This is a genomic window from Natronospira proteinivora, assembly GCF_024170465.1.
Classification (GTDB): domain Bacteria; phylum Pseudomonadota; class Gammaproteobacteria; order Natronospirales; family Natronospiraceae; genus Natronospira; species Natronospira proteinivora.
In genome coordinates, this window is the sequence record NZ_JALJYF010000001.1 from 1 (window position 1) to 55,393 (window position 55,393).

A 55,393-nucleotide genomic window follows, 5' to 3' on the forward strand; every position below is an offset into this window, starting at 1 on the left:
AGAAAGCTTCCAAGAAGAAAGCTTCCAAGAAGAAAGCTTCCAAGAAGAAAGCTTCCAAGAAGAAAGCTTCCAAGAAGAAAGCTTCCAAGAAGAAAGCTTCCAAGAAGAAAACTCGCCGCCGCTAAGGCAGCGAGTCTTGATCATAAAAAAGGCCGGCATTTGCCGGCCTTTTTTGTGCTTGTAAGGAAAACCTTTAAGCGGTTTTCAGTTTGCCCTCATGCACGGTCAGAGAGAGCCGGCCTTCCAGCAAATCCAGCAGGGACTGGCCTGCCATGGCCCCACGCCAACCCTTGAGGAAGGGCAGATCCCGCTCGCCCTGGATCAGCGCTTCCAGCTGTTTACGGGTGGCCACCTGGGCCGGGCTCATATCGTGTTCGGCGCATCGGGCCCGGAGCAGCGCCATTAGGGCATCCACCGTGGCGTCTTCCTCCGCCGAGAGCCGGTCCGGGCGACTGCTTACCGCCGGTGGTTCGGCCTTGATCCCGGACTGGGCACGTTCCACCAGTACTCGACCGTGTTTTTCACGCACGGCGTTGGGCAGGTCACGCATGTCGGCCATGTCTTCCACCTGGACTGGGGGGCGGCGGGCCAGGTCCACCAGGGCTTGGTCCTTGACGATCCAGCGCCGGGGGCGATTGCGTGCCAGGGCTTCCTCTTCCCGCCATTCAGCCAATGCCACCAGAACAGCCAGCTGACGAGGGCGCAGTTTTCGGTGTCCCTTGACCCGTTTCCAGGCATTGGCCGGGTCCGGCAGATAAAGGGCTTCCCGGGTTAACTGTTCGAATTCCTCATCCAGCCAGGTCAGACGCCCCGAGTCTTTCAGCGCTTGCTGCAATTGCTGATACACCGGGCCCAGGTAGCGGACATCATCGGCGGCATACTCCACGGCGGCCTCGGGCAGGGGGCGGGCCCGCCAGTCGGTCCGGGTATGGCCCTTGGCCAGCTCAACGCCACAGAGGCTCTGGACCAGATTGGCATACCCCACCTGGTCCCCATGGCCCAGCATGGAGGCAGCCACCTGGGTATCGAAGACCGGCTGGGGCAAAGCGCCCCACTCGTGATGAAAGACTTCCAGGTCTTGGCGGGCGGCGTGAAAAACCTTGAGGACCTTGGGGTCCAGCATCAGTGCTTTCAGCGGCGCCATGGCCTCGCCCTTCAGGGCCAGGGGATCGATGCAGGCCAAGTGATCGCCCGCGGCAATCTGGATCAGGCAGAGCTCCGGCCAGTAGGTCTCCTCGCGGATGAACTCGGTATCCACGGCCAGCCAGTCGGCGCCACGGATTCTTTCCACGAAGTCTTTTAGGGCTTCGGCCTGATTGATGAACTCGGTTTCTGCCATGGAGCGGCGTCCCGTTTGGAAAATGAAACAGCGGGAAATGGTAGCATGCTGGCTTTTGACGGGCAGCGAAGGGGCACCACACGTGCGCGACTGGTTTCAGACAGGCTGGCATATCCTGGTGTTTCGGCAGGGCCCGCAGGACCTTCCCCCGGGGCATGGCTGGATGTTGATCGCCTTGCTGGCGTATCTGCTCAGCGGTGCTGTGTTGTCCTTGCTGCGGGATGTCTCCCATCCCATTGCCGGTCTCTTGCTGCTGGATATCGCCATCACCACCGGCTTTTTCATCCTGGTCTTGTATGGTCTGGGACGGAGCGCACGTCTACCCCAGTCCCTGCAGGCGGTGTGGCTGTGTGGTACCGGCCTGAACCTGGTGGGAATGATCTTCGCCCCGGCCCTGGCCGAGCCGCCGGCGGACGGCAGTCTATGGCTGGATATTGCCGTGGTTGTGAGTCTTTCCCTAGTGTTCTGGAGCATTGCCCTGCTGGCCCATATACTGCGGCATAGTCTGGAGTGGCCCTTCCACCGGGCCTTGGCCCTGGCGGTTCTGTATTCCGTGTTTAATATCATGAGTACCTTCTATGTCTTCCCCCCCAATGGCTGATTCGGCCACCGACCGGCATCTGCATATCCTGGGTATCTGCGGCACCTTCATGGGGGGTGTGGCGGCCCTGGCCCGGGAACTCGGCTATCGCGTGACCGGTTCGGATCAAAATGTCTATCCGCCCATGAGCACACAGCTGGAGGCCCTTGGCATTGAGTTGACCGAAGGCTGGGAGGCCGATCAACTGGACCCCGCGCCGGATGAAGTGGTGGTGGGCAATGCCATGACCCGGGGCAAGCCGGTGGTGGAAGCGCTGTTGGAAGGCGCTATTCCCTATACTTCCGGCCCGGCCTGGCTTGCCCGGGCCCTGCTGCGGGATCGCTGGGTGATTGCCGTGGCCGGTACTCACGGCAAGACCACCACCGCCGGTATGGTGGCCTGGATTCTCGAGTACGCGGGTCTTGCCCCGGGGTTTTTGATCGGCGGGGTGCCGGGTAATTTCCCGGTCTCGGCCCGGCTGGGGGAGACGCCGTTTTTCGTGATCGAGGCCGATGAATACGACAGCGCCTTTTTCGATAAGCGTTCGAAGTTTGTTCACTATGCGCCCCGCACGGCCATTCTCAATAATCTGGAATTTGATCACGCGGACATCTTTGACGATCTGGCCGCCATCCAGCGCCAGTTTCATCATCTGGTTCGCACCATCCCGGCTTCCGGCCTGATCATTCGGCCCCGGGATTGCCCGGCCCTGGACGAGACCCTGGCCATGGGCTACTGGACACCCACCCTGTCCGTGAACGATCCGGCCCAAGGGGTGGCGGCCAGCAATGAAAGCGAGGGGGCCACCGCCTTTGATGTGACCGTCGCCGGCGAAGCGGTAGGCCGGGTCAGCTGGTCCATGCGGGGTGTCCACAATCGGGACAATGCCCTGGCCGCCATTGCCGCGGCCCGCCATGCCGGTGTGGCCCCCGCCGTGGCGGTGGAGGCCCTGTCCCGGTTCAAGGGCATGCGTCGTCGTCTCGAATCCCTGGGCGAGATCAACGGCATCCAGCTATACGATGACTTCGCCCATCATCCCACCGCCATCCGCACCACCCTGGAGGCCTTGCCGCCGGGGCGGCGGATTGCCGTGCTGGAGCCCCGTTCCAATAGCATGCGCATGGGAGCCCACCGGGAGGCTTTGCCGGAGGCATTGGCGCTGGCGGACCAGGTCTATCTCTACGTGCCGGCCCATCTGGAGTGGGATGGCCGGCGGCTGGAGGCAGTATTAGGCTCGCGGCTCAAGGTCGCCAGGGAATCCCAAGCATTGCTGGAATGGCTGCCGAAGGAATTGCAGGCCGGGGATCAGGTGGCCATCATGAGCAACGGCGGCTTCGAAGGCATTCACCAGAAGCTGGTTCATCTCTTGCAGGAGCGCAGCAATCATGGCTGAGGACTATCGCGGTGACATCACTCTGGCAATGACCGGTGCCTCCGGGGCCCAGTACGGTTTGCGACTCCTGGAGTGCCTGCTTCAGGGCGGCCATCGGGTTCATTTGATGATCTCCAAGCCGGCCCAGGTAGTGATCGGCACGGAGACCGATGTGGCATTGCCGGGACGACGGTCGGAGATGGCCCGCTTTCTCAGTGAGTACGCGGGCGTCTCCCAGGACCGGCTGCGGGTCTATGGTCAGGATGAGTGGACTTCACCGGTGGCCAGTGGCTCCGGTGCCCCCGCCCGGATGATCGTTTGCCCCTGCAGCACGGCCACCCTGTCCAATGTGGCCATGGGGGCCAGCCGCAGTCTGATTGAGCGGGCTGCGGATGTGGTGATCAAGGAGCGGGGCAGACTGGTGATGGTGGTGCGGGAGACGCCCTTCTCCGAGATCCATCTGGACAATATGAGTCGTCTGGCCCGGATGGGGGTGACCATCCTGCCGGCCAATCCCGGTTTTTATCATCGGCCGGATTCGGTGGAAGCCCTGGTGGACTTCGTGGTCGCCCGAACCCTGGATCAGCTGGGTATTGATCACCAGCTGATGGCGCGTTGGGGTTCCGGCGACTAGTCGTCCCCATCCCGGGCATAGCGTGCCTCAATGGCCCGCAGCCCCTCACCGATGGCTTCCTGGTCCAGCCAGTGGGTGGTGGTCATTACCCCTGCCGGGTCCCGCAGATGGTCCAGATCCTCCAGCGGGTTGCCCCGCAGCAGGACCAGCTCAGAACGCATCCCTTCCTGAACCTGACCCCATTCCCTTTCCTGACCGAAGAAGCGGGCCGGATTCACCGTGCCGCTGCGAAGAATCTCATAGCGGCTGAGTCCGGCATCTTCCATGATGGCGATTTCATGGTGAATGGAGAAGCCGGGGACATTGAATATCTGGGGGGCATCCGAACCCAGTAACAGTTCCGCGCCGGCATCCCGCAGGGCCAGCAGGAATTGCTTGCGAGTCTCCACATAGGCTTGGGCGGCTTCGCGGTCGTAATCATCGGCCGACTGGCTGTCACGAACCCGATCAATCCAGCTGTTTATCATGTCCTCGGGCAGATAACGGAATTCCGGTCGCTGCTGGCGAATCGTTTCCGGATCCTTGATCAGTACATTGTGCATCAGGGTTTCGGTGGGGACGTTCCAGACACCCGCCTCCCGGGTGGCTTCGGCGATGGCTTCCAGCCGCTCCGATTCAGCATGGGGGGCCAGGCGATAATCAAAGAAGCCCGGCTCGCTTTCTTCCACCACTGCCGAGGGGACCCAGGCGCGTGGATAGCGGTCCAGATGATCGATGCTGGCATAGCCGGCCTCCAGGGCCCGCTGGATGCCCACATCCACCGGCACATGGCCGGCAAAGGGGATGCCGGCCTCATCGGCGGCCTTGGCAATGGCATCGAACTCGGCGCGGGTCAGGCCCGGGTGAATCTTGAGAAAGTCATAACCGGCGTCGGCCTGTTCCCTGACCATGCGGGCGCCATCCTCGGGGCCATCCACACTGTTGCCGTTCAGGGAGGGGCCGGAGGTGATCAGCCGCGGGCCGGTGATCTCCCCCTCGGCCAGGGCCTGGCGCAGGTCCAGGTGCCAGGGCTCGCCCAGCATGCCCCGGGCCAGGGTGATGCCGTTGGAGAGATACAGAAAAAGGATATCCTCTCGCAGCTGCATGGGCTGGTCCTCACCCGGCACATGGGCATGCATCTCCGCCAGACCGGGCATGAGGTAGCGGCCCTGGCCTGAAATCACTTTGGCCTCTTCGGGCAGGTCCTGCTCGCCACTGGGATGGATGGCCTGGATGCGCCCGTCACTGATGAAGACATCCTGCGATTCCACCACCCGTTCTTCATCCATGGGCAGAATGTTGACCTGCTGGATCACATAGGGATCACCCTGGGCGGCCCCCATGGGCAATAGACCGATGCTGAGCATCAGCATGAGAATCAGATAGCGCATGGTGTCTCTCCTTGCTGGCAAGTCCTTCCAGCATAGCCGACATCCGCCTCGCCACCAGGTTCCGGAACCCGGTGACCATATGTTATTCCAATAGGGTGAGGGCAGGCCACTTCGTGGATTGTACTGAGCGAAAATAAATCAGGGAGAGGTGAACGGTGAGCGACGAGAAAAAAGAAATCCCCCTTTTCCCCCTGAAAACGGTGCTGTTTCCCGGTGGGCCCTTGAGTCTGAGAATCTTCGAGCCCCGTTATCTGGACATGATCAGTTACTGCATGAAGCACGATGCCGGTTTCGGCGTGGTGCTGATTCAGGCCGGGGAAGAGGCCGGCGAAGCCCGGTTCCACAAGCTCGGTACCCTGGGGCGGATACGGGATTGGGATCGCCTTGAAGACGGTCTGCTGGGCGTGACGGCCCTGGGAGAGGCCCGTTTTGAACTGCGCGATACCCACCAAGCGGCGGATGGTTTGTATTGGGGGGCCGTGGACTGGCTGGAATCGCCACAAGCCGCGCCCTTGCCCGGGGCGTTCGGGCATCTGGCCCAACTGCTGCGTCAACTATTGCCCCAGCTTCCCGCACCCTGGCGGCTGGTGACCCCCCGTTATGACGATGCCGACTGGGTCGGCTTTCGACTGGCCGAGATCCTGCCCATCAGCCTGACGGACAAACAGGCGCTTTTGGAAATGCGCGACAGCCGGCAACGCCTGGAGGCCCTGCAGGGATATCTGGAGCATCGTGACCTCTTGGACGAAGAGGATGCCTGAGTTCTGGCGGTGGGCCGCCCGCCGGCCAGGCTTATAGCCTGGCCATGACGGTGCGGGCCGCGTCCACCGTGGACGCGATGTCTTGTTCGCTGTGAGCCGAGGAGACAAAGCCGGCCTCGAAGGCGGAGGGGGCCAGGTAGACGCCTTGTTCCAGCATGCCGTGGAAGAAGCGTTTGAAGCGATCCTGGTCACAGGCCGAGACCTGGCTGAAGCGGCTGATGGGGCCTTGTTCATCGGTGAAAAAGAGGCCGAACATGCCCGGCACCCGATTGATCCGCAAGGGGATGCCGGCTTCCCGGGCTGCCTCCAGCAGGCCATCACACAGCTGGGCGGTGCGCTGGTCCAGGCGGGCGTGGAAACCCGGCTCGCTGATGATATCCATCATGGCCAGACCGGCGGCCATGCCCAGGGGATTCCCCGACAGGGTGCCGGCCTGATAAACAGGGCCCATGGGGGAGAGATATTCCATGATCTTTTGCTGGCCGCCCAGTGCCCCCACCGGCATGCCACCGCCCACGATCTTGCCCAGGGTGGTCAGATGGGGGGTGACACCGGCCCATTCCTGGGCCCCGCCCGGGGCCAGGCGGAAACCGGTCATCACCTCGTCGAAGATCAACACCGCCCCGTATTCTTCGCAGACCGACTTCAACCCTTCCAGGAAACCCGCTTCCGGCGGGATGCAGTTCATATTGCCGGCCACCGGCTCGACAATGATGCAGGCGATCTCATCGCCCTTCTCGGCGAAGGCTTGGCGCACCGCATCCAGGTCGTTATAGGGCAGGGTCATGGTCAGATCGGCCAGGCCGGCGGGTACGCCGGGGCTGTTGGGCACCCCCTGGGTGAGGGCGCCGGAACCGGCCTTGACCAGCAGGGAATCGGAATGGCCGTGGTAGTTGCCCTCGAACTTCACCACCCGTTCCCGGCCGGTGTAGCCGCGGGCCAGGCGGATAGCGGTCATGGTGGCTTCGGTGCCGGAATTCACCATGCGGACCCGTTCAATGGAAGGCACCAGCTCACAGATCCGCTTGGCCATGGCGGTTTCCACTTCCGTGGGCGCGCCGAAGGACAGGCCCCGGCTGGCGGCCCGCTGGACCGCCTCGATCACCTCGGGGCGGGAATGGCCGCCGATCATGGGTCCCCAGGAGCCCACATAGTCGATGTAGGCGCGCCCGTCACTGGCATGCACCCGGGCGCCCTGGGCGCTCTCCACGAACAGGGGCTCGCCACCCACGCCGGTGAAGGCGCGAACCGGCGAGTTCACGCCGCCGACAATGTATTGTTTGGCTTCTTCGAACAGGGGATGGGTCATGGTCTTGTCCTGATTTTGTCTTGTCCTGATTTTCCGGTTTTACAGCGGGTTCAAAACGGGTTCAAAAATCCGCGCTTATCCTAACAGCGTGGCCCAGTCCCGGCCCAGGCCGGCGTGCAGCGGTCTAGTCACCCGAGGCCGAGACGGCGTCATTGAAGGCGCGGTCAAGGGCGGCGACATTATCTTTTGGGGCCCCACGCCAGACGGCGCCGATCACTGCGGCCAGCCGGGCGCCGGTGGCGGCCACATGTCCGGCGTTGGCCAAGGCAATGCCGCCGATAGCGCAGATGGGGCGGTCCAGCTCCCGGGCCGCCATTTCCAGCAGGGGCAGGGGGCAGTGAACCGCATCGGGTTTGGTGTCGGATGGAAAGACACTGCCGAAGGCCAGGTAGTCGGCCCCCTCGGCCGCGCCCTGTCGGGCCCGGTCCAGTTCGTTGTAGCAGGACAGGCCAATGATGGCCTGGTCCCCCAATCGCGCGCGGGCTTCGCCCAGGTCCCCGTCATCGCGGCCCAGATGGAGGCCGTCGGCGGCGATCGCCTCGGCGAGGGCCAGGTCATCATTAATGATCAGGGGACGGTCATGCTGGCGGCAGAGGGTTTGCAGGGCCTCGGCTTGCCGACGCCGTTTGCGCGAATCACTGCTCTTGTCCCGATACTGGATCATGGCCGCACCACCGGCCAGGGCCGCGCTGACATCCGCCAGCAGGCGTTTATCGTCGGCATCATGGTGGTCGGTGAGCACATAAATGCCCCGGGGGATGGACGGGCTGGCCATTTAGCGACCCCGGTCGTCAGTGTCGCTCAGGCGGTTGGGAATGTACTGGCCCTTGCCCAGCCGCCAGCCCTGCTTGAGGGCCTGCCAAGTCCATTCCTGGGCGCGGCTGACCGCATCGGCCGGGGCATGGCCATGGGCGATTTCGGCGGCGATGGCCGAGGCCAGGGTGCAGCCCGAGCCGTGGTATTGATCCGGCAGTCGCTCCCAGCGGAAATCCTGGCGGAAGTCGTCCGGGCCGAAGAGATGGTTGTCGACGGCCGGCGTTTTCTCGTCCGCCCCTTTCTGCAGGACCCAGGGGGCGCCCATGGCAATCAGTCCATCGGCCCGCCGGGCCAGGGAATCCGCGTCCGGCACCAGGGAGCGGGCCTCGCTGGCATTGGGTGTGACCACCGTGCTCATGGGGATCAGCTGGGTCTTGAGGGTCTCGATCAGGTCTTCTTCCGCCAGCCGGGCCCCGCCGGCGGCCACCAGCACTGGATCCAGCACGATGGGCAGCTCCGGGTGGCTCTCCAGCACGTCTGCCACCGCCCGGCCCACCTCGGCATTGCCCAACAGGCCGATCTTGACCGCCGCCACCGGCAGGTCATCCAGCACCGTGGCGATCTGCTCCGCCACAAGATCCGGGCTGGCCACCTCCACCCGATAGGCGTTGAGGGTGTCCTGCACGGTCAGGGCGGTGATCACCGGCGCCGGGTGGCAGCCCAGGGCGGAGACGGCCTGGGTATCGGCCGTCACCCCGGCACCCCCGGAGGGGTCGTTGCCGGCGATGATCAGAACAATCGGTGGTTGGTGTTTGTCAGTCATGACGCCATTATAACGCACAGGACTTGGCGTCCATCCCCTCCCGTGGGAGAATTCGCCGCCATCGCCCAGTCGTCGAAATCTTTGAGGTCAATATGAAAGCATATATGTGCGTTATCTGCGGATATGTCTATGAGGAAGAAAAAGGCGATCCCGAGTCCGGCATCGAGCCCGGCACCAAGTGGGAAGACGTGCCGATGAACTGGGTATGCCCGGATTGCGGGGCGGGTAAGGAAGACTTCGAGATGATCGAGATCTGATCGCGGCTATTAATGTTCAGCCAATCAAAAAAGCCGGCCCAAATGAGCCGGCTTTTTTTTGCGGTGTGCGGTGTGGGTCAATAGCGACTGACTTCGTAGCCGGCTTCCCGCAACAGGTTTACCACGCCTTCGTCACCCACCATATGCAGTGCACCCACGGCGACAAAGTGGTCCTTGTCGCTTTCGTTCAGGATGCGGGTGAGATCGTCCATCCAGTTGTGATTGCGGTCGGTGACGATGCGCTGATAGACCTCCGGGTAATCGGAAAAATCATCCATGAGCGCGGCTTCCAGCTCTTCCAGGCTGCCGGATTCCCAGGCATTGATCAGTGCTTCGATCTGGGCTTCCATGTCATCGATTTCTTCCAGGGTCTGCATCAGGAAGTCCACCTGGATCTCTTCATCCAGATCATCGAAGAGGCTGAGCTGGTACTGCATGGATTCCAGTTCCACGATGGACTTGTGCTCGTCCCCGGCACGGTTCAGGAAGTAGCTTTCCACGCCATGCTCGGCGGTGTAGCCCATACGCTCGAATTCGGACACGGTGAGCACCAGGGCAATCAGCCAGGGGCGCAGCATGCTCATCTGGTCCAGGTCGTAGCCATTGGCGGAGGCCAGCTCGCTGGCCCGGGCATAGCGTTCCTCACCCAGCACATCCTCCAGGGAGACACCATCCGGCAGCATGCCGGTATTGATCATCATCTGCTGCTGGACTTGCTGGTCTACATTGACGGTGTCAATTTCCACCACCAGGTACTGGGCCTGTTCGAAGGCCTCTTCCACTTCATCGGCCAGGGGGTAGTGGTCCTCGGTGAGGACATGCACGGTGCCGAACAGCCAGACGGTGTTGTTTTCACCTTCCACCTTCCAGAAGCTGGGTGCCTTCTCGGACAGGTCGGCATCGTCGGCCAGTACCGGCGCGACAAAGGTAAAGGCCAGGAGAAGGGCCAGGCCGATCTTGAAAAGACTCAATCGTTTCATCATGGTTCACATCCCTTGCTGCTGCATTGTCATGGGACAGAGTATACCTCTGCAGGGGGGCGTTCTTCAGTGAGACGGCTTCAGGCCAGCAAATCATCCAGCGTGAGCAGGCCGGCCTGGAGGGCCACAAATGCCGTTCGGGCCGATTGCTCCAGAGAACAACTCCACTTGTAGGCCCTGTCCAGGTTTTCTCCCCGGGCGTAAAGACCGTGGCCCCGAACGATACAGATGGGGGCTTCACTCAATGCCTCGGCGACCCGCTGGGGGGCTTCTTCGGTGTATCGTTCATAGGCTACATCCAGTACCGGGACCCGGCCAAAATACAGGCTCCCCTCGAAATCCGGGGGCCGGAAATCGCCGCCCTTGAGGGTCAGGCCCACGGCATGGTGGCCATGGCTGTGAAGCACCGCCCCAATATCCGGCCGACTGGCCTGCACCGCCAGGTGCAGGGGCGCATCCAGTGAGGCCCCGTCAGGGATGGCCTGGCCTTCCCGGCAGGCAATCAGGGCCTCGGCTTGCAGGGTGTCGGCACAGGCGCCGGCGGGGGTGACCCAGATGGTCTCGCCATCCTGCACCGAGGCATTGCCGCTATGACTGTCGTTGTAGCCGTTCTGGCGGAGCAGCCGGTAATAGAGGATCAATGCGAGCCTGGGATCATCGGGAATGGCCGGATTGTTCACGCTGGGATCGATGTGCATAGACTCGGTTTGCCGGGCAAAGACCCATGATTATGCCTCAATGGCTTCCGGCAATTCGACCAGCTCGTCCTCGATCTGTCCATCGTCCCCCAGATAGAGCAGGCGATAGGCCGGGGGTGCGTCCGGGTCCACGGCAAAACCTTCGCTGCCCGGCAGGAACTGGGCGCAGGTGGAGGGGGTCCCGATCAGTTCCAGGTGCTGGTGGCGCCTGCGGGTATTCTGATGGGCATGTCCCCAGATCAGGGCCTTCACATGGGCGTGATTGGTCAGCAGATCCAGCAGGGCCTGTCCGTTTTTCAGGCCTACGGTATCCAGCCAGGGGGTGCCCACCGGGATGGGAGGATGATGCACGGCCACCAGCGTGGGCCGGCGATGGTTCTTTTTCAGCCGTGCTTCCAAGGACTGCAATTCACTGTCGGCTACATGGCCGGCGGCGGAGCCTGGCAGGTGGCTGTTGAGCTGCATGATATCCCAGCCGTTGAGCCGGACCTGGGCGTCCAGGCGGAAAGGGGGGCGGGAAAGGCTGGCTTCCAGCAGGTCGGGCACATCATGGTTGCCGGGCAGGCATAGAACGGGGACGGAAAAGCCGCCGAAATACTCGATGAAATGTTCATAGGCCGCGCTTGTTTCTTCCTGAACCAGATCGCCGGTGACCAGAATGGCCTGGGCGTCAGAATGGTGCCGACGCAAGTGCGCCAGCACATGACTCAGGGTGGCGGCTGTCTTGGTCCCGCGCAATGCACCCTCTCCACTCGCAAAGAGGTGGGTATCCGTGAGGTGTATGATTTTTTCCATGTTCGGGACCCCTAATCCCGGCCAGCGGCCCTTAAAATCTAGCATACGCCAAGGCAGGATACTGTGACCGATTACTCAGTTATTCAATAGAGGGTTCATTATGTCCAACAAGACCACTCCGGTCAGTGATTTGTTACATGATTATTTATTGGATATCTCCCTGCGGGAGCCGGATGTCCTCAAGCGGCTGCGGGAAGCAACGGCCCGATTGCCCGAGCGCAATATGCAGATCGCGCCGGAGCAGGGCCAGTTCATGCAGCTCCTGCTGAATCTGATGTCTGCTCGTCGTTGCATAGAGGTGGGGACGTTTACCGGTTACTCAACCCTGGCCATGGCCCAGGCCTTGCCGGAGGATGGTCGCCTGCTGGCCTGTGATGTCAGTCGGGAGTGGACCGATATGGGCCGCCCCTACTGGGAGGAAGCCGGCGTGGCCAGTCGTATTGATCTTCGGATTGCCCCGGCCGAAGACACCCTGAAAGCCGAATTGGAGGAAGCCGGGGGCAATGTCTGGGATTTCGCGTTCATCGATGCCGACAAACCTGCTTACCCGCGTTATTTTGATCTCTGCCTGGCCCTGCTGCGTCCAGGGGGGCTGATTGCGGTGGACAATACCCTTTGGGACGGCAAGGTCGCCGATCCGGCGGTGAATGACGAGGATACCCGGGCCATCAGGGCCTTTAATGAAGACTTGCTGTCCGACGAACGGGTAGAGATAAGCCTGGTGCCCATCGGAGACGGGTTGACCCTGGCCCGCAAGCGTTGATGCTGCCGCCTCTGGATCCGCTTGCTCAGCCGGTCTCCCGCCACTTGATGGAGCAGCCCATGCTGGGGGTTTGATCCTCGGGTTCCGGGCCGATACCGGTACGGGCAATTCGGATCATGGCCTCGTAGAGTTCGCGCGGGGTGTCGTCGCTGCGCCGGTGACGGCCGCTGGCATCCAGCCTGCCCCGGTATTGGAGCTTGAGATCAGCGTTAAAGCCGAAGAAGTCCGGGGTGCAAACGGCCCCGTAGAGGCGGGCCACGTCCTGGCTCTCATCCAGCAGATAGGGGAAATCGAAACCGGCCTCCTCGGCCAGGGCTTTCATCTTGTCAAAGCCGTCTTCGGGGTAGGCCTCGGTGTCGTTGGACATGATCGCCACGCTGTTCACACCGTGGGCTTGCAGGTCCCGGGCGTCGCGTACAATCCGATCCAACACGGCCTGAACGTAAGGGCAATGATTGCAGATGAACATGAGCACGGTGCCGTTTTCGCCCCGGCAGTCCTCCAGGGCCCATTCCCGGCCATCCACGCCGGGCAGGGTGAAATCCGGGGCCGGTCGGCCGAAATCGCAATCAGGGGTTTCCAGGCGGGCCATGCTTGATCTCCTCTGAAGGGCACTGGGAAACTGTTGCCAAGCCTCCCTGTAAGCCGTGCCATGGTCAAGGGGGGAGGCATCATCTTATACCGTATTTCTATGAAGCAATGGTCGAGAAAACGTGACGGGCCTTGTAGAATGGGGCATTCTGTGCGTTTTGGCTCAATTTGGCCCCCGGGGTGAGCCCGGGTGTCGCCACAACCCCAGGAGATGACCTGGCATGTCGAAAAACTATCTGTTCACTTCGGAATCGGTGTCCGAAGGGCATCCGGACAAGATTGCGGATCAAGTCTCCGACGCGGTGCTGGACGCATTGCTGGCTGAAGACCCCCGGGCCCGGGTGGCTTGCGAGACCCTTGTCAAGACCGGTTTCGTGATCATTGCTGGTGAAATCACCACCAGCGCCTGGGTGGACCTGGAAGACCTGGTTCGCAAGACCATCGTGGACATCGGCTATGACAGCTCCGAATTGGGCTTTGATGGCCATACCTGTGCGGTGATGAATGCCATCGGCAAACAGAGTGAGCATATTGCCCAGGGCGTGGACCGGGCATCCGAAGAAGAACAGGGCGCTGGTGACCAGGGCCTGATGTTCGGTTACGCCAGCAACGAGACCGATGTCCTGATGCCGGCACCGATTTCCTTTGCCCATCGCCTGGTGCAGAAGCAATCGGAAGTGCGCCGCGCCGGCAAGCTGAACTGGCTGCGCCCGGATGCCAAGAGCCAGGTGACCTTCCGTTACGAGAATGATCGTCCGGTGGGCGTGGACACCGTGGTGCTCTCCACCCAGCACGGGCCGGATGTGAGCAATGAACAGCTCCGCGAGGCGGTGATCGAGGAGATCATCAAGCCGGTATTGCCCGCCAAGTGGATCGACGACAAGACCCGCTATCTCATCAACCCGACGGGCCGCTTTGAGATTGGCGGACCGGTGGGCGATTGCGGTCTGACCGGCCGCAAGATCATTGTCGATACCTATGGCGGCATGGCCCGTCATGGGGGCGGGGCCTTCTCCGGCAAGGACCCCTCCAAGGTGGACCGTTCCGCCGCCTATGCCGCCCGCTATGTGGCCAAGAACATTGTCGCCGCCGGGCTGGCGGATCGCTGCGAGATTCAGCTGTCCTATGCCATTGGCGTGGCCGAGCCCACCTCCATCAGCGTGGATACCTTCGGCACCGGGCAGGTGGACGACGAGAAGCTCACAACCCTGGTCCGGGAGCATTTCGATCTGCGTCCCTACGGCATTCTCAAGATGCTGGATCTGGTGCGGCCCATTTACCAGGCCACCGCCAGCTACGGCCACTTCGGCCGGGAAGACGGGGATTTCCCCTGGGAGAAGACGGACAAGGCCGAATTACTCAAGGATGCGGCCGGGCTCAAGGCCGCACGACAGGCTTAAGTTTTGATGCAAATCCGGGTCGAGGAGCGTTGCGACGGGTCAACCCGCCAGGCTCGACACAGGGATGCAATTGTAGGAACGGCGCTCGCTTCAGAACGATGGAGTTAAACTATGAACGCTGTGGTAACAAACCGTAAAGACGGCGATTTTCACGTAGCCGACCTGTCCCTGGCGGATTTCGGTCGCAAGGAAATCGCCATTGCCGAAACCGAAATGCCGGGGCTGATGGCCCTGCGCGAGAAGTACGTCCAGGAAAAGCCCTTGAAGGGGGCCCGCGTGGCCGGTTCTCTGCACATGACCATTCAGACCGCGGTGCTGATCCAGACCCTGGAAGCCCTGGGTGCCGAGGTCCGCTGGGCCTCCTGCAACATCTACTCCACTCAGGATCATGCCGCGGCCGCCATTGCCGATGCCGGCACCCCGGTATTTGCCTTCAAGGGCGAAACCCTGGATGAGTACTGGGAATTCACCCATCGCATCTTCGAGTGGGAAGGCGAGGGCGCCAACATGATCCTGGATGACGGCGGGGATGCCACCCTGCTGATCAACCTGGGTGCCGAGGCGGAAAAAGATCCCTCCGTTCTGGGCAATCCCGGGAGTGATGAGGAAAAGGCCTTGTTCGCCGCCATCAAGAAGCGGTTGGACGAAAAGCCGGGCTGGTATGCCAAGGTCAAGTCCCAGCTGAAGGGCGTGACCGAAGAAACCACCACCGGGGTGAACCGCCTGTATCGCATGCAGAAGGACGGCACCCTGGATTTCCCGGCCATCAACGTCAACGATTCTGTGACCAAGTCCAAGTTCGACAACCTCTATGGTTGCCGTGAATCATTGGTGGACAGCATCAAGCGGGCCACTGATGTGATGGTGGCCGGCAAGGTCGCCGTGGTCTGCGGTTATGGCGATGTGGGCAAGGGCTCGGCCCAGTCCTTGCGTGGCCTGGGTGCCACGGTGTGGATCACCGAAATCGATCCTATCTGTGCCCTGCAGGCATCTATGGAAGGGTATCGCGTGGTGCGGCTGGAAGATGTGCTGGATCAGGTGGATATCTTTGTCACCGCCACCGGCAACTTCAACGTCATCAGCGCCGATCAGATGGCCAAGATGAAAGACCAGGCGATTGTCTGCAACATCGGTCACTTCGACAATGAAATCGATGTGGCCGGTCTCAAGCAGTACGACTGGGAAAACATCAAGCCCCAGGTGGACCATGTGATCTTCCCCGATGGCAAGCGGATCATCCTGCTGGCCGAAGGGCGTCTGGTGAACCTGGGCTGTGCCACCGGCCACCCCAGCTTCGTCATGTCGGCCAGCTTCACCAACCAGGTGATGGCCCAGATGGAGCTGTTCAACAAGCCGGATGAGTACGACAACAAGGTCTATGTCCTGCCCAAGCATCTGGACGAGGAAGTGGCCCGTCTGCATCTGGACAAGATCGGTGCCAAGCTGACCCGCCTGTCCAACGAGCAGGCCGACTACATCGGCGTGCCCCAGGAAGGGCCCTACAAGCCGGATTATTATCGCTACTGATAATTAAGTCGGCTTGGCAGGATCAGGAGGGGCCCGGTTTCGGGCCCCTTTTTTGATTGAGCTTGTAGGAGCGGATTTATCCGCGAAGGCGTTCGGAGGCCGCGAGGCGTTCTAGTCAATCGCGGATAAATCCGCTCCTACGGCGCGTTCATCCTCCCCGTTTTCCAATGGAGCGCAAACATGTACGAGAAGGAATACGAAATTCGCTGGGTGGATCTGGACCCTAACGGCCATATGCGCCACAGCGCTTATCTGGATTACGGTGCTCAGATCCGTCTTTCAGCCATGGCTGAATATGGTTTGAGCATGGTCGAGATGGCCAAGCAGGGTGTTGGTCCGGTGCTGTTCAAGGAAGCCATCGAGTATCGCCGCGAGATTCGCGGTGGCGAGACTATTCGGGTAGCGACAGAACTGAGTGGCCTGTCGGTGAACGGCAAGCATTGGCGCATGCGTCACTTGATCAAAAAGGCCGATGGGGAACTGGCTGCAGTGATCGAGGTTCAGGGGGCGTGGTTGGATCTCAAGGCCCGCCGCGTGGCTCCGGCGCCGGAGACGATCCAGGCCATGGTGGGCCGCATGCCGCGATCCGAGGATTTCGAGGAATTCGATTCCAGCAAGCGCTGATGGTGCGGGCCTTGCCGACTTGATTCGGTCCACCTTTAGGTGAGGCTCACCTCATTGCCGATCTCCAGTTGGAGGCTGTCGGCCGCGCTGGCCTGATTGATGGCGATCTCCACCAGGCCCATGGAATTGCAATACCACAGGGGTTCGCCCGGCGGTACGCTGGAAAAGGTAAAGCCGTGGGACAGGGGCCGCCCCCCGACCGTGACTGTCTGGTCTTCCTGCAAGCGACCGGCAGGTATGCCGGTGACGCAATTGCCGTAGCCATCAATGTAGATGATGGAGGCTTCCGGGCAATGGGCCTGGATCGGGTCATAAAGGGGGCGGGCACCGATGGCGGTTGGGCTATAACCGGCGGCCAGCTGTCCAGCAAAAGGGGCAAACAGGTCGCGGCCATGAAAGCTGCTGGAAAGGGGGGCGGGATGCCAGGTAATCTCCCACCATTGGGCCGACGCATCGGTCTCGGTCACGCTGCTGAGCAAACCGTTATCCGGGCCCACGAACCAGATGCCTCGACTCTCGACGGCTACCGGGTAACGGGCACTGCCCACACCCGGGTCGACGACGGCCAGACAGATGTCGCCGGGTAGAAATTGCCGGGATAAGGCGCTTAGCAGCCGTCCGGCGGAGGCCGGTTGAAAACGGGGAGCGTCATGCATCAGGTGGATGAAGGGTTGATTGCTGTAGCGCCGGGCGGCGGCTTCCAGCTCACCTTGATAGGGCCCCTGGTGTTGAAAGTCGGTAAATGCGAACAACATGCTGGTATCCTTCTTTGGCCGGTTCAAAGCGCCGTTACACAGGATTCATTCGGATAGTGTAGCCTTTAATGATTAGGGGGAAGGTACCGCTCAACTGAATACTGCCCTTGTGTGTCTGCGGGTGCCCGTGGTGATGGGCCAAACGCAGGCCAGGGGACGATAGCTTGCCAGGGGAATACATTGAAAGTCCTGCATGTGTTTGACCAGATCGACGCGGGCGAGCGCCATCAGTTGCTCGGGATGAAGGCGCGCGGCGTCGAGCTGATGGTGGTTTGTGCCCGTGGCGCGGAATTCCAGGCTGATCTGGAACAGGCCGGTATTCCGGTGCATCACATCCAATGGCGTCGTCGTCTGGACCGACAGGCAATTGCCACCTTGCGTGAACTGGTTCGCCGCGAGGTACCGGATATAGTCCATGTCTATGTCAAGCGGGCCCTGTCCAACGTGATTCGCGCGATTGATGACCTGCCGCCGCGGCTGGTGGCTTATCGGGGCATTGTGGGCAACCTCCACTGGTTGGATCCCTCCTCCCGCCGGACCTTTCTTCATCCTCGCGTGGATCGGATTATCTGTGTCTGTGAGGCCATTCGCCAGGATCTGCTGGCCAACCGTCTTTGGGGCTGGCATTTGCCGGAGCACAAGGTGGTGACGGTTCACAAGGGGCATTATGTGGATTGGTGGCAAAATATGGCCCCTCCGGAGAACCTGAGTGAGGTGGGTGTGCCGCCGGAGGTGCCGGTGATCGGCTGCGTGGCCCAGATGCGCAAACGCAAGGGTGTGCCGGTGCTGGTTGAGGCCCTGGAGCAAATGGAGAACCGCCGTGCCCATCTGGTGCTCATCGGCCGGGTGGGGGATCGACGGGTATCGCGTTGCATTGCGCGCAGTTCGGTGCGCGAGCGGATTCATCTGTTGGGTTGGCGCCAGGATGCAGCCCGTCTGGCCGGGGCCTTTGATGTGTTTGTGCTGCCGTCTCTACGTCGCGAGGGTTTGCCCCGGGCCGTGATCGAGGCCATGTGCCAGAAGGTGCCGCCGGTGGTCACCAATTCCGGGGGCAGCCCGGAATTGATTGAGGACGGGATCAGTGGCCGGGTGGTGCCGCCGGGGGATGCCCCTGCCCTGGCCATGACCCTGGATCAGCTTTTGGCCGATGACGACTTGCGCCGGCGCATGGGCGAGGCGGCCGAGGCCCGGATTCGACAGGCCTTCCAGCCGGAGCGAACGGTGGCCGAGACCCTGGCCGTTTATGAAGACCTGATGACGCCTTCGAACTGACAGAAGCAGGGCGTGGGGCCGAACTTGCCGTTTGGCTCCCAATCGGCGAAAATTGCGCTTTCGAATTTTCCTGAAGTCTTCGTGTTTCCCGCCGACGCAACCGGTGCCGGCGGCCCCCTGGGCCGGCTGCGGCGTCTTGGTGATCAAGCGTATATCGGTGGGCACCCGCTAACCGGGAGCTTGCATGCCCTCACGTAGAGAACTCGCCAACGCCATCCGTGCTCTGAGCATGGATGCGGTCCAGAAAGCCAATTCCGGTCATCCCGGTGCCCCCATGGGCATGGCGGATATCGCCGAAGTCCTCTGGAATGATTTTTTCCGCCACAATCCTCTCAATCCCAAATGGGACAACCGGGATCGCTTTGTCATGTCCAACGGACATGGCTCCATGCTGGTCTACTCGGTACTGCATCTCACCGGCTATGACCTGCCCATGGAGGAGCTGAAGAATTTCCGCCAGCTTCATTCCCAGACCCCCGGCCACCCGGAATACGGCTATGCACCCGGGGTGGAGACCACCACCGGTCCCCTGGGCCAGGGCCTGGCCAATGCCGTGGGCATGGCGCTGGCGGAGAAGGTCCTGGCGGCCCGCTACAATCAGCCGGGTTACGGTATTGTGGATCACTTTACCTATGTCTTTCTGGGTGACGGCTGCCTGATGGAAGGCATTTCCCATGAGGCCTGCTCCCTGGCCGGCACCCTGGGTTTGGGCAAGCTGGTTTGTTTCTACGACGACAACGGCATTTCCATCGACGGCGAGGTGGAGGGCTGGTTCACCGACGACACCCCCGCCCGCTTCGAGGCCTATGGCTGGCATGTGGTGCGGGACGTGGATGGTCACGACCCGGCAGCCGTTAAGGCGGCCATCGAGCAGGCCCAGGCCGAGACCGGCAAGCCCAGCATGATCTGCTGCAAAACCGTGATTGGCTTCGGCTCCCCCAACAAGAAGGGGACTGCCGGGATCCACGGCGCCGCACTGGGTGACGAGGAAGTGGCCGCCGCCCGCAAGGCCCTGGATTGGCCCCATGAACCTTTTGAGATTCCAAGCGATATCCGGCATGGCTGGGATGCCCGCAGTGATGGCCAAGTGGTGGAAGATGCCTGGCGCAGTCTGTTCGAGCGTTACCGGGAAGATTACCCGGCCCTGGCGGCGGAGTATCAGCGCCGCATGAATGCCGAGTTGCCGGGCGACTGGGAAGCCATCTGCGGTGAATTAATCACCAAGATGGACCAGGCCGGCGAGAAGATGGCGACCCGCAAGGCCTCCGGCAAATGCCTGGACGAGCTGGGCCACGCCCTGCCGGAATTGATCGGCGGTTCGGCGGACCTGAGTGGTTCCAACAACACCCAGTTCAAGGAAGCCAAGACCATCACGGCGGCCGATCCCGACGGCAACTATGTCTTCTATGGTGTGCGTGAGTTTGCCATGTCGGCCATGGTCTCCGGCCTGACCCTGCATGGCGGCTTTGTGCCCTATGCCGGAACCTTCCTCACCTTCTCCGACTACGCCCGCAATGCGGTGCGCATGTCGGCGCTGATGAAGGTGGGCTCCATCTATGTCTATACCCATGACTCTATCGGTCTGGGGGAAGACGGGCCCACCCATCAATCGGTGGAGCATCTGGCGTCTCTGCGCCTGATTCCCAATATGACCCTGTGGCGGCCCTGTGACACGGTGGAGACCGCCGTGGCCTGGCAGGATGCCGTGGAGCGTCGTGACGGACCCACTTGCATGGCCCTGTCCCGCCAGGGATTGCCGTATCAGCCCCGCAGTGGTGAGACCATCGGCCAGATTCGCCGGGGCGGCTATGTCTTGTCCGACAGCGACGGCGAGCCGGAGCTGATTCTCATGGGCACCGGTTCCGAGGTGGCCCTCTGTGTCGAGGCGGCTGAACAGCTGCGTCAGGACGGGGTCAAGGTACGCGTGGTCTCCATGCCCTCGGTTTGCCTGTTCCAGCGCCAGGAACGTGACTATCGCCGCGCGGTACTGCCCGAGACGGTGCGCGCTCGGGTGGCGGTGGAAGCCGGCGTCACCGAAGGCTGGCACCGCTGGGTGGGTGAAGACGGCGTGGTGGTGGGCTTGGACCAGTTTGGTGAGTCCGCTCCGGCCGACGATGTCTTCCGGCATTTCGGATTCACCGTGGAGCGGGTGGTGGAAGCCGCCCGCGAGAGCCTCAAGAATCTCAATAACTGATTTATAGAACCCTGAAGGGAGTAGATGTCATGGCGATCAAGGTAGCAATCAATGGTTATGGCCGTATCGGCCGCAATGTGCTGCGGGCCCTGTATGAAGCGGGCCGTACGGACGAAATCCAGGTGGTGGCCATTAACGATCTGGGTGATGCCCAGACCAATGCCCATCTGACCCGTTTCGATACCGCTCATGGCCGGTTTCCCGGCGAAGTGAAGGTGGAGGGCGACAACCTGGTCGTCAACGGTGACAAGATCAAGGTGCTGGCCGAGCGTGACCCGGCCAATCTGCCCTGGGGCGAGCTGGGCGTGGACCTGGTGATGGAATGCACCGGTTTGTTCGCCAAGAAGGACAAGGCTGCCGCCCATATCAAGGCGGGCGCCAAGAAGGTACTGATCTCCGCCCCCGCCGGCAAGGATCTGCCCACCATCGTTTACGGCGTCAACCATGACAGCCTCAAGGCCGATGACACCGTGGTGTCCAACGCCTCCTGCACCACCAACTGCCTGGCCCCGCTGGTCAAGCCGCTGAATGACAAGATCGGGCTGGAATCCGGCCTGATGAACACCATTCATGCCTACACCAATGACCAAGTGTTGACCGATGTTTATCACTCGGACCTGCGTCGGGCCCGTTCAGCCACCATGTCCATGATCCCCACCAAGACTGGGGCCGCCGCGGCCGTGGGTCTGGTGCTACCGGAACTGGACGGCAAGCTGGACGGCTTTGCCGTGCGGGTGCCCACCATCAATGTCTCCATGGTGGATCTGAGCTTCACCGCTTCCCGGGAAACCACCGTGGAAGAGGTCAACAGTGTGCTCAAGGAAGCCGCCGAAGGCCCCCTCAAGGGTGTGCTGGCCTTCTGTGAGGATCCCCTGGTGTCGGTGGACTTCAACCACGACCCGGCTTCCTCCACCGTGGATGCCGGTCTGACCAAGGTGCTCAACGGCAAGCTGGTGAAGGTCTGTGCCTGGTACGACAACGAGTGGGGCTTCTCCAACCGGATGCTGGATACTGCCCTGGCCGCGATGAAGGCCTGAGGTCAAAACGGCCCTGTTTCACCCTGACGGGCGCCGATACTCTCGGCGCCCGCTTCTGTTTCAAGCAACTGATGGAGGCTGGCAATGACCATCCTCAAGATGACGGACCTGGATCTTCGCAATAAGCGCGTGTTGATTCGCGAGGATCTGAATGTGCCGGTCAAGGACGGCAAAGTCAGCAGTGATGCCCGGATTCGGGCTTCATTGCCCACCATCAAGGCCGCCCTGGAGGGCGGTGCCCGGATCATGCTCATGTCCCATCTGGGGCGACCCACCGAGGGTGAATATGACCCGGCCCAGTCCCTGGCGCCGGTGGCGGATCGCCTCACCGAGCTCCTGGGGCGCAAGGTACGCTTGGCTGAGGACTGGATCGACGGGGTGGACGTGGCTGAAGGCGAGGTGGTCCTGTGCGAAAACGTGCGATTCCTCAAGGGCGAGAAAGCCGATGATGAAGCACTGGCCCGGAAGATGGCCGCCCTCTGCGACATCTATGTGATGGATGCCTTCGGCACGGCCCATCGGGCCCAGGCCTCCACCCATGGGGTAGCCCGCTTTGCCCCGGTGGCCTGCGCCGGGCCGCTGCTGTCCCGGGAGCTGGATGCCCTGGGTCATGCCCTGGAGGACCCCAAACGCCCGCTGGTGGCGATTGTGGCCGGCTCCAAGGTGTCCACCAAGCTTACCGTGCTGGAAAGCCTCAGCAAGGTGGTGGATCGCCTGATCGTGGGGGGGGGCATTGCCAATACCTTCATCGCGGCTGCCGGTTACGATGTGGGCAAGTCCTTGCACGAGCCGGATCTGATTCCCGAGGCCAAGCGGCTGATGGAGCAGGCCCGCGCCAAGGGCGGCGAGATTCCGGTGCCTACGGATGTGGTGGTGGCCACGGAATTCGACGCCAGTGCCGAGGCGGATGTGAAGCCGGTGGATGAGATCACGGCCGACGAAATGGTGTTGGATATCGGCCCTGACACGGCCGAAGCCTTTGCCGGCAGCCTCAAGGAAGCCGGGACCATTGTCTGGAATGGGCCGGTGGGTGTGTTCGAGTTTGATCAATTCGGTCAGGGCACACGCGTATTGGCCGAGGCCATTGCGGAGTCACCCGCATTTTCCATTGCCGGCGGTGGCGACACCCTGGCAGCCGTGGACAAGTACGGTATCGCCGATCAGGTTTCTTATATCTCCACGGGTGGGGGTGCCTTTTTGGAGTTCTTGGAAGGCAAGACCCTGCCGGCGGTGGCAGTGCTCGAAAGCCGGGCCAATGAGAAGGTGGCCGCAGGCAGTCAAGGCTGATTGCGTTGACGGCTTAGTGGGCAGTTCCCAGTTAAAAACACCGCCTTCGGGCGGTGTTTTTTTATGCCATATAAAAACCTGTCGTATTAGAGGCTTCTTCGAGGCTATCGCCTAGTAACCATAATAGCTGGAAACGACCAGCCCTCTATATCGGCAAAGTAATCGAAGCCAAAGCCGACTCATACCGACACTACTTTCAGTCTGGAGGATCGAGTACAGGGTGGAACTGGCCAGGGCTGTGCGCGACAGGGATGTCGCACCCAGAGCCCCAGGGATGGGTCCATGCGTCCCTGGACAGTTCCACCCTGTACTTGAGCCGTGAAGTTTAAACAGAAACCTATATCCTCAGCTGGCGGTAGCTTGAACGGTCCCGAAAATGCTAATGAAAAACACTTTAAACGGACCCAGTTCGAACACGGTTCAGTGTTTCAATGGCTCAAACATCCAACAATGTCAGATTACAACCCTACGAGGAGATTCACGCCTTGCCAGCCGAAGGGAGTGGACTGCTTTCAGAGCTTCACGGCTCGATCACAAGGTGGGATGTTCCAGGGACGCCGTGCACCCATCCCTGGGGGCTCTGACGAAAACATCCTGTTTTCGACAGCCCTGGAACATCCCACCTTGCGCTCGATCCTCCAGACTGAAAGCCGCGGAGGGGGTGAGCTGGCTTTGGCTTCGATTGCTTTGGCGATGTAGAGGATTCTCCATTGTCGGCCTTATGGATTGATCTTAGCCCAGCTTCTTGTCGCGGACGTCAATCAGCTGCAAGTGCCATGAGAAACAGGTTGTGAACTTCCATTGGGCCGAATATTCGGTCTAGATGTTATATTCCCCCTAGGCGTCGATTGAGGCGCTGACATGATCGGCTCCCTTCTCACTGCCATGAATGAACGGTTTTCCTATGCCAAGAAGAACCAAGATTGTCGCCACCCTGGGTCCCGCGGTGGATTCGCCGGAACAAATGCTGGCGCTGGTAAAAGCCGGCGTGGACGTGGTGCGCATCAACTTTTCCCACGGCAGCGCCAGGGATCATGGCCGCTTGGTGGCCCTGGCCCGGGATGCCGCCGAACAGGCCGGACGAGACGTGGGCGTGTTGGCGGACCTTCAGGGGCCGAAGATTCGGATCGATGCCTTTGTTGATGGGGCGGTTGATCTCAAGGAAGGGCAAGCCTTCGCCCTGGACGCGGAGCTGGATCCCGCAGGCGGCGATGACACGGTGGTGGGTCTGACCTACAAGAACCTGCCGGTAGATGTTTTTCCGGGAGATGTTCTGCTCCTGGATGACGGCCTGATTGCCCTGCGGGTGGAATCCATCGACGGCAGCCGCATTCATACCCGCGTGGAAATGGGCGGCAAGCTGTCCAACCACAAGGGGATCAATCGCCAGGGGGGCGGCTTGTCGGCACCGGCTCTGACCGAAAAGGACCTGGAGGATATCAAGACCGCCGCCGAGCTGGATGTGGATTATCTGGCCCTGTCCTTTCCCCGTTCCGGTCAGGATGTGGACCAGGCCCGGCAATTGCTGCGGGATGCCGGTGGCCAGGGCGGGGTGGTGGCCAAGATTGAGCGCAGTGAAGCGGTCACCAATCTGGACGAGATTGTGGTGGCCAGTGATGCGGTGATGGTGGCGAGGGGTGATCTTGCGGTGGAGATCGGTGATGCCGAGCTGGCCGCGGTTCAAAAGATGATCATCCATCGGGCCCGGGAATTGAACCGGGTGGTAATCACCGCCACCCAGATGATGGAGTCCATGATCAATCAGCCGCGCCCCACCCGGGCCGAGGTGCTGGATGTGGCCAATGCGGTGCTGGATGGGACCGATGCCGTCATGCTGTCGGCGGAGACCGCCACCGGGCAGTTTCCCATTCGGGTGGTGGAAGCCATGCATGGGGTTTGCGTGGGGGCTGAGAAGCAGCGCCGTACCCAGCGCTCCCGGCATCGCCTGGACAGTCGCTTTGAGCGGATTGACGAGGCGGTGGCCATGGCCGCCATGTATACCGCCAATCACCTGGAGACTCGTGCCATCGTCGCCATGACGGAATCCGGATCCACGCCACTGTGGATGTCCCGGATTCGTTCCGGGATCCCAATCTATGCCTTGACCCGTCACCGGAGTACCCGCCGTCGGGTCACCCTCTATCGGGGGGTGTATCCGGTGGATTACGACATTCTCCATCATGACCCGAAACGCATTATCGAAGATGCTGTGCGAGTGCTTCGAGATATGGGCGCTGCCGAGGCCGGTGATCAGCTGATTTTCACCAAGGGGGATTTTGAAGGGGTGTCGGGCGGCACCAACGCCATGAAGATTGTGACTGCCTGAACCAACTCCCTAGCCCAGATGCGTGATGGACTCGCTCAACCATTGATCCAGCCCGGAGAAGCATTTTCTGGCTGCCTTAACCGGGCTGTGGTCTCTGTCTTCCGGCAAGGGGTAATGATCCAGCCAGTGGGAGAAGCGCTGCCATTGGGCTTCACGGCTCCGGCCATAGGCCTGGACGAAATGAACCGCCTTGCGACATGCCCGGGGTAGGGCCAGCTGCAGATGTTTCTCGGCAACCTCGCTGTTCCAGGCCAGATATTCGCCAAAAAAACTCACACCCAGGGCATCGGCTTCATTTTGAATGGGGGCCATCAGAGCCAGTGGCGGAAAGGGGGCGGGCGTGCTCTTCAGAATGATCAGGTCCCGCTCGATCCAGCGGGATTTATTGATGACCATCTCCGGAAGCGTATGGTGTCCTCCCTTTGGGCAACGACTGAGCATGATTTCCATCAGTCGGAAGTAGGAAAAGAGGTGGCCCAGCAAGTGCCGATAGACCCGTGCTTCAACCAGGTCGGCGAAAGTGCGGGCAAAGAGGGGATTGCGCTGGAATCGTTCCCGCACATCCGCAGTTTCACTTAGTAGCTGGTGGCTCAAGCCACTGTTTGACTCAAGGGCAAGGCGAACCATATGAGTATTCCGGACATGGCCAGCAAGGAAATCCAGCTAAGCAGCATACCCCAGAATCGTCCGAAGCTGATACCGGCGGTTTGACTCAGGCCCCAGGCATGAAGCAGACGACCCAGTATCAAGCCGCCCCCCAGCAGATAGAGCGTGGCCGGATGCAGGCCCTGAACCTCCAGCAGTGCCAACAGAATAAGCCCCAGGGGCAGGTTCTCCACCGCATTGCCGTGGGCCCGCATGGCCAGGGCCAGGTCTTCCTTGCCGCCATTGTTGATGCCCACCCTATGTCGGCGGCGAAGCGGGGCAATGCGTGCCGCCAGGGCAATCATCAATAGGGCGCCGAGTCCGGCGTAGAGACTGGTAACCGGTAAGGCAATCATGGTCCGCCCTCTTTTTGTTGGTAGCCATTGATGGCTTCGGCCAATCCCGGGTTATTCTCGATTATGGCCGAGGTCAGGCGTCGCCGGTAGTCCATGGGAAGCGCATGTTCCCGGGCGCCGTCCAGAATATGACGCACATAATGCCAGTCGGTGATGAGGTCGTCCCGGGCGGCCTTGGGGTGATAGGTGTGAACCTCATCGTGAATCACTTGGCCATCAGGCCAGATCAGCTCGATGGGGCCGCGCCGATAATCCCGTCCTTCGTCCTCGATCTCATCCAGGGTTCGGGCCTCGGGCTGGCCCCCATGGGCAACCCACTGGGCGGGGATATCGTATACCACGCCCCAGACCGTTTCGCTGCCGCCGGGCAGAATACCCGCCGCTGCACAGTTGTTGATCCCGCCCCAGACCGGAAAGGTGAAACGAAAGGGCTGACGAGTGCAGGCAACACCCAGAATACGGGCATTGCCCTGCAACCGCGCCTGACTGTTGAGGCGTTGCGAGGAAAGATTGGAACCATACTGAAAAATACGCATTGGAAGAACTTACCCGAGGGCTCCGGGGGGTGGCAAGATCGGAATCGGCAGTCATTGCTGTGGCCGGGCCCATGACAAACGCCACTCAAGCTGCCAATCTGATTATCATGCAGTGGTGATTTCATTCCGGTACAGGCCGGCTTGAGGGAAGGAGACAGGTGGTGAAGCGGATCCTTGGATGGTCGATAGCCCTGATCGGGCTCAGTGTTGCTGTGGCGGCAGTAGCCTTTTTCCTGGCCCTGCGGGCCAGCCTACCGGATCTGGACGGAGAATTGACCGTGGCCGGCCTGACGGATGAAGTCACGGTACTGCGGGATGAGCAGGGAGTGGCGACCTTGCGTGGTCACAGGTCCGAGGATCTGGCTTTCGCCACTGGCTTTGTGCATGCCCAGGACCGTTTCTTTCAAATGGATACCCTGCGTCGTTCTGCTGCGGGGGAACTGGCTGCCCTGTTCGGCGATGCAGCCCTGGATTTTGACCGGGAGCGACGTCGCTGGCGGGGACGGGATCATGCCAGGGCCACCCTGGCCCTCCTGCCCCATGAGGAGCAATCCCAGGTTTCCGCCTACACCGAGGGTGTCAACGCCGGTCTCTTGGCCCTGGGGGCGCGGCCCCCGGAGTATTGGTTGCTGAGGCAGCAGCCCGAGCCCTGGCAGCCCGAGGATAGCCTGCTGGTGGGTTTGTCCATGTTTTTCTACCTGACTGATGAGCGGGGAGATCGGGCCCACCGCCTGGATCAAATGGCGGCAGAACTGCCCTCATCGGTGGTGGATTTGCTGCTGGATCGTGCCGATCCCCGGGCCGCTCCCATCGTGGAAGAAGCATTGCCTCGACCCGCTCCTCTGCCTGAGCCTGACACATTCCAGGTCCGGGATTTCGAGGAAGTGATAATGGACCATGACCGCCTTTTTGGCGGTGTTGAGCCTCTGCCGGGCAGCAATAGCTGGGCTGTGGCTGCTTCCCTGAGCGAGGATGGCCGTGGCTTGCTGGCCGGTGACATGCATCTGGGTATCAGCCTACCCAACACCTGGTATCGCCTGAATCTGGAAAGATCGGGCGCCGATCCGCGGAGCATTCGGGGTGTCAGTCTGCCCGGGGTGCCCGGGGTGATCGCCGGTAGCAATGGCTCGGTGGCCTGGGCTTTCACCAACAGTTACGGGGACTGGTCCACCCGTGTTCGCGTGGAGTGGGTTGATGAGGCACAACAGCGCTATCAAACACCCGATGGGGAACGGGATCTGGAGGTTCACGAGGAAACCATTGAGGTGAAAGGTGGTGAGGATGAGATCGTTCCCTATACCTGGACCGAATGGGGGCCGCTGCTGGAAATCAATGAGGAGGAAGCCCACGCCCTGGTCTGGACCGGCATGCTGCCGGGAGGGCTAGGGTACGGTTTTCCGGCTCTGCATGAAGCCGAGAGTCTGGCAGAAGCCCTGGATGCTGCGGCTGGATTGGGTATGCCGCCCCAGAATATTCTCGTGGTGGACCGGGCAGGCGATATCGCCTGGGGTATTGCCGGCCGCATCCCGGAAAGGGGCAACTGGATTGAGAGCGGGCAGCGACTGCCCGATTCCTCCGATTTCCAGTCCCACTCCGGCTGGCTGTCGCCGGAAAGCTATCCCCGGGTGGTGGCACCGGAAAGGCAGCGCCTCTGGACCGCCAATGCCCGGGTCGCCGGAGGCGATCACCTGGAACAGGTGGGCGATGGCGGTTATCCGGCCGCGGCCCGTCAGCGCCAGATCCGGGATCGACTGTTCGAGGCCGAACGCTTTGACGAGGCGGCCATGTTGGCCATCCAGCTGGATGATGAAGCCCGTCTGCTCTATGAGTGGGTCCCTTTGGCCATCGAGACCGCCGATTTCGCGGGCAACAGCGAAGCCCGGGATCGTTTTCGTCGGGAGATTACCCATTGGCATGGGCATGCCTGGCCGGAGTCCTCGGGCTATCTCTTCCTGCGCAGTTTCCGGCAGGCGGTCCATGCCCGTGTGCTGGCCCCGCTTGTGCACCCGCTCATGGAAGAGGCGCCCGCATTTGATTTACGTCCCATCCGAAATCGGGAGCCTTTGGTTCGACGGCTGCTCTCGAAGCAGCCCGAGCATTTGCTTGCGCCTGCCTTCGATAGCTGGGCGGAGCTGATGGTGGATGCCATGGATGCGGTGATCGATCGCCACGAGCTGGATGGGGATGCGGCCCTGATGACCTGGGGAGAATACAACGCCACCCGAATTCGCCACCCCCTGAGTGATGCCCTGCCGGGCCTTGGGCGTTGGCTGGATTTGCCCGAGACCTGGTTGCCCGGTGATCAGCATATTCCGCGTGTTCAACTGGGCAACTTTGGGGCTTCCCAGCGCATGGTGGTGAGCCCGGGTCATGAAGACGATGGGATCTTCCACATGCCCGGGGGGCAGAGCGGTCATTTCCTCTCGCCTTGGTATGATGCGGGGCACGAAGACTGGGTGGAGGGTCAGGCGACCCCATTCCTTCCGGGTGAAACCCGTCACAGCTTGCGCCTTCGGGGAGAGTGATCATGTTTTTGCGGACTGCATCAGGCTGCTTGGTTCTGGGCCTGATAATCGGGTTGATGTTATCGGCCTGTGGGGGTGAGGAGCCAGGACTGCGGCATCAGCCGGTGTCGGTGCCGTCGGAATCGGAGAGCTTCGCACCACGTCTGTCGGTGCAGGGGGATCAACTGTATCTGTCCTGGCTCGCGGTGACCGACTCGGGCGAGCATGCCCTTCGCTTTGCTCGATATGAAGACAATGATTGGTCCTCGGTTCGGACGGTGGCCCAGGGTAAGGACTGGTTTGCCAACTGGGCCGATACCCCGGGAGTACGGCCGGTGGGGGCCTGGTTGTTTGCCCATTGGCTGGTTCGCAGCGGGCCCGGCACCTATGACTATGACATTCACGCCGCCTGGTCCAATGACGAGGGAGAAAGCTGGGGAGAGCCCTTCATTCTGCACCGTGATGGGGTACAGGCAGAGCATGGTTTTCTGTCCTCGGTGGTGTTGCCCGACGGCGACCTTGCCGTGACTTGGCTGGATGGCCGTCATATGGCGGGGAGCATGACGGGCGAGGCCGGCCACGACCATCATGAACACCATGAACACAACGGACCCATGACGTTGCGTTGGCAACGATTGGTTCCAGGTCAGCCCGTGAAGCATCAGGATCCGAGCCAGGAACTGGATGATCGGGTCTGCGATTGTTGCATGACTGCCAGTGTGCTGGATGAACAAGGGCCCTTGGTGTTTTATCGCGACCGGAGCGAGTCGGAGGTTCGGGATATCGCCTGGCAGCGTCCCTGGCTTGAGGATTCCGAGTCAGCGGAGCAGTCACCCGATGGAGGGGCGGTGGCAGACGATGATTGGGAAATTGCCGCCTGCCCGGTGAATGGTCCTGCTGCGGCACGGAGTGGTGATTCCGTGGGAGTTGCCTGGTTTACTGCCGCGCAGGAGCAGCCCCGGGTCTTGTTCACCCATGGCCGGGCAAATGAATTTGCCGATGCCAGACGTCTGGATGAGGGGCGGGCACTGGGGCGAACAACCTTGAGTGATTGGCCCGAAGGGGGCTGGCTTGCCGTCTGGATGGAGCGATTGGACGACGATACCGCCTTGCGTGCGCGTTTGCTGGATGAAACGGGCAAGCAGGCGGTTCAGACTCTGGCCTCGATCCCAGGCAGTCGACAGAGCGGCTTTCCCGTGTCCGTGAAGCAGGGTGATTCGGTCTTTCTTGCCTGGACTGACATGGATACTCAAGGAAAACGTCGATTGCGCTTGGCCCGACTGTCTCCGGGAGAGCGCTGATGATCGGGGCGGGGCTGGTTCTCCTGTCCACTGGTGGGGCCTTGGCCCGCTGGTTCTGGAACCGCTCCATTCAGGGCTTATTGGCACTGTTGACGATCCTGGCCGGACTGTCGGCCTTGTCGATTCTCTTATTGTATTTTTACCTGGATGACGCAGTGGATCGACAGATGCTGCTGTCGGTGGCCTTATTGCTATTGTCGGTGGGGGCACTGATTTTTCTCAGCATCCGCTTTGCCCGGGCATTTATTCGCCGCAACATCACCCCTTTGCTGGTGGGCCTGGACCGCATGTACCGAGATGAGAAGCCACGGGTGGATGTCAGTGGCATGACGCAGGAAATGCGTCGCATTGCCCAGAGTCTGGAATCGGTGGATTCGATACGTCGCGAAGATGAGGCCCGCTTGAGACTGCATCTGGAAAAAGTCCCCCTGGCAATCGTGGAATGGGATCGGGGCTTTCGGGTGATGGATTGGTCCAGGAGTGCCCAGGCCTTGTTCGGCTGGTCGGCTGAACAAGTGACGGGGCTCAGGGCCACGGACTGGTCATTTGTCTATGAGGATGATCTGCCTGATCTGGAAAGTTACTTGCGCCAATTGATGTCCGGCGGCCAGGACCGTTTTCGTTTCGAAACCCGGAACTGGACCCGGGAAGGACGAGTGATTCACTGTGCCTGGTTTACAACGGTGTGCCGGGACGAGCAGGGTAAAATTCAATCCTTTCTCACTTTCGTCATGGATGTGAGTGATCGGGTTTTGGCGGAAGAAGAACTACGTAACGTCAACCAACAGCTAGAATGGCGAGTCATGTTGCGGACCCGGGAGCTGGAATTGATTAACCGGGAACTGGAATCCTTTTCCTATTCCGTGTCCCATGACCTACGGGCCCCTTTAAGGGGTATTGATGGTTTCTCCCAGGCTCTGGAGGAAGATTACGCAGAGCAGCTGGATAAAACCGGTCACCATTACATCGAGCGGATTCGCCATGGTGCCCGACGCATGGGACAGTTGATCGATGATCTCCTGCAGCTTTCCCGGGTCAGCCGTTTTGAGCTGGATCTTAAGCCTGTCTCCATTACCGAGCTGGCTACCCGGGTTTGCCAGGAACTGGATGAGGCCCAGGCGGATCACCCGGTGGAATGGCAGGTGGAGGCGGGGCTGGAAACCCGGGCGGATCCGGCCATGGCCCGATTACTATTGGAAAACCTGCTCGCCAATGCCTGGAAATTCACCGCCCGGCAGCCCCATCCCCGGGTGGTTCTGGGTCGGGAACAGCAGGATGGAACAGAGGCGTTTATACTCCGGGATAATGGCGCGGGTTTTGACCCGGAGCAGCTTGATCGCCTGTTTACGCCTTTTCAACGCCTCCACAGCCAGCATGAGTTCGAGGGCACCGGCATTGGCCTGGCTACCGTGCATCGCATCATTCAGCGTCACGGTGGCCAGATCAGAGCGGAGGGGGCACCCGGGAAGGGCGCGCGCTTTATTTTCAATTTTGGCAATTGGGTTTACGACAATGACAAATGAAATGGCCGGTCGATCGGAAATACTCGACAATCCCATCCTCTTGGTGGAGGACAGCCCCGATGATGTGGAATTGACCATCCGGGCGCTGCGGCGTAATAAGGTGGAAAACGAGATCTTGGTGGCCGAGGATGGCCAAAAGGCCCTGGAGATACTGGGCATTGCCACGGAGGGAGGGGTTGTCATTGATCCACTGCCGGCCCTGGTATTGCTGGATATTCAGCTACCGAAGCTGGATGGGCATCAGGTGCTCAGGCGAATTCGCGCCGATGAGCGGACTCGCTTTCTACCCGTGGTGGTGTTGACGTCCTCGGTGGAGGAGCGGGACCGGGCCGAGGCCTACTCCCTGGGGGTGAACAGCTATGTACAAAAGCCCATTCATTCCGAGGTGTTCACCGAGGCGGTGGGACGACTCGGGCTTTACTGGTTAGTGGACAACAAGGCCTTTTAGGTTGAGCGAAATTTCACCGGGAAACGGGACGTTCCGACAGGCCAGTGGTGACCAGTTGGTGGATGGGGCGTGACTCGATCCAGTCAATCAGAGCGTGCCATTGTCCCCGGTCCTTCCGGGTCTGTTTTTCCGGCAATTCAAAAATCCCCAAACCGTGCTCCACGGCGTGGACATAATTCTGGCTATCTCGCAGGGAGGCCACGAAGGGAATGTCCAGATTGCTCAAAAAGCGTTCCAGCTTGGCATAGACCTTCGTGTTCTGGCGCACCCGGTTGGCGACCACCGCAATCCGGTCCCCCCGGCGACTGACCCGGGCCCGAATCAGCAGGTCCCCGATACAGCGGGAGGCGGCATGGATGTCGATATTGGAGGGCAGAACCGGAATGATGATGGCCTGGGCACCACGGGTGGCCTCGGCAATTCGGTGGTTATCCAATGCCGCAGGGGTGTCAATGACCAGGCGTTCCGTGCCTTCCGGTGGCCGTGTCTGCCAGACCCGGGTGGTGCCGGGCACCGCCTCCGCTGCGCGAATACCTTCAATCCGGGGCCGATCCGGTCCACGCAGTTGCAGCCACTGCCAGCTGGATCCCTGCAGGTCATAATCCATCAGAGCCGTTCGATGGCCCTGATGGGCAAAATAGCTGGCCAGGTTGGTCGCCAGCGTGGTTTTGCCACATCCCCCCTTGGGATTGATGACTACGATGCGTCGCATTATGTCACTTCCCTTGCCGATTACGCTCTTGCGTCGATCAGCTTGCAGTCAATGATTCTTACATATTAGCAGATCGTGAATCAGTGGCGAGTATTGAGTCGGCGAAGCAGATCCGGGGTGCGGGCCGGGTCGGCATTTCTCAAAAAGGCACGGGTTTTCCCCCGAAGTTCGCGGAGATTGGTGCGGGTGATCACCCGTTTGACCTCCAGCAGGGTGGAGGGGTGCATGGAAAACTCACGCAGCCCCAAGCCCAGCAGGAGTCGGGTGTATTGAGGGTCCCCGGCCATCTCGCCGCACATGGATACCGGAATGCCTGCCCGGCGGCCCGCCTGCAGGATATTGGAGATCAGCTTCAGCACCGAGGGGTGAACCGGGTCGTAGAGGTAGTTCACATGGTCGTCCACCCGGTCAATGGCCAGGGTGTACTGGATCAGGTCATTGGTGCCGATGGAGAGGAAATCCACCTGACGGGCGATCTGGTGCGCAGTGAGCGCCGCCGAGGGGACTTCGATCATGGCCCCTATGGGCACGGCCGGGTCGTAATCCTGGCCCCGGGCGTCCAGGCTTTGCTTGGCCACCTCAATCATTTGCTGGGCCTGGAGGACTTCCTGGGTGGTGGCCACCAGTGGCAGCATGATCCTGAGCGGGGCGTCGGCCGAGGCCCGCAGCAGGGCCCGAAGCTGCTTGAGAAAGACATTGGGCTCACTCAGGCTGAAGCGGATGCCCCGCAGGCCGAGCGCCGGGTTGTGGGCATCCTCCGGGCCGTGATCTCGCCCCAGGGCGCGCTTGTCGGCCCCCAGGTCCAGTGTCCGGATGGTCACCGGCAGGCCATCGGCCGTGGCCAGCAATTCCTGGTAGCGTTCATACTGCTCATCTTCACTGGGGAAGTCCGGCCGGTTCATGTAGAGAAACTCGGTCCGGTACAGGCCGATGCCGTCACCGCCGGTTTTACGGAAGAGCTTGAGATCCTCCGGCAGCTCGATATTGGCCATCAACTGGATGCGGGCGCCATCCAGGGTTTCTGCCGCCTGTCCCCGCAGGCTTTTCAGTTCCCGGACATGCTTGAACAGCTCCCGGCGCTTGCGGCGATAGTATTCGATCTCGCGTTCGGCCGGGTTGGCAAACACGGCCCCCTTGAGCCCGTCCACGATCAACGGTTCCCCGTCCCGGAGCAGCTGCCGGGCCCGGTGCAGGCCCACCACGGCGGGAATCCCCAGGCTGCGCGCGATAATACTGGTATGGGATAGCGGTCCGCCGGATTCGGTGATCAGGGCGCGAACCCCCCGACTCTGCATCAGCACTACATCCGCTGGGGAAATATCCTCGGCCACCACCACGGGATAGGCGCTGGCTTCCCGCTGCTGTTCATTCCAGAGTTCGTCCCCTCGAATCAGCAGGCGTTGGACCCGATTCACCACATGGTCCACATCATCCCGGCGGGTTCGCAGGTAGGGGTCTTCCATTTCATCAAAGACGGCCACCAACTCGTCTCGTTGACTCTGCAGGGCCCATTCGGCATTGCATTGCTGCTCGCGGATGATACTTTCCACAGCCTCTGACAGAGCCTCGTCGTCCAGCATCAGCAAATGGGTATCGATGAAGGCCCCGATTTCCGCCGGGGCGTGTTCGGGGATCTGGTCCCGGACGGCACGTAGTTGCCGCTTGGCGGCCTGCCGGGCTTGTTCGTAGCGGTCCACTTCATTGGGGATTTCCGACTGGGGGAGGTTGTATTCCAGGATCTCCAAGGGCTCGCCATCAGCCACATGGGCTTGGCCAATGACAATTCCCCTGGAGACGCCTATCCCGGTCAGAAGCAGACTCAAATCCCTTACTCCTCTTTATTCGCCTTCGTCGAAGCGGTTCTCTACCAGGCCCTTGAGCCGGCGGATGGCCTCGAACGCATCCGGGCCCTCCGCACGAATATGGATAGTGCTTCCCTTGCTGGCTGCCAGCATCATCAGACCCATAATGCTCTTGCCGCTTACATCCCGCTGTTCCCGCTGTACCCGGATATCCGACTTGAAGCGGGAGGCCAGGGTGACAAAACGGGTGGCGGCCCGGGCGTGCATGCCCAGCTTATTGCAGATGGTGACATCGGCTTCCACCCGCTGATCGGCCTGCTCGTTCATGCTCACCCTCTAGTCCAGACTGACATGCCGGGTGACCACCTGTCCCCATTGCTGTTTGAAGTGGGTCGCCAGTCGGTCCACCACATAGACCGAGCGGTGCTGTCCGCCGGTACAGCCCACTGCCACAGTGACATAGCTGCGCCGCCCCACTTCGAAGGGGGGCAACCATTGTTCCAGAAAATCGATCAGGTCGCCCACCATTCTTTGGGCCAGATCCGAGGCATCCAGGTAATCGATCACCTCCTGATCCCGGCCGGTCCGGGGCCGCAGGGCGGGTTCCCAGTGGGGATTGGGCAGACAGCGGACGTCGAAGACAAAGTCCGCATCCCGGGGCACGCCATGCTTGAAGCCGAAGGACTCGAACATCAGGGATAGGGCTGTGTTGCCTTCGTGGTTCAGGCGATCATGAATAAGTTCCCGCAGGCGGTTGGCGGTGAGCCGGGAGGTATCGATCACCAGATCGGCCCGCTCGGCAATACTGGAGAGCAGCCGCCGTTCCTCCTGGATGGCGTCCGGCAAGGTTCGCTCTTGGCCAGACAAAGGATGTCGGCGGCGGGTTTCGCTGTAGCGACGCAGAAGAATATCCTCGTCTGCGTCCAGGAAGATCAGTTCGCAGTGAATCCCGTCCCGGTTAAAGTCGGCCAGCAGGTCGGGCAGGCCTTCCACTTCCTCCGGCCGATTACGGGCATCCACCCCCACCGCCATCTGTTCGTATTCGGGGTCGCCGGTGGCCATGGTTTCCCGAATGAAGTTACGCAGGACCGCCACCGGCAGATTGTCGATGCAGTAATAGCCCATGTCCTCCAGCATGTGCAGGGCCACGCTCTTGCCGGAACCGGACAGGCCGCTAAGGATGGTGAGCTTCATTCGAGGTCTCCCTGGCGTTGGGGCCATCTCTGGCGCCAATATAACAGAGCCGGCGGGGCTCAATGCAGCACTTCGCCGGAATGGGCCGGGGCGGGGTGGATGGTCAGGCGGATGCCTGGGTTTGGTCTTTGTCCGCTTGGATCAGCAATTCGTAAACCGTCTCGGCGTTGTCCGCCTGTCTCAGACGATCACAGAATTCCGCCTGGGAGAAGAGCTGAGCCAGGGCGGCCAGAGCATTGAGATGTTCTTCCGCGCAATGGGTGGGGACCAGCAGGGCAAACAGCATGTCCACCGGGCCGCCATCGGTGGCGTCAAAATCCACCGGCTCGTCCAGGCGAATGAAGGCGCCAATGCTGTAGTTCAGGCCTTCAATACGGCCATGTGGGATGGCCACACCGGAGCCGATGGCCGTGCTACCCAGCCGTTCCCGGCTGATCATGCTGGAAAAGACCTGGCCACGGTTCAGGGCCTGGGCATCCTTGGCGAGTAGCTCGCTGAGAATTTCCAGGGCGCGCTTCTTGCCTCCCGCCTGAGTATGGGCGTCGATCCGTTCGGGGGCTATCAAGTCACTGATCTTCATGGGCTGCATGCTTCGGCTTATGTCTCATCGCCAACCTCCGGAACTTGGAACGGGGCCGGGAAAAGCGGCACAGTCTAGACCTCTCCCGGCCCCGGCTCAAGCTTTGATCACGTTCAGGGCCTAACGATTATCGGATCCCGGTATCGGGGCATTCAGCTTGGCCCCAACTCATCGGGCGTGGGTGGCAGGCGATCGGCCTTGTCCACGGCCGCAGCCCGGTGATCCCGGGCCTTCTCCTTGTGCTTTTTCACCTGCCGGTCCAGCTTGTCCACCAGGCGGTCAATGGCGGCGTACATATCCCCCTCCTTGGCATCGGCAAACAGGGGCTTGCCCACCACGTTGACCTTGGCCTCGGCCTTATGATCCAGCTTTTCGACTGTCAGAATCACGTGCATGCCGTTGATATGGTCGTAATGGCGCTCCAGGCGCTCCATCTTGGTATCCACGTATTCGCGCAGGGAAGGGGTGATATCCACGTGATGGCCGGTCAGATTCATTTGCATGGTGTTGCACTCCTCTCGTGATGCGTCACGCAACGCCACGGACAATCCCGCCGGCCGGCCCGCTGTCAGATGCCGGGGATGCTATCCGTCGCCGCGTGACGAATCGCCACGGGCCGAATTCGCTGCGCGGGGCAGGCTGATGTCCGCCTGCCAAGGCGCTGCCGCGCTCCAGCGCCGGGACCAGCAGGCACTCGGTCCAGCCGATCCCGTTCCACCACGCGGTCCGCGCAGCGGCCTAGGCGTTGACCCGCTTGCGTTCATGGGAAGGGGGGATCCCCATCGCCTCCCGATACTTGGCCACGGTGCGTCGGGCTACCTTGAAGCCGGCGTCCTTGAGGTCGTTCACCAGGCGGCTGTCGCTCAAGGGTTTGGCCGGGTTTTCTTCGGCAACCATGCGCTTGATCCGGGCCCGCACGGCGGTGGCGGAGGTTTCCCCGCCGTCCGACCGTGCCAGCTGGGTCGAGAAGAAGTACTTGAATTCAAAAACGCCCTTGGGCGTGAGCATGTATTTCCGGGTGGTGACCCGGGAAATGGTGGATTCATGCAGGTCCACCATTTCGGCAATCTCCGCCAATACCAGCGGCTTCATGTATTCCTCGCCCTTGTCGAGGAAGTCCTGCTGATGTTCGATGATGGCCGAGGCCACCCGGAGCAGGGTGTCATTCCGCATCTCCAGGCTGCGAACCAGCCAGCGGGCTTCCTGGAGTTGGCCGCGCATGGCCTGAAAGTCGCCACCGCCCTGGCTGCGTTTAGCGACCATGTCGGCGTAGAGACCATTGACGCGGATACTGGGGGTGATCTCGTGATTGAGGGCCACCACCCAGCGGCCTTCCCGGCGTTCCACCACCACATCGGGGACCACATATTCGGTTTCGGCCGCCTGGATGCGGGTGCCGGGGTAGGGATTAAGGCTGCGAATCAAGGACAGGGCGGTCTGGACCGTTTCAGGGTCCGTGCCCATGCTGGTGGCCAGCTTGACGACAGGCTTTTTCACTATCTCGTCCAGATGCTTGTCCACCAGGGCCTCGGCGACCCCGGTTTCTGCCCCTTCTCGGGCCAGGGCCTGCAGCTGTAGCAATAGGCATTCCCGAAGGTCGCGTGCCCCCACCCCGGGTGGATCGAAGGTCTGGATGCGGCGGATGACCATCTCGATTTCATCGTCGCCGATGGTTTCGTCCCCGTTTCTCAATTCGGCCAGGCCCTGATGCAGGTCGGACAGGGATTCCCGCAGGTAGCCGTCTCCGTCGATGCCGTCAATGACCGCCTCGGCGATGGCCTGGTCGGTCTCACTGAAAGGTGCCATCTCCAGCTGCCAGTGGAGATGGTCGTGCAGGGAGGTGCCTTCAGCATTCTCCGCCCGGCGATCTTCCTGAATCTCTTCCTGCCAACCACCGCCGGTGCCGCTGGAATAAAAATATTCCGGGGACTCGAAGCGGGTTTCCACCTCATTGGGAGCGGTGTCTGACTCGGCCGTTGAGCCTTCCTGGCTTTCCTTGTTTTTCTCTTCCTTACGGCCGCTGTCGTCTTCTTCGCTCTCCAGCATCACATTGCTATCCAGCGCCTGGCGGATTTCGGTTTCCAATTCTATAGAGGAGAGCTGCAGCAGACGGATGGCCTGCTGGAGTTGGGGGGTCATGGCCAGTTTCTGGCCGATCTTTAATTGCAGCGCAGGCTTAAGCATTGGTTTTTTCTAGTAATGAATGGGAGTGCAAGGTGTCCTCCGACAGGCCTGAACGGTGCCTTGGGCCGCTTGGGAGCAATGCATCGGCGCTTCCTCTCTTTATAGACGAAAATCTTCGCCCAAGTAGACTTCTCTGACCTGACGGTGAGCAAGAACATCATCAGCGGTGCCTTCCGCGATCACCGAACCTTCACTAATGATGTAGGACCGTCCGCAGATGCCCAGGGTTTCCCGTACATTGTGATCGGTGATGAGTACGCCAATGCCCCGGTCCCGCAAATGCCTGATGATTCTCTGGATTTCCCCCACGGAGATGGGGTCGACCCCGGCGAAGGGTTCATCCAGCAGCATAAAGGCTGGCTCGGTGGCCAGGGCTCGGGCTATTTCAACCCGGCGGCGCTCGCCCCCGGACAGGCTCATGCCCAGGCTTTCCCGGACATGGCTTACATTCAATTCTTCCAGCAGGCTTTCCAGTATCCGTGCCCGGCCGGCCCGGTCCAGGTCCCGGCGGAGCTCCAGGATGGCCCGGATATTCTGCTCCACGCTGAGCTTTCGAAACACCGAGGCCTCCTGGGGCAGATAGCCCAGTCCGGCCTGGGCCCGGGCATGGACGGGTAGATGGGTCACATCCCGACCGTTCATCTCAATGTGGCCGGCATCCGCCTGGACCAGGCCCACAATCATGTAGAAAGAGGTGGTCTTGCCGGCCCCATTGGGGCCCAACAAGCCGACAATCTCCCCCGGCGCCACCGACATGCTCACATCCCGCACGGCGTGGCGTTTGCCGAAGCGTTTGGCCAGGCCAATGGCTTTGAGCTGCTCAGTCACCGCCGTTCTCCTCCTCACCGTTTTGCTGGAACCGGGTACGTACCCGGCTCTCCTCGTCTTCGCCCCGCTGGGCGCGGACCTGCTCGGTGGGCATGTTGTAATCGATATGGGCGGCGCTGATCAGCTGGCGACCCTGTTGCAGCTCGGCCTCGTCGATTAGCTGCAGGTGTTCGGTGTCGAAGCGGTAATGAATCTGTCGGGCCTGGCCCCGGGTATCAGGGCCGCTTTCATGGATGACTCGCAGACGCACCGGTTCGCCGTCAAACTCGGCTCGTTCAGGATCGCCGTCGGGGGTCTGGTGAAAACGCATCCGGTCAGCGTGAATGGTCATCTCCTGGTGGCGCATGACCACATTGCCCCGGTAGGTCACTACTCCAGCCCGGCCATCGCCATCGAAGTCATCGGCTTCGATTTCCAAGTCCTCCACTGCGGACGCGGGACCGGCAAGCAACAGGGTAAAGCACAGCAGGGTGGCGAGGAGGGTACTCCGCCGTCCTAGGGGGCTGCGTCGGGCGAGCGTGTTAATCATTGGACATCCCATGGCGGGTTCTTACCTCCTCAAGGATACGCAGCCGGTCCTCGGCCAGTTCGGCAATCAGGCCCCGTCCCGTGGTGACGGTGTCTTGTCGCTCTATTCGGACCGGGTCGTCGGTTTCGGCACGATCGATTTCCGGCAGGAACAGCAGGGTGTCGGTGAATATTCGGCTGACCGGTCCCTGTGACGGCTCCCGCAACACGCGAACATCTCCCCGTAAATGGATTTCGCTATGGTCGCCGGTGATCAGTCCGTGATCCGCCTTCAGGGTCCAGTTCAGTTGCTCGGGGCCTCGCTGATGGGCCAACACGGTATCCAGTTCGGTTCGCTCATCATCGGGAAAATGGGCCATGCGGGTGGCTTGCAGGTCCAGTATTCGCTGCCCGGCGGCATCGAAACGTTCCATCAAAACCCCTTCCATCCAGTAGTCGGGACCGGTCGGTGCCTCAGGGGGGGCTATGACATCCGGGGCGGGATCATCCAGTTGCCATATCAGGATCAGGACAATGCCCACGCCCATCAGAATGGCGATCAACCAGCGCATCAGTTACCCGCGTACTCGTCGCTGTGGCCCTGGGCGGTGAGAATTCGGTCGCACCATTCACGGGCCGCGCCGAATCCACCCGATTGACGGCTTTGCCAATGGCACATGGCCTGCACCGTGGGGTGCGCATCGGCGGGGGCGGCCGCCAGGGCAACGTTGTTCATGACGCCCAGATCCACCACATCATCGCCCATGAAGGCGCAGGCCTCAGGAGGCAGCTCCAGGGATTGGCGGATCTGCTCAAAGCAGGGCGCCTTGTCTTCCACCCCCAGGTGGAGATGCCGGATGCCCAGCTGCTGCATGCGCGCTTCCACTGCCTGCGAGTGGCGCCCGGAGATCACCGCCACCTCAATGCCGTGGCGCATCAGTGCCTTCAAGCCATGGCCGTCCCGGGTATGGAATACCTTCAGTTCCAGTCCGTCCGGCCCCATGTACAGCCGACCATCGGTCAGCACACCATCCACATCAAAGCCCACCAGACGGATCCGGCGGGCTTTGTCGGTGAGACTTGTCTCGCTCAGCGACCCGGCCATCAAACCACCCCGGCCCGCAGCATGTCGTGCATATTCAATGCCCCCACCAGGCGACCATTCGTATCGGTGATCAGCAGCTGGTTGATGCGCTGGGTCTCCATTAGTTTCAGGGCCTCGCCTGCCAGCATTTCCCGGTTCACGGTGCGGGGGGCCGGAGTCATGACATCCCGAATGGGTGTGTTGTGTACATTCAATTGCCGGTCCAGGCTGCGGCGTAAATCACCATCGGTAAAAATACCCAGTACCTGGCGCTCTTCATTGACCACCGCAGTCATGCCCAGGCCCTTGAGGGTCATTTCCAAAAGGGCGTTGCGCATGGGGGTGTCCGCCTGAACCGCAGGCACAGCATCGCCGGAGTGCATCAGGTCCTCAAGGCGCAGTAACAGACGCCGACCCAGACTGCCCCCCGGATGGGAGCGGGCGAAGTCTTCCTGGGTGAAGCCGCGACTCTCCAGCAGGGCTACTGCCAGGGCATCCCCCATGGCCAGGGAGGCCGTGGTACTGGAGGTGGGGGCCAGATTCAGTGGGCAGGCTTCTCTTGCCACCGAGACATCCAGATTGGCATCAGCAGCCCGGGCCAGGGTGGAATCAGGCCGACCGGTCATGCTGATCAAGGGCACCCCCAATCGTTTGATCAGGGGCAGGATGGTCAGCACTTCGCCGGTCTCGCCCGAATTGGACAGGGCCATGACCGCATCTTCCCCCGTGATCATGCCCAGATCGCCATGACTGGCTTCCCCCGGGTGGACGAAAAAAGCCGGTGTGCCGGTGCTGGCCAGGGTGGCGGCTACCTTGCCGGCAATGTGACCGGATTTACCCATGCCGGTGACCACGATGCGGCCCCGACAGGCCAGGCAGATCTCCCAGGCCCGGATAAAGTCATCCCCCAGGCGTTTCACCAGATCCCGGACCGAGTCGGCTTCCAGCTCCAGCACATCCTGCGCCAGTCGTAACGCTCGCTCGGGGGTGGCCGTTTCGCTGTCCGTCTTGGGGTTTGCCATGCCGTTCGATTCCTTGTTCGGTTCAATTCTCATTATCGCATGACCACTGGATTTGTCAGAAATAGACTGGCCTGATAAGCGATAAACATCAGCAACAGGGTTAGGCCGGCCATACGGGTAATGCGGCGATGACCGCCAAAGCCCCGCGCCAGGATCACCACCAGCAGGGTCAGACCCAGCATGACGGGGATGTCCCGGCTCATGACACCGTCGGGAAGGGGACCGGGAGCCAGCAGGCCGGGGATGGGCAAAACCACCAGCAGGTTGAACAGGTTTGAGCCCAGCACATTGCCCAGAACCAGATCGTAGTGACGCTTGAGCACGGCCGCGATGCAGGTGGCCAGCTCGGGCAGACTGGTGCCGATGGCAACAATGGTCAAGCCGATCACCAGGTCACTGACGCCGAAGGCCTCGGCCAGGCCCACCGCGCCCCAGACCAGCAGCTGGGCGGCGCCCAAAAGGACCACCAGGCCCAGCGCCAGTTGCCCCAGTGCCGACCCCAAGCGCTCGGCTTGCGGCACCTGGGCGGAGAGATCGGTCACCATGGGGTCGTCGGCCTCGGGATTGCGGGCGATTTTCACCGTCCAGATCAGGGCCAGGACCATCAACAGAAACATCAACAGAGCTTCGGTCCGTTCTAGTTGCCCATTGGCCAGGAACAGGACGCAGAGGAAAGTGACCAGTACAAGCAACGGGAGCTCGCGCCGCAGGGTGCTGGAAGTCAGGGTCAGGGGACGAATCAGGGCGGTAACACCCAGAATCAGGCCGATATTGGCGATGTTGGAGCCCACCGCATTGCCCACCCCCAGGCCGGGATGGCCCTGCAGGGCGGCTAGGGCGGAGGCGGCGATTTCCGGTGCCGAGGTGCCGATGGCCATGACCGTCAGGCCGATCACCAGGGGGGTAATGCCCAGGCTGCGAGCGGTGGCGGCAGCACCTTCCACGAAGCGGTCCGCGGCCCAGATGGTCAGGGCGAAGCCGCCAACGATGGCCAGCAGGAACAGCAGCATGCAAAGCTCCGATGCAGGGGATGCCCGCATTGTAAGCGATTTTCAAGGGCTTGCAGGGCCTGTCGGAGATGGTGGCATGAATAGGAATTATGCCCTGCATCCTTTATCATTGGGCCGTTTCCTGTCCGGGACAGCCGGGCAGATCGTCTAGCCCTATTTCACGGCAAGTATCCGAGGACGTTTATGGATCCCCAGGCGGTTAAATCCCTAATCGAGGCGGGCATGCCCGAGGCTCAGGTGGAGGTGCGTGGTGAAGACCATACCCATTTCGAGGCGATCATCGTTTCGCCGGTCTTCGAGGGCAAGCGCACCCTCCAGCGCCATCAGATGGTCTACAAGACCCTGGGCGAAAAAATGGGCCGTGAAATCCATGCCTTGTCCATGCAGACATTGACACCCGAGGAAGCCCGGCCGGCCTCCTAAGCACCTCCCGTAATAAGGAATTTCGATTTTGGATAGATTGCTCATTCACGGCTCGGGGCCCCTGGAAGGCGAAATTCGTATATCCGGGGCCAAGAACGCCGCTTTGCCTATTCTCTCCGCCACCCTGTTGGCGGACGGCCCCATGACCGTGGGTAATGTACCGCATCTGCACGATGTCACCACCACCATTGAATTGCTCGGTGGCATGGGTGTGGAAGTGACCATTGATGACCGTATGCGGGTGGCGGTGGACCCCCGGTCCGCCAATCGTTTCTATGCGCCCTATGAAATGGTCAAGACCATGCGGGCGTCGATTTTGGTTCTGGGCCCCTTGCTGACCCGTTTCGGTGAAGCCACGGTATCTTTGCCCGGGGGCTGTGCCATCGGCAGTCGGCCGGTGAATCTGCATATCGAGGGCCTGCGGGCCATGGGTGCGGATATCCGGGTGGAGAACGGTTATATCCTGGCCAAGGCGGATCGTCTCAAGGGCGCGCGCATTGTGCTGGACACGGTCACCGTGACCGGTACCGAGAACCTGATGATGGCCGCTTGTCTGGCCGATGGGGAAACCATCATCGACAATGCTGCTCGCGAGCCGGAAGTGGTGGACCTGGCCAACTGTCTGATCCGGATGGGCGCCAAGATCGAGGGCGCCGGCACCGATACCCTGCGTATTACCGGGGTGGAGCGCCTGGACGGCTGTGAATACAACGTCCTGCCGGATCGCATCGAGACCGGGACCTATCTGGTGGCCGGGGCCATGAGCCGGGGCCATGTGAAGTTGCGGGACACCCAGCCCCAGGTGCTGGATGCTGTACTGGCCAAGTTGCGCGAAGTGGGCGCCCGGATCGATGTGGGCGAGGACTGGATTGAGCTGGACATGCAGGGGAAGCGACCCTTGTCGGTCAATGTCCATACGGCACCCTATCCCGCTTTCCCAACGGATATGCAGGCCCAGTTCACGGCCTTGAATTCTGTGGCCGAGGGGACCGGCACCATCACCGAGAACGTCTTCGAGAACCGCTTCATGCATGTGCTGGAGATGCAGCGCATGGGGGCGCGGATTCAGCTGGAAGGTAATACCGCCATCATTTCCGGGGTCGAGCGGTTAACCGGGGCGCCGGTGATGGCCACCGATTTGCGTGCCTCGGCCAGCCTGGTGCTGTCCGGCCTGGTGGCGGATGGCGAGACCATTGTGGAGCGGATCTATCACATTGACCGCGGTTACGAATGTATTGAAGAAAAGCTCCAGCAGTTGGGTGCCCGCATTCGCCGGGTACCCGACTAGGGTCATTCCAGCACCTGAAAATGATAGCCGGCCCCCGGCGCCCTGCCGGGTCGTGAATCGGAACATTACCGTTGACCGCCGGCCAGTGTGGCCGGCCATCAAACAGAGCTGATCATCATGTCCGAGCCATTGACCATTGCCGTCTCCAAGGGACGGGTGCTCAAAGATACCCTGCCGCTATTGGCGGCGGCGGGTATCGAGTTGGCCGAGAACCCGGAGGAAAGTCGTCGCCTGATTCTGTCCACCCGGGGAGGCCAGGTCCGGATCCTCCAGGTGCGGACCAGCGATGTGCCCACCTATGTGGAACATGGGGCCGCCCATCTGGGGATCGTGGGCAAGGATGTGCTGCTGGAACATGACGGCAGCAGTTTGTATGAACCGCTGGATCTGGATCTGGCCCATTGCCGGCTGATGGTGGCCCGTCCTGTAGGTGCGGAACGCCCCGCTCGCCGTTTGCGTGTCGCGACCAAGTTTATTGCCTCGGCCCGCCGCCACTATGCCGCCCAGGGTATTCAAGTGGAACTGATCAAGCTCTATGGTTCGGTGGAGCTGGGCCCCCTGGTGGGGCTGTCGGACGAGATCGTGGATCTGGTGGACACCGGCAACACCCTGCGGGCCAATGGTCTGGAGCCGGTGGAGACCGTGGCCGACATCAGCGCCCGCCTGGTGGTCAACAAGGCTGCCATGAAGACCCGTTACCGGGAGATCCGCAGCATTGTGGATGCCATGGGCCGGGTGGTCCGGGAGCGGGCCGCGGATCGTGCCGACACCGCGGAGGGTACGGCATGAGCCTGATCAATCGCCTGGAGACAAGTGCGGCTGATTTCGATGCTCGCCTGGGTACGCTGCTGGATCGGGAAGATGCCGCCTCCCTGGCCATTGAGGAGCGGGTCCGGGAGATTGTCGCCTCGGTCCGCCGGGACGGCGATGCTGCAGTGCTGGATCTGACCCGTTCCCTGGACCGGATTCGCTGTGATTCGGTGGCCGAACTGGAGGTTCCGGCCGAGCGGTTGCGCTCGGCCCTGGAGAATCTCTCGCCGGCGCCCCGGCGTGCCCTGGAGTTCGCCGAGCGGCGTATTCGCCGCTATGCCGAGCAGCAGAAGGAGTCCGGTTGGCTCAGCGAGGACGAATTCGGCAATCAGTTGGGCCAGCGGGTGACCCCGCTGGATCGGGTAGGTGTCTATGTGCCGGGGGGGCGGGCGGCCTATCCCTCTTCGGTGCTGATGAATATCGTTCCGGCCCGGGTAGCCGGAGTGGGGGAAATCATCATGGTGGTGCCGGCCCCCGATGGCATCATCAATGATCTGGTGCTGGCGGCGGCTGCCCTGGCCGGGGTGGACCGGGTGTTCACCGTGGGTGGCGCCCAGGCGGTGGCGGCCCTGGCCTTCGGCACCGACACCATTCCCCCGGTGGACAAGATCGTGGGCCCGGGTAACGCCTATGTGGCCGGGGCCAAGCGCCAGGTCTTCGGGCGGGTGGGCATCGACAGCATTGCTGGTCCTTCCGAGGTGGCGATCTATACCGATGGCAGTCTGGATCCGGACTGGGCGGCGCTGGATCTATTCGCCCAGGCCGAGCATGACGAGCTGGCCCAATCCATTCTGATCTGTCCCGATACGGCTTATCTGGATCGGGTAGAGGCCGCCATGGAGCGTTTGATCGCGGACATGCCCCGGGCGGAGATTATCCGGGCCTCCCTGCAGGGTCGGGGCGCCTTGATCCAATGCCGGGATCAGGCAGAAGGCCTGTCAGTGGTCAACCGCATCGCCCCGGAGCACCTGGAACTGGCGGTGGCCGAGCCCGAGGCCCTATTGCCCGAGGTTCGCCATGCCGGGGCCATTTTCATGGGCCATCACAGCCCCGAGGCCTTCGGCGACTATTGCGCCGGGCCCAACCACGTCCTGCCTACCTCCGGTACGGCGCGTTTTTCCTCGCCGCTGGGCGTTTATGATTTTCAAAAACGCAGCAGCATTATCCATTGCAGTCAGCGCGGGGGGCAGGCCCTGGCCGGGCCCGCCCGTGCTTTGGCCGAGGCCGAGGGGCTGGATGCCCACGCCCGTTCCGCGGCGGTGCGGGGTGAGCCCGAATGAGTCGGGTCGCGGACTGGATCCGTCCCGAGATCCTGGCCGCCAAGCCCTATCAAGTGGCGGATGCCCGTGGCCTGATCAAACTGGATGCCATGGAGGCCCCCTCGGGGCCGCCCGCTGATGTGCAGGCCGATTGGCAGACCTGGCTGGGGGGTGTGGACTGGCATCGCTATCCGGATGGCACCGGGCAGGGAGTCAAGCAGGCCTTGAGGGCCCATTTCGAGATTGGCCCCGAGCTGGGGATTCTTCTGGGGAACGGCTCGGATGAGATCATCCAGATGCTGACCCTGGCCCTGGCCCGTCCGAGAGCAAGTCTGCTCACCCCCGCCCCCGGTTTTGCCATCTACGGCGTGGCCGCGCGCACCGCCGGCATGGCGATTCATTACCTGGCCCTGGATGAGACGGATTTTTCCCTGGATCCGGATGCGGCCATTGCCGCCATTGAGCGCCATCAACCCGCCCTGGTGTTCATCGCCAATCCCAATAATCCCACAGGCAACTTCTTTCCCCGTGAGACCCTGCACCGGCTGGCCGAGGCCACCCCCGGCTTGCTGGTGGTGGATGAGGCCTATTTTCCCCATAGCCGTGCGCATTGCCTGGACATGGCCGGGCGGCCGGATAATCTGGCGGTGATGCGGACCCTGTCCAAGGCGGGCATGGCCGGGCTGCGACTGGGCTGGCTGGTGGCGGACCCGGCCTGGATCGACGCCCTAGAGCGTATTCGCATGCCCTACAACATCAATGCGTTCACCCAGGCAGCGGCCGAGTTTGCCCTCAAGCAGCCCCAGTGGTGGCAGGCCCTGGCCGCCGAGTTGCGGGAACGCCGGGACCGCCTGGTCGAGCGGCTTGGGCAGGATGATCGTGTACAGGTCTGGCCCAGCGAGGCCAATTTCGTGCTGCTTCGGGTGCCCGATGCAGTGGCTGTATTCGAGGGGATGAAGGCCGAGGGCGTGTTGGTTAAATGCCTGCACGGCCAACATCCGGCCCTGCAACATTGCCTACGACTGACTGTGGGCAGTGAAACCGAGAACGAGCACATGCTGGCCGCCCTCGATGTGGGGCTGAGGGCCTGCTGAAGTCAGGCCGTATCAGTCGCCGCTGATCATCTGCCGATCGGCAATCACCGCATCCACCTGCATGATCTCGCCGTCGCGAATCAAGCGAATGGTGGCCACTTCCCCCGGCTGCAGGCCGGCCACCTTGTTGAGGGTGTCGTAGTAGTCACTGACGGGTTCGCCGTTAATGCGGGTGATCACGTCCCCCGGCCCGATGCCGGCCCGGGCGGCGGGCCCGCCGCGTTGTACATTGGTAATGACAACGCCCTGTTCATCCGGCGGCAGGCCGAAGGATTCCGCCAGTTCAGGCGTTAGCGGCTGCAGCTCCACGCCCAGATAGCCACGAATCACCCGGCCGTGCTCGATCAGCTGGTTCATTACACCGCGGGCCAGGTTGACGGGCACGGCAAAGCCAATCCCGCTGCCGCCGCCGTTTTCCCCCGATAGCATGGCGGTGTTGATGCCGATCAAGCGACCCCGGGTGTCCACCAGGGCGCCGCCGGAATTGCCCACGTTGATGGCGGCATCGGTCTGAATGAAATTCTCAAAGGTGGTGATGCCCAGCTGACTGCGCCCGGTGGCACTGACAATCCCCTGGCTGACGGCCTGTCCCAGGCCCACCGGGTTGCCAATGGCCAGGGCCACATCACCTACCTGCAGGCGATCGGAACGACCGAACTGGATGACCGGCAGGTTCTGGGCTGGAATCTGCAACAGGGCCAGGTCGGTTTCCGGGTCGGTCCCTACGATTTCGGCGGCCTCGATGCTGCCGTCATGAAGGGCGACCCGGATTTCTTCGGCACCCTCGATTACATGGTTGCTGGTGAGGATATGTCCTGATTCAGAGACGATCACCCCGGAGCCCAGGCTGCTTTCGATCCGGTCCCGGTGTCCGCCGGGGCTATCATCAAAGAAACGCCGCCAGAATGGTTCCGACATCATGCCGGGATGGGTTTCGCCGGGGACACGCCTGGCGGTATGGACGTTGACCACCGAGGGGGCGGAGCGCTCCACGGCCGGTGCGAAGCTTTCGATGCTGTCTCGCTCGGAGAGCAGTTCCGGCCGGAAATACACCACCACAAAGGCTGCCGCCAGGCCCAGAATCACCGATTTGGCCAGAAAATCGATCCAGGCTACCAAAGGTCCCGACGGCTTCTTCATTCCCCTGCGCTCCTCTGGCTGGCAGTCCGGCGATAATTCAGGGTCGCTAAGGTAGTCGTCCGGGCGCTGGAAGGCAAGCTGTGCCGGACTCACGGTTGTCCCGGAGCAGCCCTCGGGCGGTCATTTGGTAATATGCCACGGCGTATAGCGTCATTCCCGTCCTGGGCAGTGGCGATTTCAGGATTGAACTGTGTATAATCGCGGCTTTATTTCTGCGTTTTTGGTTCAGCGGCGTTTGTGCCCGGTTCAAGCGCCGGAAGAACGCGCTCAACTGGGTCCCGAAGGGGATTCGCCTGCGGGGCAGCCCTTAAGCCCGCGTGGCGACGTCTCTGGCGGACCAAGACGATCAAGATTCCGTATAAAGAGCTCCAGGAGATCCGGAGAATGAGCAACGGCGTTGATAAGAACAGACGTCATTTCCTCACCGTGGCGACCTCCGTGGTGGGTGGCATCGGTGTCGCCGCCATGGCCGTGCCGTTTTTTGCCTCCATGCGGCCCAGCGCCAAGGCCCGGCTGGCGGGTGCCCCGGTGGAAGTGGACGTGAGTAAGCTCGAAGATGGCGAGCGGGTAACCCTGAGCTGGCGTGGCCGGCCGGTGCAGGTGGTACGCCGGGGTGAGGAAGCTATCGCCCGGCTGTCTGAAATCCGCGATCGCCTCCGCGACCCGGATTCGGAACGTTCCGATCAGCCAGAGTATGCAACCAACGAGTATCGCTCGCTGAAGCCGGAATTCCTGGTGATGGTGGCGGTCTGCACGCACCTGGGTTGCTCCCCCCAGTTCATCCCGGATCCTGGGGATGCCGCCATGGGCAGCGACTGGCCGGGGGGCTATTTCTGTGCCTGCCATGGCTCCCGTTTCGATCTGGCGGGTCGGGTCTACCGGAATGTACCGGCGCCCACCAATATGGATATCCCGCCCCATCGCTATCCCGATGACAACACCCTTATCGTTGGTGAAGACGCAGAGGTCGCCTGATGCAGAACAAGACGAACCAGGGTGGCGGATCCGTGGCTGACTGGATCAACGACCGCCTGCCTTATCGTGAATTCATTGAAAGCCAATTGACTGGCTACTATGCCCCGAAGAACTTCAACTTCTGGTATTTCTTTGGTTCCCTGGCCCTGTTGGTGCTGGTGATTCAGATTGTCACCGGCATTTTTCTGACCATGAGCTACAAGCCCTCCGCGGAGGATGCCTTTGCCTCCGTGGAATACATCATGCGGGATGTGGAGTGGGGGTGGTTGCTGCGTTATATGCATTCCACCGGTGCCTCCATGTTCTTTGTGGTGGTCTATCTGCACATGTTCCGGGGGCTGATGTACGGCTCCTACAAAAAGCCTCGGGAGCTGCTGTGGATATTCGGCGTGCTGATCTACGTGGTTCTGATGGCCGAAGCCTTCATGGGTTATCTGCTGCCCTGGGGACAGATGTCCTACTGGGGTGCACAGGTGATCATCTCCCTGTTCGGGGTGCTGCCTTATATCGGTGAGCCCTTGACCATCTGGATTCAGGGTGACTACCTGATTTCCGACGTCACGCTGAACCGCTTCTTTGCCCTGCACGTGGTTGCCTTGCCGTTGGTGCTGATTGGTCTGGTGTTTTTCCACCTGGTCGCCCTGCGTCAGACCGGGTCCAATAACCCGGACGGCATCGAGATCAAGGAAAACCTGGATGAGAACGGCAAGCCGAAAGACGGCATTCCCTTCCATCCCTACTACACCATCAAGGACCTGGTGGGTGTGGGTGTGTTCGCAGCCGCATTCGCTGCCATCGTGTTCTTTGCGCCCACTTTCCTGGACCTGTTCCTGAAGCCGGCCAACTTTGTGCCTGCAGATCCCTTGCAGACACCCGAGCATGTACCGCCTGTTTGGTACTTTACGCCCTTTTACGCCATTCTGGCGGCCATCCCCAATCAGCTGGGTGGTTTGGTTGCCATGGGTTTGGCTATTGGCATGCTCTTTGTGCTGCCCTGGATTGACCGTCATCCGGTCAAGTCCGTGCGTTATCGGAGTGTGCTATATAAGCTGCTGCTGGCCAGTTTCGCGGCGTCCTTCGTGGCCCTGGGGTATCTGGGCTTGCAGGGGGCGGCGCCGATTTATGCGGAACTTTCCCTGCGTTTCACCCAGCTGTACTTCCTTTTCTTCATCATCTCCTGGGTGTATTCCAGTGAACGCAGTGCCAATTTCTATTACGGCGCCTTTGCCGTGATCATGGGGCTCTTCCTGCTCATGGACCTGGTGCGGGATACCCAGGCCCTGAGCTGGTGGACATTCCTGATCCCCTTGGTGCTGTGTGCGATCCTGCTGTTGCTGCCGCCCCATACTCGACTCAATGAATCCAAGCCGGTGCCGGAGAGGTTGACCTCATGATGAGAACGATCAAGAAACTGACGCTGAGTGCGCTCTTTCTGATGTTGGTGGCTCCCGGTGCCGCCATAGGGTTCGCTGACTCTGATGGTGGCTTCAAGCCCCGAGTGGCGAATAACGATGTGACCAACCAGGCATCGTTGCAGCGTGGTGCCAAGTACTACATGAACTATTGCCTGGGCTGTCATTCGATGGAGTACAAGCGTTATCAGCGGATTGCTGATGACCTGAATCTGCCGGAAGACATCATGCTGGAGAATCTCGCTTTCACCGGTGAGGAATTGTCGGACATGGTGAATATTGCTATGCCTCCGGATGATGCAGAGGACTGGTTTGGTCTGGACGTTCCGGATTTGACGCTGGTGGGGCGCAGCCGCGGTGCGGACTGGATTTACAACTTCCTCCATACCTTCTATCTGGATGAAAACACCATTACCGGCACCAATAACAAGATGCTGGAAAATGCCGCCATGCCCCATGCGCTCTGGTCCCTTCAGGGCATTCAGAAGGCAGTGTACGAAGAAGACGATGATGGTGATGAAGTCTTCGTCGGGTTTGAAATCGTCCAGGAAGGTCGTATGTCGGCCCAGGAATACGATCGCATGGTCCTGGATATCGTGAACTTCCTGGATTACGCGGGTGAACCCATTCAGACCAAGCGCAAGCGTATTGGTGTCTGGGTGTTGATCTTTATTGGTGTGTTCACCTTCCTGTCCTGGTTGCTGTACAAGGAATACTGGCGCGACATCAAAAAATGATGTCTCGCCAGCACCGAGCTGCGGCTCAGGAGTGCTCAGATGGCAGTGGCTGCCAATCGACGTTCAGTAATGACGCTATTTTCACATCCCGATTCCATTGATAGTCATCGGGTTCGTTTTGTCCTGTCGGAAAAGGGCATCAACCACGAAAAAGTATCGGTGGATGGTGGGGAGGTCCCGGAGGACCTGATTGATCTCAATCCATACCAGTCGCTGCCCACGCTGGTAGATCGGGATCTGGTGCTCCATGGGCCGGCGGTGATTATGGAATATCTGGACGAACGTTTTCCCCATCCGCCGCTGATGCCAGTGGATCCGGTGGGACGGGCCCAGGTGCGCCTTCTGGTTTATCAGACCGAGCAGGACTGGAATCGTCTGGCAGAGGTGATCGAGTCCGGTACCGCCAAGAAGGTGGAGGCCGCAAAGAAGGAATTGACCGAGAGCGTGGTGGCCGCCGATCCCATGTTCTCCGGTCAGGCCTTGGTGGAAGGTGAATTGAGCCTGGCCGACTGCAGTGTGGCGCCGGTTTTGTGGCGGCTGTCCCGTTACGGGATCAAGCTGCCGCCCAGGGCCCGGAATCTCAAGGCTTATACCGATCGGTTGTTTGCCCGGGCCTCCTTCCAGGATAGTCTGACCCCCAAGGAGCGGGATCTTTCCTGATTTCGTTTGCATCTGCCGCCTACGCCCTTGATGGTGTCGGCGGCAGATGTTTCTATCGGTTTCCCATTTTCTTGATTCGGGGTATTGATGATTTCACGCAGACCCTATCTGATTCGCGCCATGCACGAATGGATGGTGGATAACGGCGAAACCCCGCATCTGCTGGTGGATGCCGAGCGGGAAGGGGTGCAGGTGCCCATGGATTACGTTCAGAACGGCAAGATCATTCTGAACATTAGCCCCACTGCCGTGGAAGCCCTGTCCCTGGGAAACCAGGAGGTTGCCTTCAATGCCCGCTTCGGTGGTCAGCCCATGCAGGTTGCGGTGCCCAGCGAAGCGGTGCTGGCCATTTATTCCCGGGAATCGGGGCAGGGAATGCTCTTCAACGAGGAAGACGATGGCCCCACGCCTCCGGACGGTGGTGGTGACGGGCCCGGGAAAGGGGATGAGGGTGCTGACAAGGGCAAGGATGGTGATGAGACGTCCGGGCCGGGCAAGGAGAGTAAGCGGCCCAACCTGCGGGTGATCAAGTAAAACGGTGAGTCGGGGGCAATCCGCCGCCTTAATCCGGGAATAACTTGCCCGGGTTGAGGAAGCCGTTGGGATCGAACACGGCCTTGATACCCTTCATCAGGGCCAGTGACTCCGGCTCGATCTCCAGGCCAACAAATTGTTTCTTGTCGAAGCCGATGCCATGTTCGCCCGAGAGCGTGCCTCGAAGCTTCAGTACCAGCGCGAAGACTTCATTCAGGCATTCATCCACCACCGCCATCTGATCGGAATCATCTGGATCCACCAGCAGATTGACATGGATGTTGCCGTTGCCGGCGTGGCCAAAATTCACGATCAGGATCCCGTACTGCTCTGACAAGGCCTCCAGGCCGCTGACCAGGGCGCCCATCTGGGAAACCGGCACCACCACGTCTTCGTTGATCTTCTTGGGCGCGATCTTTCGCTGGGCGGGGGAGAGGGCCTTGCGGGCGGCCCAGAGGCCGCGAATTTCCTCTTCGCTGGCCGCCACTTCCAGTGACTGCAAGCCCTCGCCTTTGGCGGCGTTGGCTACCGCATTCTGGGCCTGATCCAGGCGTGCTGGGTTCCCGTCTACTTCAATCATGAGCATGGCGCCGGCATTCGCCGGTAATTCCACTTGGGCATAATCCCGGATCATGCGAATGGCCTGACCATCAATGAATTCCAGCACGCAGGGCGTCTCGGGCTGGGCCATGATCCGGGAAACCGCGCGGGCGGCGGCGGTCATGTTGTTGTAGGTGGCTCGCAATGTTCGCCGGCCCGCCGGCTTTGGCGTCAGTTTCAGGGTGGCCTGGGTGATCAGACCCAGGGTTCCTTCCGAGCCCACCAGCAATCGGGTCAGGTCGTAGCCCACCACCCCCTTGGTGGTATGCACCCCGGTATGGATGATCTCACCTTGGCCGGTGACGGCGGTCAGCCCCAGGATGTTGTCCCGAGGGGTGCCGTATTTCACAGCTCGGGGTCCGGCGGCATTGCAGGCCAGATTGCCGCCGATGCTGCAGTAATCGGCAGAGGTGGGGTCTGGTGGCCAGAAGAAACCGTATTCATCCAGGGCCCGTTGCAGGGTCCCGTTGGTGACGCCCGCCTGGACTACCGCCAGGCGGTCATCCGGATTGATCTCCAGAATGGCGTCCATCCTTTCCATGGAAATCACCAGGCCGCCGGCCAGCGGCACGGCGGCCCCCGCCGTGCCGCTGCCCCGTCCCCGCACTACCACCGGGAGTTTCAGTGTCTGGCAGGCTTGAACCAGGGCGGCGACCTCTTCGTCATTATGGGGAAAGGCCACCGCTTGGGGGCAGACATGCCGGCGGCTATTGTCATAGCCATAGGTCCAGCAGTCAGCGGGATCGGTCAGCAGGCGGTCAGGCGCCACGGCGTC

At 61.2% G+C, this 55,393-nt stretch carries 57 protein-coding genes and 1 riboswitch (1 of these 58 cut by a window edge); of the genes, 29 read left to right on the forward strand and 28 right to left on the reverse strand.

What is annotated here, in order from left to right:
• A partial coding sequence (locus J2T60_RS00005) for a hypothetical protein (protein ID WP_253443645.1) occupies window positions 1–184 on the forward strand: 184 nt, incomplete at its 5' end.
• A 9-nt stretch (window positions 185–193) separates the two neighbouring features.
• Here J2T60_RS00005 and rnd read toward each other — a convergent pair.
• On the reverse strand, window positions 194–1,339 hold the full coding sequence (rnd, locus tag J2T60_RS00010) for a ribonuclease D (RefSeq protein WP_253443647.1): 1,146 nt from the start codon (window positions 1,337–1,339) through the stop codon (window positions 194–196).
• Between the two features lie 82 nt (window positions 1,340–1,421).
• Here rnd and J2T60_RS00015 point away from each other — a divergent pair, with 82 nt between their 5' ends.
• The 3 genes from J2T60_RS00015 to J2T60_RS00025 are packed head-to-tail and all read left to right on the forward strand — an operon-like array spanning window position 1,422 to window position 3,925.
• Complete coding sequence (locus J2T60_RS00015) at window positions 1,422–1,940, forward strand: hypothetical protein (protein WP_253443649.1); 519 nt, start codon at window positions 1,422–1,424, stop codon at window positions 1,938–1,940.
• Window positions 1,918–3,312: a UDP-N-acetylmuramate:L-alanyl-gamma-D-glutamyl-meso-diaminopimelate ligase gene (gene mpl / locus J2T60_RS00020; protein ID WP_253443651.1), complete on the forward strand. Its 1,395-nt coding sequence runs from the start codon at window positions 1,918–1,920 to the stop codon at window positions 3,310–3,312. The genes J2T60_RS00015 and mpl overlap by 23 nt, the downstream gene beginning before the upstream one ends.
• Window positions 3,305–3,925 (forward strand): flavin prenyltransferase UbiX, encoded by a 621-nt coding sequence (locus J2T60_RS00025; protein ID WP_253443654.1) that lies wholly within the window; start codon window positions 3,305–3,307, stop codon window positions 3,923–3,925. Before mpl ends, J2T60_RS00025 begins: the two co-directional genes overlap by 8 nt.
• Here the strand turns inward: J2T60_RS00025 and J2T60_RS00030 are convergent.
• Window positions 3,922–5,295 (reverse strand): amidohydrolase family protein, encoded by a 1,374-nt coding sequence (locus J2T60_RS00030; protein ID WP_253443658.1) that lies wholly within the window; start codon window positions 5,293–5,295, stop codon window positions 3,922–3,924. The two genes, J2T60_RS00025 and J2T60_RS00030, sit on opposite strands and share 4 nt — an antisense overlap.
• Before the next feature lie 155 nt (window positions 5,296–5,450).
• Here J2T60_RS00030 and J2T60_RS00035 point away from each other — a divergent pair, with 155 nt between their 5' ends.
• Window positions 5,451–6,056, forward strand: a complete 606-nt coding sequence (locus tag J2T60_RS00035; protein WP_253443661.1) for an LON peptidase substrate-binding domain-containing protein — start codon at window positions 5,451–5,453, stop codon at window positions 6,054–6,056.
• 31 nt (window positions 6,057–6,087) lie between these two features.
• On the opposite strand, the gene hemL is transcribed toward J2T60_RS00035, so the two are convergent.
• The 3 genes from hemL to thiD form a co-directional block, all read right to left on the reverse strand.
• On the reverse strand, window positions 6,088–7,365 hold the full coding sequence (gene hemL, locus J2T60_RS00040; RefSeq protein WP_253443664.1) for a glutamate-1-semialdehyde 2,1-aminomutase: 1,278 nt from the start codon (window positions 7,363–7,365) through the stop codon (window positions 6,088–6,090).
• Window positions 7,366–7,489: 124 nt separating this feature from the next.
• The gene (gene thiE, locus J2T60_RS00045) at window positions 7,490–8,140 is read right to left on the reverse strand and encodes a thiamine phosphate synthase (RefSeq protein WP_253443667.1); all 651 of its coding nucleotides are present in this window, start codon (window positions 8,138–8,140) and stop codon (window positions 7,490–7,492) included.
• A complete protein-coding gene (thiD, locus tag J2T60_RS00050; RefSeq protein WP_253443670.1) occupies window positions 8,141–8,944 on the reverse strand; it encodes a bifunctional hydroxymethylpyrimidine kinase/phosphomethylpyrimidine kinase in 804 nt (267 codons plus the stop codon). It lies immediately after the preceding gene.
• A 92-nt stretch (window positions 8,945–9,036) separates the two neighbouring features.
• Between thiD and rd the strand changes: the two genes are divergently transcribed.
• On the forward strand, window positions 9,037–9,201 hold the full coding sequence (gene rd / locus J2T60_RS00055; RefSeq protein ID WP_253443673.1) for a rubredoxin: 165 nt from the start codon (window positions 9,037–9,039) through the stop codon (window positions 9,199–9,201).
• Between the two features lie 77 nt (window positions 9,202–9,278).
• Here rd and J2T60_RS00060 read toward each other — a convergent pair whose 3' ends face one another.
• From J2T60_RS00060 to J2T60_RS00070, 3 genes are all read right to left on the reverse strand, one after another.
• Entirely contained in the window at window positions 9,279–10,184 is a 906-nt protein-coding gene (locus J2T60_RS00060; protein WP_253443676.1) for a TraB/GumN family protein, read from the reverse strand.
• A 77-nt stretch (window positions 10,185–10,261) separates the two neighbouring features.
• Entirely contained in the window at window positions 10,262–10,879 is a 618-nt protein-coding gene (locus J2T60_RS00065; RefSeq protein WP_253443679.1) for a class II aldolase/adducin family protein, read from the reverse strand.
• 30 nt (window positions 10,880–10,909) lie between these two features.
• Window positions 10,910–11,674 carry a phosphodiesterase gene (locus tag J2T60_RS00070; RefSeq protein WP_253443682.1) on the reverse strand — a complete coding sequence of 255 codons (765 nt, stop codon included), beginning with the start codon at window positions 11,672–11,674 and terminating at the stop codon, window positions 10,910–10,912.
• 100 nt (window positions 11,675–11,774) lie between these two features.
• Between J2T60_RS00070 and J2T60_RS00075 the strand changes: the two genes are divergently transcribed.
• Window positions 11,775–12,437, forward strand: coding sequence for a class I SAM-dependent methyltransferase (locus J2T60_RS00075; RefSeq protein WP_253443684.1), 663 nt, complete (start codon window positions 11,775–11,777; stop codon window positions 12,435–12,437).
• Between the two features lie 25 nt (window positions 12,438–12,462).
• Here the strand turns inward: J2T60_RS00075 and J2T60_RS00080 are convergent, their stop codons facing one another.
• Window positions 12,463–13,029 (reverse strand): thioredoxin family protein, encoded by a 567-nt coding sequence (locus J2T60_RS00080; protein ID WP_253443686.1) that lies wholly within the window; start codon window positions 13,027–13,029, stop codon window positions 12,463–12,465.
• A 220-nt stretch (window positions 13,030–13,249) separates the two neighbouring features.
• Here J2T60_RS00080 and metK point away from each other — a divergent pair, with 220 nt between their 5' ends.
• From metK to J2T60_RS00095, 3 genes are all read left to right on the forward strand, one after another.
• Window positions 13,250–14,428, forward strand: a complete 1,179-nt coding sequence (gene metK, locus J2T60_RS00085; protein ID WP_253443688.1) for a methionine adenosyltransferase — start codon at window positions 13,250–13,252, stop codon at window positions 14,426–14,428.
• A 15-nt stretch (window positions 14,429–14,443) separates the two neighbouring features.
• Window positions 14,444–14,522, forward strand: a riboswitch (S-adenosyl-L-homocysteine riboswitch).
• A gap of 17 nt (window positions 14,523–14,539) precedes the next feature.
• Window positions 14,540–15,955: an adenosylhomocysteinase gene (gene ahcY / locus J2T60_RS00090; RefSeq protein WP_253443690.1), complete on the forward strand. Its 1,416-nt coding sequence runs from the start codon at window positions 14,540–14,542 to the stop codon at window positions 15,953–15,955.
• A 180-nt stretch (window positions 15,956–16,135) separates the two neighbouring features.
• On the forward strand, window positions 16,136–16,579 hold the full coding sequence (locus tag J2T60_RS00095) for an acyl-CoA thioesterase (RefSeq protein WP_253443692.1): 444 nt from the start codon (window positions 16,136–16,138) through the stop codon (window positions 16,577–16,579).
• Window positions 16,580–16,614: 35 nt separating this feature from the next.
• On the opposite strand, the gene J2T60_RS00100 is transcribed toward J2T60_RS00095, so the two are convergent.
• Complete coding sequence (locus J2T60_RS00100) at window positions 16,615–17,334, reverse strand: SAM hydrolase/SAM-dependent halogenase family protein (RefSeq protein WP_253443694.1); 720 nt, start codon at window positions 17,332–17,334, stop codon at window positions 16,615–16,617.
• 180 nt (window positions 17,335–17,514) lie between these two features.
• Here J2T60_RS00100 and J2T60_RS00105 point away from each other — a divergent pair, with 180 nt between their 5' ends.
• The 5 genes from J2T60_RS00105 to pyk all read left to right on the forward strand — a co-directional run bounded on the left by J2T60_RS00105 (window position 17,515) and on the right by pyk (window position 25,450).
• The gene (locus J2T60_RS00105) at window positions 17,515–18,606 is read left to right on the forward strand and encodes a glycosyltransferase (protein WP_253443697.1); all 1,092 of its coding nucleotides are present in this window, start codon (window positions 17,515–17,517) and stop codon (window positions 18,604–18,606) included.
• Between the two features lie 184 nt (window positions 18,607–18,790).
• Entirely contained in the window at window positions 18,791–20,800 is a 2,010-nt protein-coding gene (gene tkt, locus J2T60_RS00110; RefSeq protein WP_253443700.1) for a transketolase, read from the forward strand.
• 29 nt (window positions 20,801–20,829) lie between these two features.
• Window positions 20,830–21,837, forward strand: a complete 1,008-nt coding sequence (gene gap / locus J2T60_RS00115) for a type I glyceraldehyde-3-phosphate dehydrogenase (protein ID WP_253443703.1) — start codon at window positions 20,830–20,832, stop codon at window positions 21,835–21,837.
• Between the two features lie 84 nt (window positions 21,838–21,921).
• Window positions 21,922–23,124: a phosphoglycerate kinase gene (locus J2T60_RS00120; RefSeq protein ID WP_253443706.1), complete on the forward strand. Its 1,203-nt coding sequence runs from the start codon at window positions 21,922–21,924 to the stop codon at window positions 23,122–23,124.
• Window positions 23,125–24,028: 904 nt separating this feature from the next.
• Window positions 24,029–25,450: a pyruvate kinase gene (pyk, locus tag J2T60_RS00125; protein ID WP_253443709.1), complete on the forward strand. Its 1,422-nt coding sequence runs from the start codon at window positions 24,029–24,031 to the stop codon at window positions 25,448–25,450.
• 9 nt (window positions 25,451–25,459) lie between these two features.
• Here pyk and J2T60_RS00130 read toward each other — a convergent pair whose 3' ends face one another.
• Genes J2T60_RS00130 through J2T60_RS00140 form a run of 3 tightly spaced genes read right to left on the reverse strand, consistent with a single transcriptional unit; the run spans window position 25,460 to window position 26,987 of the window.
• Window positions 25,460–26,077, reverse strand: a complete 618-nt coding sequence (locus J2T60_RS00130) for a heme oxygenase-like domain-containing protein (RefSeq protein WP_253443712.1) — start codon at window positions 26,075–26,077, stop codon at window positions 25,460–25,462.
• Window positions 26,041–26,451 carry an MAPEG family protein gene (locus tag J2T60_RS00135; RefSeq protein WP_253443715.1) on the reverse strand — a complete coding sequence of 137 codons (411 nt, stop codon included), beginning with the start codon at window positions 26,449–26,451 and terminating at the stop codon, window positions 26,041–26,043. The genes J2T60_RS00130 and J2T60_RS00135 overlap by 37 nt, the downstream gene beginning before the upstream one ends.
• A complete protein-coding gene (locus J2T60_RS00140; protein WP_253443718.1) occupies window positions 26,448–26,987 on the reverse strand; it encodes a gamma-glutamylcyclotransferase family protein in 540 nt (179 codons plus the stop codon). Before J2T60_RS00140 ends, J2T60_RS00135 begins: the two co-directional genes overlap by 4 nt.
• A gap of 161 nt (window positions 26,988–27,148) precedes the next feature.
• Between J2T60_RS00140 and J2T60_RS00145 the strand changes: the two genes are divergently transcribed.
• The 4 genes from J2T60_RS00145 to J2T60_RS00165 are packed head-to-tail and all read left to right on the forward strand — an operon-like array spanning window position 27,149 to window position 32,763.
• Window positions 27,149–29,512, forward strand: a complete 2,364-nt coding sequence (locus tag J2T60_RS00145; protein ID WP_253443721.1) for a penicillin acylase family protein — start codon at window positions 27,149–27,151, stop codon at window positions 29,510–29,512.
• A 2-nt stretch (window positions 29,513–29,514) separates the two neighbouring features.
• A complete protein-coding gene (locus J2T60_RS00150) occupies window positions 29,515–30,792 on the forward strand; it encodes a hypothetical protein (protein ID WP_253443724.1) in 1,278 nt (425 codons plus the stop codon).
• A complete protein-coding gene (locus tag J2T60_RS13260) occupies window positions 30,792–32,315 on the forward strand; it encodes a sensor histidine kinase (RefSeq protein ID WP_301288277.1) in 1,524 nt (507 codons plus the stop codon). The genes J2T60_RS00150 and J2T60_RS13260 overlap by 1 nt, the downstream gene beginning before the upstream one ends.
• 1 nt (window position 32,316) lies before the next feature.
• Window positions 32,317–32,763, forward strand: a complete 447-nt coding sequence (locus tag J2T60_RS00165) for a response regulator (RefSeq protein ID WP_253443727.1) — start codon at window positions 32,317–32,319, stop codon at window positions 32,761–32,763.
• 13 nt (window positions 32,764–32,776) lie between these two features.
• Here J2T60_RS00165 and J2T60_RS00170 read toward each other — a convergent pair whose 3' ends face one another.
• The 13 genes from J2T60_RS00170 to J2T60_RS00230 all read right to left on the reverse strand — a co-directional run bounded on the left by J2T60_RS00170 (window position 32,777) and on the right by J2T60_RS00230 (window position 43,686).
• Window positions 32,777–33,475 (reverse strand): nucleotide-binding protein, encoded by a 699-nt coding sequence (locus J2T60_RS00170; protein WP_253443731.1) that lies wholly within the window; start codon window positions 33,473–33,475, stop codon window positions 32,777–32,779.
• Between the two features lie 80 nt (window positions 33,476–33,555).
• Entirely contained in the window at window positions 33,556–35,298 is a 1,743-nt protein-coding gene (gene ptsP / locus J2T60_RS00175) for a phosphoenolpyruvate--protein phosphotransferase (RefSeq protein ID WP_253443734.1), read from the reverse strand.
• Window positions 35,299–35,313: 15 nt separating this feature from the next.
• Entirely contained in the window at window positions 35,314–35,604 is a 291-nt protein-coding gene (locus J2T60_RS00180) for an HPr family phosphocarrier protein (protein WP_253443737.1), read from the reverse strand.
• A gap of 9 nt (window positions 35,605–35,613) precedes the next feature.
• Entirely contained in the window at window positions 35,614–36,471 is an 858-nt protein-coding gene (gene rapZ, locus J2T60_RS00185) for an RNase adapter RapZ (RefSeq protein WP_253443740.1), read from the reverse strand.
• Between the two features lie 103 nt (window positions 36,472–36,574).
• Window positions 36,575–37,051 carry a PTS IIA-like nitrogen regulatory protein PtsN gene (ptsN, locus tag J2T60_RS00190; RefSeq protein ID WP_253443743.1) on the reverse strand — a complete coding sequence of 159 codons (477 nt, stop codon included), beginning with the start codon at window positions 37,049–37,051 and terminating at the stop codon, window positions 36,575–36,577.
• Window positions 37,052–37,203: 152 nt separating this feature from the next.
• On the reverse strand, window positions 37,204–37,554 hold the full coding sequence (gene hpf / locus J2T60_RS00195; protein WP_253443746.1) for a ribosome hibernation-promoting factor, HPF/YfiA family: 351 nt from the start codon (window positions 37,552–37,554) through the stop codon (window positions 37,204–37,206).
• 235 nt (window positions 37,555–37,789) lie between these two features.
• Entirely contained in the window at window positions 37,790–39,235 is a 1,446-nt protein-coding gene (locus tag J2T60_RS00200; RefSeq protein ID WP_253443749.1) for an RNA polymerase factor sigma-54, read from the reverse strand.
• A gap of 99 nt (window positions 39,236–39,334) precedes the next feature.
• Complete coding sequence (gene lptB, locus J2T60_RS00205) at window positions 39,335–40,063, reverse strand: LPS export ABC transporter ATP-binding protein (protein WP_374728460.1); 729 nt, start codon at window positions 40,061–40,063, stop codon at window positions 39,335–39,337.
• Window positions 40,056–40,592 (reverse strand): lipopolysaccharide transport periplasmic protein LptA, encoded by a 537-nt coding sequence (lptA, locus tag J2T60_RS00210; RefSeq protein WP_253443752.1) that lies wholly within the window; start codon window positions 40,590–40,592, stop codon window positions 40,056–40,058. The genes lptB and lptA overlap by 8 nt, the downstream gene beginning before the upstream one ends.
• The gene (lptC, locus tag J2T60_RS00215) at window positions 40,585–41,142 is read right to left on the reverse strand and encodes an LPS export ABC transporter periplasmic protein LptC (protein WP_253443755.1); all 558 of its coding nucleotides are present in this window, start codon (window positions 41,140–41,142) and stop codon (window positions 40,585–40,587) included. The genes lptA and lptC overlap by 8 nt, the downstream gene beginning before the upstream one ends.
• Window positions 41,142–41,675, reverse strand: a complete 534-nt coding sequence (locus J2T60_RS00220) for a KdsC family phosphatase (protein WP_253443758.1) — start codon at window positions 41,673–41,675, stop codon at window positions 41,142–41,144. The genes lptC and J2T60_RS00220 overlap by 1 nt, the downstream gene beginning before the upstream one ends.
• On the reverse strand, window positions 41,675–42,676 hold the full coding sequence (locus J2T60_RS00225) for a KpsF/GutQ family sugar-phosphate isomerase (protein WP_253443761.1): 1,002 nt from the start codon (window positions 42,674–42,676) through the stop codon (window positions 41,675–41,677). The genes J2T60_RS00220 and J2T60_RS00225 overlap by 1 nt, the downstream gene beginning before the upstream one ends.
• A 32-nt stretch (window positions 42,677–42,708) precedes the next feature.
• Window positions 42,709–43,686, reverse strand: coding sequence for a calcium/sodium antiporter (locus J2T60_RS00230; RefSeq protein ID WP_253443764.1), 978 nt, complete (start codon window positions 43,684–43,686; stop codon window positions 42,709–42,711).
• 183 nt (window positions 43,687–43,869) lie between these two features.
• Here J2T60_RS00230 and J2T60_RS00235 point away from each other — a divergent pair, with 183 nt between their 5' ends.
• The 5 genes from J2T60_RS00235 (at window position 43,870) to hisC (ending at window position 48,560) form a co-directional block, all read left to right on the forward strand.
• Window positions 43,870–44,109, forward strand: coding sequence for a BolA family protein (locus tag J2T60_RS00235; RefSeq protein ID WP_253443773.1), 240 nt, complete (start codon window positions 43,870–43,872; stop codon window positions 44,107–44,109).
• A gap of 28 nt (window positions 44,110–44,137) precedes the next feature.
• The gene (gene murA, locus J2T60_RS00240; protein ID WP_253443776.1) at window positions 44,138–45,397 is read left to right on the forward strand and encodes a UDP-N-acetylglucosamine 1-carboxyvinyltransferase; all 1,260 of its coding nucleotides are present in this window, start codon (window positions 44,138–44,140) and stop codon (window positions 45,395–45,397) included.
• A gap of 117 nt (window positions 45,398–45,514) precedes the next feature.
• Window positions 45,515–46,186 carry an ATP phosphoribosyltransferase gene (gene hisG, locus J2T60_RS00245; RefSeq protein WP_253443779.1) on the forward strand — a complete coding sequence of 224 codons (672 nt, stop codon included), beginning with the start codon at window positions 45,515–45,517 and terminating at the stop codon, window positions 46,184–46,186.
• The gene (gene hisD / locus J2T60_RS00250) at window positions 46,183–47,487 is read left to right on the forward strand and encodes a histidinol dehydrogenase (protein ID WP_253443782.1); all 1,305 of its coding nucleotides are present in this window, start codon (window positions 46,183–46,185) and stop codon (window positions 47,485–47,487) included. Before hisG ends, hisD begins: the two co-directional genes overlap by 4 nt.
• On the forward strand, window positions 47,484–48,560 hold the full coding sequence (gene hisC / locus J2T60_RS00255; protein WP_253443784.1) for a histidinol-phosphate transaminase: 1,077 nt from the start codon (window positions 47,484–47,486) through the stop codon (window positions 48,558–48,560). Before hisD ends, hisC begins: the two co-directional genes overlap by 4 nt.
• Window positions 48,561–48,572: 12 nt before the next feature.
• Here the strand turns inward: hisC and J2T60_RS00260 are convergent, their stop codons facing one another.
• Window positions 48,573–49,700: a trypsin-like peptidase domain-containing protein gene (locus J2T60_RS00260; protein ID WP_253443786.1), complete on the reverse strand. Its 1,128-nt coding sequence runs from the start codon at window positions 49,698–49,700 to the stop codon at window positions 48,573–48,575.
• A gap of 384 nt (window positions 49,701–50,084) precedes the next feature.
• On the opposite strand from J2T60_RS00260, the gene petA reads away from it, so the two are divergent.
• The 5 genes from petA (at window position 50,085) to J2T60_RS00285 (ending at window position 54,018) form a co-directional block, all read left to right on the forward strand.
• On the forward strand, window positions 50,085–50,675 hold the full coding sequence (gene petA / locus J2T60_RS00265; RefSeq protein WP_253443809.1) for a ubiquinol-cytochrome c reductase iron-sulfur subunit: 591 nt from the start codon (window positions 50,085–50,087) through the stop codon (window positions 50,673–50,675).
• Entirely contained in the window at window positions 50,672–52,069 is a 1,398-nt protein-coding gene (locus tag J2T60_RS00270; RefSeq protein ID WP_374728474.1) for a cytochrome b, read from the forward strand. Before petA ends, J2T60_RS00270 begins: the two co-directional genes overlap by 4 nt.
• Window positions 52,066–52,824, forward strand: coding sequence for a cytochrome c1 (locus J2T60_RS00275; protein ID WP_253443813.1), 759 nt, complete (start codon window positions 52,066–52,068; stop codon window positions 52,822–52,824). Before J2T60_RS00270 ends, J2T60_RS00275 begins: the two co-directional genes overlap by 4 nt.
• 39 nt (window positions 52,825–52,863) lie before the next feature.
• On the forward strand, window positions 52,864–53,484 hold the full coding sequence (locus tag J2T60_RS00280; protein ID WP_253443817.1) for a glutathione S-transferase N-terminal domain-containing protein: 621 nt from the start codon (window positions 52,864–52,866) through the stop codon (window positions 53,482–53,484).
• A gap of 87 nt (window positions 53,485–53,571) precedes the next feature.
• Complete coding sequence (locus tag J2T60_RS00285) at window positions 53,572–54,018, forward strand: ClpXP protease specificity-enhancing factor (RefSeq protein WP_253443819.1); 447 nt, start codon at window positions 53,572–53,574, stop codon at window positions 54,016–54,018.
• Between the two features lie 28 nt (window positions 54,019–54,046).
• On the opposite strand, the gene J2T60_RS00290 is transcribed toward J2T60_RS00285, so the two are convergent.
• Window positions 54,047–55,393: the 3' portion of an FAD-binding oxidoreductase gene (locus J2T60_RS00290; RefSeq protein ID WP_253443821.1), read on the reverse strand. It continues 48 nt past the right edge of the window; only the last 1,347 of its 1,395 coding nucleotides appear in the window; its start codon lies beyond the right edge, outside the window — the gene reads right to left on this strand; the stop codon is at window positions 54,047–54,049.

Bases quoted from the DNA above. Each gene is read 5' to 3' on its own strand.
- J2T60_RS00130 (WP_253443712.1), bottom strand. From the start codon at position 26,077: ATGGTTCGCCTTGCCCTTGAGTCAAACAGTGGCTTGAGCCACCAGCTA.
- thiD (WP_253443670.1), bottom strand. From the start codon at position 8,944: ATGACTGACAAACACCAACCACCGATTGTTCTGATCATCGCCGGCAAC.
- J2T60_RS00280 (WP_253443817.1), top strand. From the start codon at position 52,864: ATGGCAGTGGCTGCCAATCGACGTTCAGTAATGACGCTATTTTCACAT.
- J2T60_RS00180 (WP_253443737.1), bottom strand. From the start codon at position 35,604: ATGAACGAGCAGGCCGATCAGCGGGTGGAAGCCGATGTCACCATCTGC.
- J2T60_RS00220 (WP_253443758.1), bottom strand. From the start codon at position 41,675: ATGGCCGGGTCGCTGAGCGAGACAAGTCTCACCGACAAAGCCCGCCGG.
- rd (WP_253443673.1), top strand. From the start codon at position 9,037: ATGAAAGCATATATGTGCGTTATCTGCGGATATGTCTATGAGGAAGAA.
- J2T60_RS00275 (WP_253443813.1), top strand. From the start codon at position 52,066: ATGATGAGAACGATCAAGAAACTGACGCTGAGTGCGCTCTTTCTGATG.
- lptA (WP_253443752.1), bottom strand. From the start codon at position 40,592: ATGATTAACACGCTCGCCCGACGCAGCCCCCTAGGACGGCGGAGTACC.
- ahcY (WP_253443690.1), top strand. From the start codon at position 14,540: ATGAACGCTGTGGTAACAAACCGTAAAGACGGCGATTTTCACGTAGCC.
- metK (WP_253443688.1), top strand. From the start codon at position 13,250: ATGTCGAAAAACTATCTGTTCACTTCGGAATCGGTGTCCGAAGGGCAT.
- J2T60_RS00230 (WP_253443764.1), bottom strand. From the start codon at position 43,686: ATGCTGCTGTTCCTGCTGGCCATCGTTGGCGGCTTCGCCCTGACCATC.
- hisG (WP_253443779.1), top strand. From the start codon at position 45,515: ATGTCCGAGCCATTGACCATTGCCGTCTCCAAGGGACGGGTGCTCAAA.
- J2T60_RS00285 (WP_253443819.1), top strand. From the start codon at position 53,572: ATGATTTCACGCAGACCCTATCTGATTCGCGCCATGCACGAATGGATG.
- J2T60_RS00075 (WP_253443684.1), top strand. From the start codon at position 11,775: ATGTCCAACAAGACCACTCCGGTCAGTGATTTGTTACATGATTATTTA.
- J2T60_RS00080 (WP_253443686.1), bottom strand. From the start codon at position 13,029: ATGGCCCGCCTGGAAACCCCTGATTGCGATTTCGGCCGACCGGCCCCG.
- J2T60_RS00060 (WP_253443676.1), bottom strand. From the start codon at position 10,184: ATGATGAAACGATTGAGTCTTTTCAAGATCGGCCTGGCCCTTCTCCTG.
- J2T60_RS00140 (WP_253443718.1), bottom strand. From the start codon at position 26,987: ATGCGTATTTTTCAGTATGGTTCCAATCTTTCCTCGCAACGCCTCAAC.
- hisD (WP_253443782.1), top strand. From the start codon at position 46,183: ATGAGCCTGATCAATCGCCTGGAGACAAGTGCGGCTGATTTCGATGCT.
- J2T60_RS00170 (WP_253443731.1), bottom strand. From the start codon at position 33,475: ATGCGACGCATCGTAGTCATCAATCCCAAGGGGGGATGTGGCAAAACC.
- J2T60_RS00165 (WP_253443727.1), top strand. From the start codon at position 32,317: ATGGCCGGTCGATCGGAAATACTCGACAATCCCATCCTCTTGGTGGAG.
- rapZ (WP_253443740.1), bottom strand. From the start codon at position 36,471: ATGAAGCTCACCATCCTTAGCGGCCTGTCCGGTTCCGGCAAGAGCGTG.
- J2T60_RS00030 (WP_253443658.1), bottom strand. From the start codon at position 5,295: ATGCGCTATCTGATTCTCATGCTGATGCTCAGCATCGGTCTATTGCCC.
- hisC (WP_253443784.1), top strand. From the start codon at position 47,484: ATGAGTCGGGTCGCGGACTGGATCCGTCCCGAGATCCTGGCCGCCAAG.
- petA (WP_253443809.1), top strand. From the start codon at position 50,085: ATGAGCAACGGCGTTGATAAGAACAGACGTCATTTCCTCACCGTGGCG.
- lptC (WP_253443755.1), bottom strand. From the start codon at position 41,142: ATGCGCTGGTTGATCGCCATTCTGATGGGCGTGGGCATTGTCCTGATC.
- J2T60_RS13260 (WP_301288277.1), top strand. From the start codon at position 30,792: ATGATCGGGGCGGGGCTGGTTCTCCTGTCCACTGGTGGGGCCTTGGCC.
- hemL (WP_253443664.1), bottom strand. From the start codon at position 7,365: ATGACCCATCCCCTGTTCGAAGAAGCCAAACAATACATTGTCGGCGGC.
- J2T60_RS00025 (WP_253443654.1), top strand. From the start codon at position 3,305: ATGGCTGAGGACTATCGCGGTGACATCACTCTGGCAATGACCGGTGCC.
- J2T60_RS00070 (WP_253443682.1), bottom strand. From the start codon at position 11,674: ATGGAAAAAATCATACACCTCACGGATACCCACCTCTTTGCGAGTGGA.
- ptsN (WP_253443743.1), bottom strand. From the start codon at position 37,051: ATGAAGATCAGTGACTTGATAGCCCCCGAACGGATCGACGCCCATACT.
- pyk (WP_253443709.1), top strand. From the start codon at position 24,029: ATGCCAAGAAGAACCAAGATTGTCGCCACCCTGGGTCCCGCGGTGGAT.
- J2T60_RS00135 (WP_253443715.1), bottom strand. From the start codon at position 26,451: ATGATTGCCTTACCGGTTACCAGTCTCTACGCCGGACTCGGCGCCCTA.
- mpl (WP_253443651.1), top strand. From the start codon at position 1,918: ATGTCTTCCCCCCCAATGGCTGATTCGGCCACCGACCGGCATCTGCAT.
- J2T60_RS00200 (WP_253443749.1), bottom strand. From the start codon at position 39,235: ATGCTTAAGCCTGCGCTGCAATTAAAGATCGGCCAGAAACTGGCCATG.
- hpf (WP_253443746.1), bottom strand. From the start codon at position 37,554: ATGCAAATGAATCTGACCGGCCATCACGTGGATATCACCCCTTCCCTG.
- J2T60_RS00150 (WP_253443724.1), top strand. From the start codon at position 29,515: ATGTTTTTGCGGACTGCATCAGGCTGCTTGGTTCTGGGCCTGATAATC.
- J2T60_RS00225 (WP_253443761.1), bottom strand. From the start codon at position 42,676: ATGGCAAACCCCAAGACGGACAGCGAAACGGCCACCCCCGAGCGAGCG.
- J2T60_RS00260 (WP_253443786.1), bottom strand. From the start codon at position 49,700: ATGAAGAAGCCGTCGGGACCTTTGGTAGCCTGGATCGATTTTCTGGCC.
- J2T60_RS00065 (WP_253443679.1), bottom strand. From the start codon at position 10,879: ATGCACATCGATCCCAGCGTGAACAATCCGGCCATTCCCGATGATCCC.
- J2T60_RS00095 (WP_253443692.1), top strand. From the start codon at position 16,136: ATGTACGAGAAGGAATACGAAATTCGCTGGGTGGATCTGGACCCTAAC.
- J2T60_RS00120 (WP_253443706.1), top strand. From the start codon at position 21,922: ATGACCATCCTCAAGATGACGGACCTGGATCTTCGCAATAAGCGCGTG.
- J2T60_RS00100 (WP_253443694.1), bottom strand. From the start codon at position 17,334: ATGTTGTTCGCATTTACCGACTTTCAACACCAGGGGCCCTATCAAGGT.
- thiE (WP_253443667.1), bottom strand. From the start codon at position 8,140: ATGGCCAGCCCGTCCATCCCCCGGGGCATTTATGTGCTCACCGACCAC.
- rnd (WP_253443647.1), bottom strand. From the start codon at position 1,339: ATGGCAGAAACCGAGTTCATCAATCAGGCCGAAGCCCTAAAAGACTTC.
- tkt (WP_253443700.1), top strand. From the start codon at position 18,791: ATGCCCTCACGTAGAGAACTCGCCAACGCCATCCGTGCTCTGAGCATG.
- gap (WP_253443703.1), top strand. From the start codon at position 20,830: ATGGCGATCAAGGTAGCAATCAATGGTTATGGCCGTATCGGCCGCAAT.
- J2T60_RS00235 (WP_253443773.1), top strand. From the start codon at position 43,870: ATGGATCCCCAGGCGGTTAAATCCCTAATCGAGGCGGGCATGCCCGAG.